General features: G+C 34.8%; 53 protein-coding genes, 2 tRNA genes, 1 pseudogene and 2 other annotated features (1 of these 58 only partly in view). Of the genes and pseudogenes, 16 read left to right on the top strand and 40 right to left on the bottom strand.

The window, feature by feature from the left end; genetic code table 11:
• The 12 genes from A5880_RS13020 to A5880_RS12965 all read right to left on the bottom strand — a co-directional run.
• Positions 1-432, bottom strand: the 5' portion of a protein-coding gene (locus A5880_RS13020; RefSeq protein WP_086329451.1) for a hypothetical protein. The gene continues 231 nt to the left of window position 1, outside the view; the window shows 432 of its 663 coding nt (coding positions 1-432); the start codon lies at positions 430-432; the stop codon falls past the left edge of the window.
• 32 nt (positions 433-464) lie between these two features.
• The gene (locus tag A5880_RS13015; RefSeq protein WP_086329450.1) at positions 465-1583 is read right to left on the bottom strand and encodes a WxLIP family cell surface protein; all 1119 of its coding nucleotides are present in this window, start codon (positions 1581-1583) and stop codon (positions 465-467) included.
• A gap of 257 nt (positions 1584-1840) precedes the next feature.
• A complete protein-coding gene (locus tag A5880_RS13010) occupies positions 1841-2695 on the bottom strand; it encodes a WxL domain-containing protein (protein WP_086329449.1) in 855 nt (284 codons plus the stop codon).
• A gap of 108 nt (positions 2696-2803) precedes the next feature.
• Positions 2804-3145 carry an LPXTG cell wall anchor domain-containing protein gene (locus A5880_RS13005; protein ID WP_086329448.1) on the bottom strand — a complete coding sequence of 114 codons (342 nt, stop codon included), beginning with the start codon at positions 3143-3145 and terminating at the stop codon, positions 2804-2806.
• A gap of 22 nt (positions 3146-3167) precedes the next feature.
• A complete protein-coding gene (locus tag A5880_RS13000) occupies positions 3168-5699 on the bottom strand; it encodes a SpaA isopeptide-forming pilin-related protein (protein ID WP_086329447.1) in 2532 nt (843 codons plus the stop codon).
• 49 nt (positions 5700-5748) lie between these two features.
• A complete protein-coding gene (locus tag A5880_RS12995; RefSeq protein WP_086329446.1) occupies positions 5749-6426 on the bottom strand; it encodes a winged helix-turn-helix transcriptional regulator in 678 nt (225 codons plus the stop codon).
• Between the two features lie 325 nt (positions 6427-6751).
• Positions 6752-7858, bottom strand: a complete 1107-nt coding sequence (locus A5880_RS12990) for a tyrosine-type recombinase/integrase (RefSeq protein ID WP_086330304.1) — start codon at positions 7856-7858, stop codon at positions 6752-6754.
• 423 nt (positions 7859-8281) lie between these two features.
• On the bottom strand, positions 8282-8983 hold the full coding sequence (locus A5880_RS12985; RefSeq protein ID WP_086329445.1) for a GntR family transcriptional regulator: 702 nt from the start codon (positions 8981-8983) through the stop codon (positions 8282-8284).
• Positions 8984-9291: 308 nt separating this feature from the next.
• The gene (locus A5880_RS12980; protein WP_086329444.1) at positions 9292-11667 is read right to left on the bottom strand and encodes a DNA translocase FtsK; all 2376 of its coding nucleotides are present in this window, start codon (positions 11665-11667) and stop codon (positions 9292-9294) included.
• A 106-nt stretch (positions 11668-11773) separates the two neighbouring features.
• On the bottom strand, positions 11774-13171 hold the full coding sequence (nhaC, locus tag A5880_RS12975) for a Na+/H+ antiporter NhaC (RefSeq protein ID WP_086329443.1): 1398 nt from the start codon (positions 13169-13171) through the stop codon (positions 11774-11776).
• A 329-nt stretch (positions 13172-13500) separates the two neighbouring features.
• On the bottom strand, positions 13501-14712 hold the full coding sequence (locus A5880_RS12970; protein ID WP_086329442.1) for an NAD(P)/FAD-dependent oxidoreductase: 1212 nt from the start codon (positions 14710-14712) through the stop codon (positions 13501-13503).
• A gap of 28 nt (positions 14713-14740) precedes the next feature.
• A complete protein-coding gene (locus tag A5880_RS12965) occupies positions 14741-15646 on the bottom strand; it encodes a prenyltransferase (protein ID WP_086329441.1) in 906 nt (301 codons plus the stop codon).
• Between the two features lie 119 nt (positions 15647-15765).
• Between A5880_RS12965 and A5880_RS12960 the strand changes: the two genes are divergently transcribed.
• On the top strand, positions 15766-16746 hold the full coding sequence (locus A5880_RS12960) for a polyprenyl synthetase family protein (protein WP_086329440.1): 981 nt from the start codon (positions 15766-15768) through the stop codon (positions 16744-16746).
• A gap of 115 nt (positions 16747-16861) precedes the next feature.
• On the opposite strand, the gene cydC is transcribed toward A5880_RS12960, so the two are convergent.
• The 8 genes from cydC to A5880_RS12920 form a co-directional block, all read right to left on the bottom strand.
• A complete protein-coding gene (gene cydC / locus A5880_RS12955) occupies positions 16862-18622 on the bottom strand; it encodes a thiol reductant ABC exporter subunit CydC (RefSeq protein ID WP_179190343.1) in 1761 nt (586 codons plus the stop codon).
• Complete coding sequence (cydD, locus tag A5880_RS12950; protein ID WP_086329438.1) at positions 18622-20352, bottom strand: thiol reductant ABC exporter subunit CydD; 1731 nt, start codon at positions 20350-20352, stop codon at positions 18622-18624. The genes cydC and cydD overlap by 1 nt, the downstream gene beginning before the upstream one ends.
• Positions 20349-21374, bottom strand: a complete 1026-nt coding sequence (gene cydB / locus A5880_RS12945; protein WP_086329437.1) for a cytochrome d ubiquinol oxidase subunit II — start codon at positions 21372-21374, stop codon at positions 20349-20351. The genes cydD and cydB overlap by 4 nt, the downstream gene beginning before the upstream one ends.
• Complete coding sequence (locus tag A5880_RS12940) at positions 21371-22786, bottom strand: cytochrome ubiquinol oxidase subunit I (RefSeq protein ID WP_086329436.1); 1416 nt, start codon at positions 22784-22786, stop codon at positions 21371-21373. Before A5880_RS12940 ends, cydB begins: the two co-directional genes overlap by 4 nt.
• A 347-nt stretch (positions 22787-23133) precedes the next feature.
• On the bottom strand, positions 23134-23577 hold the full coding sequence (locus A5880_RS12935; RefSeq protein ID WP_086329435.1) for a hypothetical protein: 444 nt from the start codon (positions 23575-23577) through the stop codon (positions 23134-23136).
• A gap of 22 nt (positions 23578-23599) precedes the next feature.
• The gene (locus A5880_RS12930) at positions 23600-23899 is read right to left on the bottom strand and encodes a nucleoside triphosphate pyrophosphohydrolase family protein (protein WP_086330303.1); all 300 of its coding nucleotides are present in this window, start codon (positions 23897-23899) and stop codon (positions 23600-23602) included.
• 25 nt (positions 23900-23924) lie between these two features.
• On the bottom strand, positions 23925-24398 hold the full coding sequence (locus tag A5880_RS12925; protein ID WP_086329434.1) for a nucleoside deaminase: 474 nt from the start codon (positions 24396-24398) through the stop codon (positions 23925-23927).
• A 139-nt stretch (positions 24399-24537) separates the two neighbouring features.
• A complete protein-coding gene (locus A5880_RS12920; protein WP_086329433.1) occupies positions 24538-26619 on the bottom strand; it encodes a DNA topoisomerase III in 2082 nt (693 codons plus the stop codon).
• 186 nt (positions 26620-26805) lie between these two features.
• Here A5880_RS12920 and A5880_RS12915 point away from each other — a divergent pair, with 186 nt between their 5' ends.
• The 3 genes from A5880_RS12915 to A5880_RS12905 all read left to right on the top strand — a co-directional run bounded on the left by A5880_RS12915 (position 26806) and on the right by A5880_RS12905 (position 28249).
• Positions 26806-27519 carry a DsbA family oxidoreductase gene (locus tag A5880_RS12915; RefSeq protein WP_086329432.1) on the top strand — a complete coding sequence of 238 codons (714 nt, stop codon included), beginning with the start codon at positions 26806-26808 and terminating at the stop codon, positions 27517-27519.
• A 145-nt stretch (positions 27520-27664) separates the two neighbouring features.
• Entirely contained in the window at positions 27665-27871 is a 207-nt protein-coding gene (locus tag A5880_RS12910) for a helix-turn-helix transcriptional regulator (protein WP_086329431.1), read from the top strand.
• On the top strand, positions 27872-28249 hold the full coding sequence (locus A5880_RS12905) for a hypothetical protein (protein WP_086329430.1): 378 nt from the start codon (positions 27872-27874) through the stop codon (positions 28247-28249).
• A 35-nt stretch (positions 28250-28284) separates the two neighbouring features.
• Here the strand turns inward: A5880_RS12905 and A5880_RS12900 are convergent, their stop codons facing one another.
• Positions 28285-28650, bottom strand: a complete 366-nt coding sequence (locus A5880_RS12900) for a DUF1033 family protein (protein WP_086329429.1) — start codon at positions 28648-28650, stop codon at positions 28285-28287.
• 217 nt (positions 28651-28867) lie between these two features.
• Here A5880_RS12900 and A5880_RS12895 point away from each other — a divergent pair, with 217 nt between their 5' ends.
• A complete protein-coding gene (locus A5880_RS12895) occupies positions 28868-29260 on the top strand; it encodes a hypothetical protein (protein ID WP_086329428.1) in 393 nt (130 codons plus the stop codon).
• 77 nt (positions 29261-29337) lie between these two features.
• On the opposite strand, the gene A5880_RS12890 is transcribed toward A5880_RS12895, so the two are convergent.
• From A5880_RS12890 to A5880_RS12855, 8 genes and pseudogenes are all read right to left on the bottom strand, one after another.
• Positions 29338-31038, bottom strand: coding sequence for a BspA family leucine-rich repeat surface protein (locus A5880_RS12890; RefSeq protein WP_336577175.1), 1701 nt, complete (start codon positions 31036-31038; stop codon positions 29338-29340).
• Entirely contained in the window at positions 31035-32291 is a 1257-nt protein-coding gene (locus A5880_RS12885) for a M6 family metalloprotease domain-containing protein (protein WP_336577174.1), read from the bottom strand. The genes A5880_RS12890 and A5880_RS12885 overlap by 4 nt, the downstream gene beginning before the upstream one ends.
• Before the next feature lie 426 nt (positions 32292-32717).
• Positions 32718-33842 (bottom strand): tRNA 2-thiouridine(34) synthase MnmA, encoded by a 1125-nt coding sequence (mnmA, locus tag A5880_RS12880; protein WP_086329426.1) that lies wholly within the window; start codon positions 33840-33842, stop codon positions 32718-32720.
• A gap of 219 nt (positions 33843-34061) precedes the next feature.
• A pseudogene (locus tag A5880_RS12875) lies at positions 34062-34676 on the bottom strand (ABC transporter ATP-binding protein); the annotation flags it as partial.
• A 50-nt stretch (positions 34677-34726) separates the two neighbouring features.
• Positions 34727-35548, bottom strand: a complete 822-nt coding sequence (locus A5880_RS12870; protein WP_336577172.1) for a hypothetical protein — start codon at positions 35546-35548, stop codon at positions 34727-34729.
• Positions 35479-36024, bottom strand: coding sequence for a hypothetical protein (locus A5880_RS12865; RefSeq protein ID WP_336577171.1), 546 nt, complete (start codon positions 36022-36024; stop codon positions 35479-35481). Before A5880_RS12865 ends, A5880_RS12870 begins: the two co-directional genes overlap by 70 nt.
• Positions 36021-36950: a hypothetical protein gene (locus tag A5880_RS12860; protein WP_336577169.1), complete on the bottom strand. Its 930-nt coding sequence runs from the start codon at positions 36948-36950 to the stop codon at positions 36021-36023. The genes A5880_RS12865 and A5880_RS12860 overlap by 4 nt, the downstream gene beginning before the upstream one ends.
• Positions 36951-37080: 130 nt before the next feature.
• Positions 37081-37524 (bottom strand): hypothetical protein, encoded by a 444-nt coding sequence (locus A5880_RS12855; protein WP_086329423.1) that lies wholly within the window; start codon positions 37522-37524, stop codon positions 37081-37083.
• A 219-nt stretch (positions 37525-37743) separates the two neighbouring features.
• Between A5880_RS12855 and A5880_RS12850 the strand changes: the two genes are divergently transcribed.
• On the top strand, positions 37744-38502 hold the full coding sequence (locus tag A5880_RS12850; protein ID WP_336577168.1) for a LytR/AlgR family response regulator transcription factor: 759 nt from the start codon (positions 37744-37746) through the stop codon (positions 38500-38502).
• Between the two features lie 51 nt (positions 38503-38553).
• Here A5880_RS12850 and A5880_RS12845 read toward each other — a convergent pair whose 3' ends face one another.
• The 4 genes from A5880_RS12845 to A5880_RS12830 all read right to left on the bottom strand — a co-directional run bounded on the left by A5880_RS12845 (position 38554) and on the right by A5880_RS12830 (position 42178).
• A complete protein-coding gene (locus A5880_RS12845; RefSeq protein WP_086329421.1) occupies positions 38554-38895 on the bottom strand; it encodes a DUF1831 domain-containing protein in 342 nt (113 codons plus the stop codon).
• 82 nt (positions 38896-38977) lie between these two features.
• Positions 38978-40123 carry a cysteine desulfurase family protein gene (locus A5880_RS12840; protein ID WP_086329420.1) on the bottom strand — a complete coding sequence of 382 codons (1146 nt, stop codon included), beginning with the start codon at positions 40121-40123 and terminating at the stop codon, positions 38978-38980.
• Positions 40124-40207: 84 nt separating this feature from the next.
• Positions 40208-41104 carry an EamA family transporter RarD gene (rarD, locus tag A5880_RS12835; RefSeq protein WP_086329419.1) on the bottom strand — a complete coding sequence of 299 codons (897 nt, stop codon included), beginning with the start codon at positions 41102-41104 and terminating at the stop codon, positions 40208-40210.
• A 108-nt stretch (positions 41105-41212) separates the two neighbouring features.
• Positions 41213-42178, bottom strand: a complete 966-nt coding sequence (locus A5880_RS12830) for a ribose-phosphate diphosphokinase (protein WP_086329418.1) — start codon at positions 42176-42178, stop codon at positions 41213-41215.
• 240 nt (positions 42179-42418) lie between these two features.
• Here A5880_RS12830 and A5880_RS12825 point away from each other — a divergent pair, with 240 nt between their 5' ends.
• The 4 genes from A5880_RS12825 (at position 42419) to A5880_RS12810 (ending at position 46247) form a co-directional block, all read left to right on the top strand.
• Positions 42419-43579, top strand: coding sequence for a serine hydrolase domain-containing protein (locus tag A5880_RS12825; RefSeq protein ID WP_086329417.1), 1161 nt, complete (start codon positions 42419-42421; stop codon positions 43577-43579).
• A 132-nt stretch (positions 43580-43711) separates the two neighbouring features.
• A complete protein-coding gene (locus A5880_RS12820; RefSeq protein ID WP_086329416.1) occupies positions 43712-44467 on the top strand; it encodes a metal ABC transporter ATP-binding protein in 756 nt (251 codons plus the stop codon).
• Positions 44464-45321: a metal ABC transporter permease gene (locus tag A5880_RS12815; RefSeq protein WP_086329415.1), complete on the top strand. Its 858-nt coding sequence runs from the start codon at positions 44464-44466 to the stop codon at positions 45319-45321. Before A5880_RS12820 ends, A5880_RS12815 begins: the two co-directional genes overlap by 4 nt.
• A complete protein-coding gene (locus A5880_RS12810) occupies positions 45318-46247 on the top strand; it encodes an Mn/Fe ABC transporter substrate-binding lipoprotein EfaA (protein WP_086329414.1) in 930 nt (309 codons plus the stop codon). Before A5880_RS12815 ends, A5880_RS12810 begins: the two co-directional genes overlap by 4 nt.
• 265 nt (positions 46248-46512) lie before the next feature.
• Here the strand turns inward: A5880_RS12810 and A5880_RS12805 are convergent, their stop codons facing one another.
• The 6 genes from A5880_RS12805 to A5880_RS12780 all read right to left on the bottom strand — a co-directional run bounded on the left by A5880_RS12805 (position 46513) and on the right by A5880_RS12780 (position 52986).
• Positions 46513-48048: an ABC-F family ATP-binding cassette domain-containing protein gene (locus tag A5880_RS12805; RefSeq protein WP_086329413.1), complete on the bottom strand. Its 1536-nt coding sequence runs from the start codon at positions 48046-48048 to the stop codon at positions 46513-46515.
• A 500-nt stretch (positions 48049-48548) separates the two neighbouring features.
• Positions 48549-49013: an NUDIX hydrolase gene (locus tag A5880_RS12800; protein ID WP_086329412.1), complete on the bottom strand. Its 465-nt coding sequence runs from the start codon at positions 49011-49013 to the stop codon at positions 48549-48551.
• Positions 49014-49120: 107 nt separating this feature from the next.
• Positions 49121-50320 (bottom strand): amidohydrolase, encoded by a 1200-nt coding sequence (locus A5880_RS12795; protein WP_086329411.1) that lies wholly within the window; start codon positions 50318-50320, stop codon positions 49121-49123.
• Positions 50321-50332: 12 nt separating this feature from the next.
• Complete coding sequence (locus A5880_RS12790; protein WP_086329410.1) at positions 50333-51166, bottom strand: MetQ/NlpA family ABC transporter substrate-binding protein; 834 nt, start codon at positions 51164-51166, stop codon at positions 50333-50335.
• 30 nt (positions 51167-51196) lie between these two features.
• On the bottom strand, positions 51197-51877 hold the full coding sequence (locus tag A5880_RS12785) for a methionine ABC transporter permease (RefSeq protein ID WP_086329409.1): 681 nt from the start codon (positions 51875-51877) through the stop codon (positions 51197-51199).
• A gap of 38 nt (positions 51878-51915) precedes the next feature.
• A complete protein-coding gene (locus A5880_RS12780) occupies positions 51916-52986 on the bottom strand; it encodes a methionine ABC transporter ATP-binding protein (protein ID WP_086329408.1) in 1071 nt (356 codons plus the stop codon).
• Positions 52987-53119: 133 nt separating this feature from the next.
• Positions 53120-53369: a binding site (T-box leader), on the bottom strand.
• A gap of 47 nt (positions 53370-53416) precedes the next feature.
• Positions 53417-53651, bottom strand: a binding site (T-box leader).
• A gap of 320 nt (positions 53652-53971) precedes the next feature.
• On the opposite strand from A5880_RS12780, the gene A5880_RS12775 reads away from it, so the two are divergent.
• From A5880_RS12775 to A5880_RS12755, 5 genes are all read left to right on the top strand, one after another.
• A complete protein-coding gene (locus tag A5880_RS12775) occupies positions 53972-54379 on the top strand; it encodes a DUF4234 domain-containing protein (protein ID WP_086329407.1) in 408 nt (135 codons plus the stop codon).
• The gene (locus A5880_RS12770; protein WP_086329406.1) at positions 54372-54731 is read left to right on the top strand and encodes a DUF2752 domain-containing protein; all 360 of its coding nucleotides are present in this window, start codon (positions 54372-54374) and stop codon (positions 54729-54731) included. The genes A5880_RS12775 and A5880_RS12770 overlap by 8 nt, the downstream gene beginning before the upstream one ends.
• 165 nt (positions 54732-54896) lie before the next feature.
• Positions 54897-54969: transfer RNA gene (locus A5880_RS12765), tRNA-Thr, on the top strand.
• Between the two features lie 93 nt (positions 54970-55062).
• Complete coding sequence (locus A5880_RS12760; RefSeq protein WP_086329405.1) at positions 55063-55386, top strand: YrdB family protein; 324 nt, start codon at positions 55063-55065, stop codon at positions 55384-55386.
• Between the two features lie 45 nt (positions 55387-55431).
• Positions 55432-55938, top strand: coding sequence for a GNAT family N-acetyltransferase (locus tag A5880_RS12755; RefSeq protein WP_086329404.1), 507 nt, complete (start codon positions 55432-55434; stop codon positions 55936-55938).
• Between the two features lie 87 nt (positions 55939-56025).
• On the opposite strand, the gene rpoN is transcribed toward A5880_RS12755, so the two are convergent.
• Entirely contained in the window at positions 56026-57351 is a 1326-nt protein-coding gene (rpoN, locus tag A5880_RS12750) for an RNA polymerase factor sigma-54 (protein WP_086329403.1), read from the bottom strand.
• Positions 57352-57410: 59 nt separating this feature from the next.
• On the opposite strand from rpoN, the gene A5880_RS12745 reads away from it, so the two are divergent.
• Positions 57411-57482: transfer RNA gene (locus A5880_RS12745), tRNA-Arg, on the top strand.
• Positions 57483-57671 lie beyond the last annotated feature (189 nt).

The raw sequence follows: 57671 nt of genomic DNA, 5'->3' as shown, positions 1-57671 counted from the left end.
GGCTGACAATCTCATTGAAATTGTCCCTAAATTTTCACTGAGCTTTGTTCCATCTGATTTCTCTTCTTCGAAATTGGAAATTTGCTGCTCTAATTCAGATAAATAATAATAGCCCATTACAATATTATTCTGATCGTCTTTTCCCAAATTTGTTGATTGATAATAAACTGTATAAGCTGACGCCATGATGCATAATACTGAAATAAATAAGAATGAAGCTACAGTAATCATTCGTTTTTGTTTCTTTTTACGCAAATCCTTCTTTTTACGATTTAAACGTCTTCGCTTTTTTTTATTTTTTGTCCTAATTTTTGTTATTCGCTTAAGCTCTGCTCCCATTCGAAAAAAAATCACAAGATTTATCAGCATGAAAAATAACAACAGAATAGCCACAGATAAAGAGATTATTGCAATCCAATCCAATATGGTCATCATTGTCCTCCTTATCTCACTTCAAAATCATTTTATTTAGCTTTCACTTTTTTTCTTTTCGCTTTTTTGGCTGCATTCTTCGCCTTATTATTTCGTCCTAGAACAAACTTAATTCCAAGAAAAACAACAATCACTAGGACAATAATTCCACCTGCAATCATAGCTACTAGTTTCCAGTCAAAACCGCGTTCTTGAATCAATCCTACTGCTTCCTTGTTGAATTTATCTGCTTCTTCTTTCGTAATTTCAAATGCTTCGGTCCATTCCCATTTATCCGCCCCAGAAGATGCTAGAATATGTGCTCGATATTTGCCAACCTCCATCGGTTGTCCTTCCATATCAACAAAAAAATTGAATACGGTATTAGGTGCCATGCTGATTCCAGTTTGCTTCGCTTCATAAAGAACCTCATCACTTTTTTCTCCCATGATTTGTGCTTCAACCGTTACATCATTCATAATCTTTGGCTTCCTATTGCCCAAGTCAATGACAATCGAATTTCGTCTATCGGGATTATTTGCAGCAACTTTGTTGAATCCAAGTTCAGACTTTATTTCTGCTTCCGTCTCTCTAAGAACGATTCCTGTTACATAGGCAAATTGATTAACAACAGTTGTTCCAGAAGCCTTTTTGGCTGCTTCATCTTTCTCGTTTGTATCCTTCTGCAAGCTAATACCACCTAAAATACTTCCATCATAACTCGTTTTGGGCATGTTAATATCGATTTTCAGAATCTCTTCTTTTTTTCCAGCTAAAACAACCTCTTTAGGCGCTTTAACGATATCTTCAAATTTATATTTCAATGAATTATCATAGGTAAACGCTTCATTTCCACCATAATCAATCACACCATTTGGATTGGTTTTTGCACCTGTCAATCCAACATGTATTTTAATTTCTTCTTCGCCTAGATTGAGCAATTTTATTTCTACAGTCTGGCTTTGTCCTGGTGTCATTTTCAAATCAAAATAGCCTGATTCTCCTCCGATTTGATTCTCTGGATAAATGACATTGTATGTAAATCCTCCAGCTGAAAGTATTTTATCATCTTCGCTTTTCTGATTTTCTTCAGCATATGTAACATATTTACCTATGGTTACACTCATAAATACAGCAATCAAGCTAAGTAAAACTAAGTATTTTTTTTTCATTAATGGTTTCCTTTCAAAAAGATTGAGTCTGGGACATAATCACATGCCCAGACTCTTCTTGTAATTAAAATCTAAATGATAGTTAGCTTGTTCCAAGTTTTTTTCATCAATAAGATAGCCATCGAAAGAACGTTAACGCTATTCTTGTATATTGAGCAATTCAGACCTTCGAGAATCATTGATGTAATTTCTCTAATTCCGACTTATTTTTTCTTCATCCTTTTCTGCAAGCAAATGAGTCTATAAACTCCTATCTATTATCCGATTGGACCATTAACAATTGTCCAAGTGATATCTGCTACATATTTATCTTTTGATTTAACTGCTCCACCAGGAACAAACAATGAAACTGATCCATTATCGATTTTGTTAGGATCTGTTGCATCTGGTGTACCTGTTGAATCTGCTGCAGTAGGTTTAGACGCAGCTACATTACTTGTATAACCAGCTGTATTACCAAATTCAAGAATCCACTGTCCTTTACCTTGCTCAGCAGTTTTAGTACCCATGAAATCAACTGCCCCTTTAGCAACAGTCAACTCAACACTTGATGCTTGAGTTCCTAATTGTGGTGCCGTACCAGTAAAACCAGTTCCAGCATTGATAATTGGGTTTGTATATGTGATTGTTGCGCCATCTAAAGTATCTGTACTCTTAGCAGCTGTAAATTGTTTAGACAATGCAGCTTGTAATTTCCATTCTCCGCGCTGATCAAGACGTTTGTCAGTTACTTGAACATAGTTACCACGTACACCAGTTACATTTCCTTCCGTTTGTGTAATAGGAACTTGTTTTGCAAAATATCTTTGATCTGTCAAAGTAGCTGATTGTGTCATAAACTGTAAATTACTTAATGCATCAATTGATAATGGGCCTCCATCAGGGTTAACAATGATTGGCTTGTCTGGATCCTCTGGATTCGTTGGATCAACAATAATTGGCTTATCAGGATTTTCCGGGTCAACCGGCGGATTTGTTGTATTATCTTCTACAAAGTTAATCGATCCATGCCCTTTAAATTCTGTTGCTGTTGCTTGTGCTGCTGATGGTAATGCAATGTTTGCTCCTACTGCTGCTAGTAATGCTATTGAGCATAGTGTTCTTTTTTTCATAAATGTGTTTCCTCCAATAGTTTTTTTATTATATGAAGACTTAACAAGTGCTAAGTTATCATCGTTTCATTGATTTTTTGGTGCTTCACTAACTTCTGTCAGCGCAAGTCATCCATGTCTTTTTCTTCTGTTCCAATAAATAAACAGACTAATTGCAATAAGAGCTCCGCCACTTAAAGCCATTGATTTTTTAACGACTTCTCCAGTGTTTGGGTATCGTCCAATGGGTTTCGTTGCACCTTGAGCTGTTCCATTATTTGTGTTATTAATGGAATTCCCCTCTGTATTAGGAAGTTGTTTTTCATACTCCTCATCAAGAATGAAGGAGATACTCCCGTTTGAATTTATTTTCTGCTCTGAATTTGCCTCTACATGTATTGGATTGATAACTAGTAATACTCCCATTGAGATAGAAGCAGCTAAAAGAAAAATATGTTTCAGTTTCATCATTTATCCCCTCTTTCCCTATTTGTTATGGGCCACTTACTAAGCTCCAAGTGATTTCACCTTTATAGCTTCCAGTTGCACTAATCGCAACAGGATTTACTTGAAATTTCAATCCGTCTCCAACTGCTGTCCATGTGTTGTTTACATTATAAATCTGTGTAGATGTGGTATTAATCCCAGTTGATACAGTCTGTTCTCCAGCATTTAACACAACGTCTTTTCCATTATAAACATAGACCAAACCGTCATTAATAACCTTTGATGTGTTGGTTATGTGATGCACTGGATCAGTGATTCGTGCAGTGATTTTCCATGGCACTTTTGTTGCTCTGGTGTCTTGAACAGTTAAGTCTCCTGTTACACTTGCTGGTTGATTTATCCGTTCAGATTTTGCTTTCACTGTGTGTGTCCCAAAATCAATGAGGCTTGGTACAGTTAATAACAACTGTCCCTCAAATTTATAAGTTGCCGTGACACCACCTGCTGTAATAGCAAATGTTGTTTCATTAGGCGGTGATTCAACTAGCTTGCGTGTCTTTTCCATTTCAGTTAGAATCGCTGCGACACCTAACTCAGGATCGGTCTTAAGATTCACTGCAATCCCAATTGTTTTAGCTTTCACAACTGGATTAACAATGTCTCTCCCCTCTTCATCAATAAAGCGTATCGTTAGATTAGCTTCCGTTGGATCTTTCGTGAAATACAGCTTGATGGTTTTCGCTCCCACTTCATATTTCACATTCGCAGGATTAATTCCAGTTGGATCTGTAAAGGATAAGGTATAGCCATTTGGCGGATTGTATGGAACTGAATCTCCAACTACACCACTTGTTGTTTCTGGTTCTTGAATTTTGATTGCTCCATTAGAAATATCATAATATTCAAAGGTGACCGTTCCTTTTACTGGATCTTTCGTGAAATACAGCTTGATGTTTTTCGTTCCCGCTTCATATTTTACATTTGCTGGATCAACACCTGTTGGGTTTGTAAACGACAAAGTATACCCATTTGGTGGATTATATGGAACAAGATCTCCAACTACACCGCTTGTCGTTTCTGGTTCTTGAATCTGGATTCCTCCATTAGAAGCATCATAATATTCAAAGGTGACCGTTCCTTTTACTATATCTTTCGTGAAATACAGTTTGATTGTCTTTGTTCCCTCTTCATAATTTACATTTGTCGGATCAATACCTGTTGGATTTGTAAAGGATAAGGTATAGCCAGTTGGAGGTGTGTATGGAACAAGATCTCCAATTTCACCACTTGTCGTTTCTGGTTCTTGAATCTTGATTCCTCCAACATCATAATATTCAAAAGTAACTGTTCCTTTTTCTTTTTTGCTTGTAACCTCTTTTGCATTAATATCATCATAAAATAGAGGTCTTGAATCTGCTGCTGGATATATTAATGCTCTCTTCTCAATAAGAACGTCTATTGGTGTAGGGTTAGGTCTATAGCCTTTCGCTGCTTTCGTTTCAATAAATGAATATGTGTCTTCATAAAGTTCGTTAACTATAACTTCTCCATACTCATCTGATACCAATCCTTCTTTAACTACTTCTCCAGTAGCCTTATTAACCAACTTATATTCTGCTCCTGGAATAGGCGCATTACTATCTTCATCCAGAACTGTTATCATTACACTTCCCCAACCCTTTAAATATATAAGTGTTATCTCTTTATCCTGAGGAATTTGAACGGGGTACTTAGGATACGTGCGATCTGCAAAATAACCTGATTGAGGACTGCTCATAGGTCCGATTTTATAAGAACCAGCTTCCAGACCCGTATACGTGTATTCACCGTTTATCTCCGCTAATACACCTAAGAGTTCTGGTGTTGCTAGATTATCTAATATAGACTGTCCTTTAACTGGAATACCATCTATATTATCTATCGCCCTCACTTTAAACGAATATGTTCCAGCTTTATTCTCTTTATTTACACCTATTTTTTCAGTAGATTCAACAGCTCTCTTTTTCACCTGTGATTCTTTTAAAATATTTAACTGAAGTTCTTGATTTTTTTCGGTGCCAAAATTAAATGTCAATTTTTGATTTTTATTTTCTACTTTAGAAGCATCTATATGCGCTAAAAATATAATATCAAGATCCTTCTCTTTGGATTCAACAAACGCTTTGCTAACTTTGACTGTTAACATGTTGGTCTTTTTCGAATCTTCTGTAATCTTCCATTCACCTAAAATATTCCCTTTTTTATCTGTTACTTGAGAAGGTTCTTTATTCGTGGGAATCAGATATGGAACTTCAATAGAAAATAGTTGATCTTTTTTAATTTCCATATCAGTTGGAATTGAAAAATGATATTTAATTTGAAGTATGTCACCGTAGTTGATGGTATCATCATCCTTAATCGGAACATTTAATGCAGTTTCTGTTTTCGAATCATATTTCGATAATGTAGCCTCCTGAAAAACGTTGACTTTTGTCTCTACGTCTTTATCAGAAGCACTAATTTTTTCATTTCCCAGATAGTTTAGAAAAATGAGGCTTAAACATCCTATCAAAAACACAAAACTAATTTTTCTTTTCAAGCATAACAACTCCTCAGATTTACTATTCTTTGACAAAAAATTTTATAAATTAATCGTCATAAAGATACTTTTTATTCAAGCGAAATCCCTTGGATCGAACGGTTTGAATTAAGTCGCTTCCTTGTTCTCCTAATTTTTTTCGTATTAGAAAAATAATGTTACCGACTCTATACTTTCGCTTTTTTTGCTCTCCCTTCCATAAATAATCTGAAATTTCTTGATACGTGACAACTTTATCTGCATGATCGTAAAGAAATGAAATCGTCAGAAATTCCAATCGTGTGAAACAAATTTCGGATTGACCATTTATTTGTAAGCTTTGCGCTTCTCTGTTTAAAACTAATGAATTTGACATTGCTTTTGTTGTCTCTTGATTAACTAGGCAATTCAACGTATTCTTCATTATGATAAAGTCATTTTCTTCTGTTTCACTTTCTTTTATAAAGACGCCATTTGCACCTAAATGAAGACACAACCTTTGTTCTAATTGAGTCATAGGAGTATCCGTATATACCCATGTGGGAATATAATAGTTTTCCTTTCTCAACTTTGTTAACCATTCCAGCCCTTTGATTGTTTGATTATTTCTTTTTTGGTCAACATTTATCAAAATGCCATCTAATTCATTTAGTTGATCTTTTTCCTTCACTTCTTTTGTTACAAATCCATGCGAATGTATTTTTTCGATCATTTCTAATTCTGGCATCACTATCCCTAATGTATACATTTGATGATCCTCTCTTTATTTCATATTTTTGTGTAAAACATGAAACAACCTCTGGATTTACTGATATAAAAGGGATGCCTATACAAAGTGACGGAGATTCTGACGGCGGAAAATGTTTTAAAAAATTCATAATGCTTTATTTTTCTACCAAAAATCCAACTCTCACTTACATTAAAAAGCTCCTAAAATAAAAAATGTCTAAGAACGATATAACTTAAATAGTTATATCGTTCTTAGACACCTAACATTCGAATAAACACTTAAAATAAAAGAAAGTTCTTCTTTTTTTAATGCATCTTTTCATATTTGTCTCTATGCAAATGAATTAAAATGTCAATTCATCTAATTTTTTTATAGCTAATCGATTTTCTTCTATAAATGAATTGGTATATGTATCTAGTGTCAACTTAATGGAAGAATGACCTAGTAATGAGCTAATAGCAGCGACATTGACACCTAATTCTACGCATCTAGTCGCAAATGTATGTCTCAGAGAATGGAATGACACGTCATTTACTCCTATCTCTTGTTTTATCTGATCAAAACGATAACTGACTGTTCTAGGCTCAATAGCATGCTTACCATTGGCAATCACAAATGGTGATGTTGATTCTACCTTCCACTTCAATAAGGCTTTTTTTAATTTTAAGGACAGCGGAATGAAACGATTCGAATTAATTGTTTTCGGAGCTGTTTCGATAATTTGTGTTTTCTTCCCAAATTCATCAGGTATACTGACTCTTTGTTTCGTCCGCCGAACATGTATCATATCCATATCAAAATCAACATCTTCCCACCTCAAAGCACAAATCTCTCCAATTCTCATCCCCGTTTCTAATGCTATTAATATAGGTAGTCCTTTTTTTGTTTGTAGGCAAATAGTTTCGATTGTTTTATGTTCTGCCCTTGTTAACGCTCGGACTTTCTCTTTTTGAACCTTGGGCAAAGTGGCACCTTCACATGGATTAGAATAAATGTAGGAACGCTCTTTTGCTTCATAAAAACAACTCTTCACTATTCGAAAAATGACATGGACGGAACTTGGTGACAATGTTTCAGTTAAATGCTTGATCAAGTGTTCAATGTCAGCAGGAACGATTTTTTTTAATGCTCGATTCCCTAAAAAAGGAATCACATGCAACTCAATTTTATTTTTATAGCTTGCATATGTGCTTTCCTTTATCCTTGGCGCCATTATCGAGGTGAGCCATAGATGGGACCACTCTTGAAAGGTTCCATAAAATTCTTTTTTGTCCTTTGAATAAAATACTGTGGTTTCAATCTTTTTTTCAAATAGCTTCTCTTTAACAGAACGATACGTCCGACCATACACATAACCATAGTGAATAGACCCATCTGTCCTTCTTGCTTTAGGGTATCTGCCTTCCCAACGACCATCTTTTCGCTTGTAAATATTTTCTCCTATAGCCAAAAAAATCAAATCCTTTCCCATAGATTTTGACGGCGTAATTGACGGCTTAAAAAAACATCCTAGACTACGCCTAGTTATTAGAGAACATGATACCCGAAATTCTCATTTTTTTGTAGTAATAAGCAAAAAAATTGAGAATTTTTTTTAAAAAACGCTATTGCTTTATTGATTTTAAAGGGATATACTGATTTCAGTTAAGAAATTTCATGTTTTACACAAAAATACGAAAAGTAACTTAAGACATACAATAAGGATTTATTAATTTATTCAAAAAAATTGATTTTAAAAATAAAATAACAAAAATAACAGAAAAACGAAATAAGAAATTTACGATTTTTGATAAATTTAGAGGAATAACAGTTTAAGGGTCTAGGACGTAACTATTTTAGTTACTTCCTAGACCCTTAAATTATCTCCCTTGTTTTATGATTCATACTCAATAACATAAGGATAAAGTGCCGTATTATAGATTGCTTCAGAATACTCCACTACGTTTCCTGACGGGCTCATTGATTTGCGTATCCTTTTTAGCCCATTTTTCTCTGAAGTTCGCAATATTGTTTGTTGTTCTGGTGTTAATTCAACCGTTTGAAAACTATCTTCAAACTTAATTATTTCTATTTTATGCTGATCCATCAAGCGATATAACGACTCATTTTCAAACTCATTTAATGGAATATCTTTCAAAGTTATTGGTAAATAGTAGTTAAAATAAATATAGGGTTGCTCGTCTAATGTGTATAAACGTGAAACTTTAACTGCTTGTTCTCCTAAAAACTTGTAGACCATTGAATGTTCTTGTAACGTAACTGTCTCTAAGCTTAAAATTTTCTTTGTCACCTTTTGCCCTGATGCATTAAGATACTCTGTAAATGTGCCAGCTTTTGATAATTTATTATAAGGTCGATTGCTTAAAACCGTCGTTCCTTTACCGCTTTTTTTCTCAACTAATTCTTCTGATGATAATAATTCGATTGCACGACGAACAGTGATTTTACTAACCTCAAATAATTGTTCAAGTTCTGCTTCTGTTGGCAGTAATGAGCCCACAGGATATGTACCATTCATTATATCTGCTTTAATTTGTTCAGCAACATCTAAGTATAATACGCTTTTTCTTCTCATGTTGACCATCCTTATTTGTTTTATTGAGTGCCTTTTTTTAAGTTGTTCGCCAATGATTTAGATTATTTTAATTCTAATCGTATTTATGATTTAATTCAACTCTGTTTTTTTAACATTTACTAGTATTTCATACATTATACCAAAATTTCTAACGACAAAAAAACTATTAGAAACAACAATTAGTAGTTTCTATATAAAAACGTGAGGGTGAAACAAAACTAAAAAATAGTTTTATTCCACCCTCTAAAACCAAATACATAGCAAGAAAAAAGAACGCTCATTCTTTCTCTTGAATAATATTCGGATTTTTATCCTTCTGTTCCTTGGTCTATTGGCTCTTCTTCGGGTACAGGTTCAAGAAACACTTTTCTTGGTTTACTACCTTCTGAAGGCCCAATGACGCCGCGTTCTTCCAGTTCATCTACTAGACGCGCAGCACGATTATAGCCAATTCTAAATCGTCTTTGTAATAAAGAGATGCTAGCTGTTTGCATTTCTACAACCAATGCTTTCGCTTCTTCATATAGTTCATCTTGCGGCGTCTCACCACTTGTAACGGTAGCTTCTTCTTCTGTCGGCATCATACTTTCTTGATAGTCTGCTTCTTGCTGTTCTGTGACAAATGCCACGATTCGTTCAACTTCATGGTCTGAGATAAACGCACCTTGAACACGAATTGGTTTATTCTCACCCATTGGCAAGAACAACATGTCTCCGCGACCTAAAAGTTTTTCAGCACCATTGCTGTCAATAATTGTCCGTGAATCTGTTCCACTAGAAACGGCAAATGCCATCCTAGAAGGGACATTCGCTTTGATAATCCCTGTAATAACGTCCACACTTGGGCGTTGTGTTGCCAAAATCATATGGATTCCAGCAGCACGAGCCATTTGGGCTAAACGAATAATCGCATCTTCCACTTCATTACTTGCAACCATCATCAAATCAGCTAATTCGTCAACGATTACGACAATAAATGGTAAGATTGGACGATTTTCACCATCTTCTAAATTCTTTTGAATCACTAATTCATTATAACCAGAAATATTTCGAACTCCAGTTGCCGCAAATTTTTCATAACGAAATTCCATTTCCTGTACCACTTTTTGCAAAGCTTGTGCGGCTTTGCGTGGATTTGTGACCACAGGTGTCAATAGATGTGGTATTCCGTTATAGACGTTTAACTCTACCATTTTAGGGTCGATCATCATTAGTTTTACTTCATGAGGTTTTGCTCTCATTAAAATACTAGAGATGATCCCATTGATGGCAACAGACTTTCCGCTACCCGTTGATCCGGCAATCAGTAAGTGAGGCATTTTAGCTAAATCCGCTGATTGAACCATCCCTGAAATATCACGTCCAAGGGGCACTTCTAACAGTTTATCTGGATGACTCGGCTGAGCTTCGATAATATCTCTAAATGACACAGTGCTAACCGTGCTGTTGGGTACTTCGATCCCGATTAATGACTTTCCAGGAATCGGGGCTTCCATCCGGACATCTTTAGCAGCAAGTGCTAACGCAATATCATCTGTCAAACTAACCACTTTACTCACTTTCACACCAACGGCTGGCTGAATTTCAAATTTTGTTACAGCAGGACCTAAACTAGCCTTAACAACCTTTGCATCCACACCAAAACTTTTAAATGTTTGTTCTAGAACACCAATATTTTTTTCGATCTTTTGATATTCCCCACTTTGATCTGTAGATGGAATAGAATCTAATAATGTAGACGGCGGCAATTCGTAATCACGATCTTCAGCTTCTTCTGAAATATCGAAATCTAGCTCACTGCCTTCGTCTATTTCCCCTTCAATCTCTGGAGTGGCTTTTATCGGCTGTAGGTTTTCTTGACTTTGGAAACTATCAATAGGAACAAGGGTTAACTGCTCTGGTTCTTGCATTTGCTGTGCTTCTTGCTCTCTAGCTTCTTGGGCCAATTTTTCTCCTGGTGTCAGCTCTCTTACATCGTTTTTTAATCGTTCTTGCGCTAATTTTTCGATTTTCGCTTGTTTAGCTGCTTGCTTTTCAGCGCGCTTGGCTTCTTTTTCGGCTTGACGTTCTTCACTTTTAGATAGCAACTGACTCAGCTTTTCTTGAATCATTTGCAATGCATTTATGACTTGCTGAAAATCAAGCATGCTTGCTAAAAATACACCTAATAGGATTAGTAAAAACGCGATTAAATAGCTTCCGAGCTGAGCAACTAAAAAAAAGGTCAAGCTGTATAAACCCGCTCCGATCATCCCACCGCCAACGTTTTGTATAACAGTACTTCTCTTCAAATCTATTTTAAGAAAATCCCAAGTTGTTCCTATAATATCTGGTGTTTGAGTGCCAACATTACGAAACATATGCGCATGTAGAAATAATAAAATTCCTAAGTATAAAACGAAAATACCGATTAGCGGTCGACTTTTTTTAATTGGGAAATTTCTGCCATAGATAACCAGCAATAAACCGTAAATCATCAGTAGTCCCGCTGCGATCATAAATGTATTTCCTATCGCGACACGCAATCCATTAGCAATCAACGTTCCAAGAAATCCTAATTTTAAGAGTCCAAATAATCCAAATAAGATAAAAAAGATACCAAGGAAAATGAAATTAAGATGCTCTTGTTGCTGTTGTTGCTTTTTTGTCTTTTTCTTTTTTGCACTTTTCCTTTTTTGTGCCATGTAACATCCCTCTTTTCAATCAGTACCCATTATACCTAAAAATCGAGCCGAACAAAAGTACCCCCATTGTTTCTCTTGTAATTTTAATGATTTCAAAAAAAATTGATTATCTTTTTCCTTCCTTTTTTGACATAAATTGTTGTTTATGAATACCAATCCCTGTTACACCAGAAAGAATGGATAAAATAGGACATAGTAAAATAAAGAAGCTGAAAGGCGCATAACTTAATGTAGAAACTTGCAACGTACTTGCCATAAAGACACCACTTACCCCCCAAGGAATCAACGAGTTCAAGACAGTTCCTGAATCTTCTAGGGCTCTTGATAATACTTCTGGTTGTAATTTAGCTTCATCGTAACTCTCTTTAAATGCACGCCCTGGTAATATAATTGACAAATATTGTTCACCAATCATTACGTTGGCTAACGCCCCACTAAAAACAGTTGCAGCAACAAGTGAGCCTGTTGTTTTTAGCTTACGCGCAAGAGGTGTCATCAATACGGTGATCACATCCATTTTCATTAATAAGCCGCCTAAGGAAAGCGTTAATAGGATCAACGAAACGGACCACATCATACTTTGAATACCACCTCTGGTCAGCAACGCGTCAATCTGCTCCATACCTGTTTCCGAAACGAAACCTGCTTCTAAAATCGTACTTAATTGTTTTAAATCCACTGTCTTTATTTGAACCATATACATTATGCTCGATACTAAAATCGTCACTAGTAAAGAAGCAATTGCGGGAACACGTTTTATTGAGCAAACAACCAGTAGCAAGATTGGTAACAGCGCTAACCAGCTGATCGAAAAGTTTTCTTGTAAAACGTCTAAAAATTGTTTCGTCTCAATAGCCGTCTGTCCAATTTTTGTTTGAAACCCAATAACTGCATATAAAATGAATGACAAGATAAAAGCAGGAACAGTTGTCCACATCATGTTTTTAATATGCTTGAATAAATCAGATCCAGCAACAGCGGACGCCAAGTTGGTTGTATCAGAAAGTGGAGACATTTTATCACCAAATACTGCTCCTGAGATAATTGCTCCGGCCAGGATCGCTGAGTTGAATCCCATCGAAATCCCCATACCCATCAACGCCAACCCAATCGTCGACACAGTAGTAAATGCACTTCCAATAGAAATCCCCACCAGTGCACAACTAACAAACGCAGAGGGCAAAAATATGCTCGTACTAATAACTGAAAATCCGGCATACATCATCGTTGGAATGACACCACTTGCGATCCATACAGCAATTAAGGCACCAATCAAAATGAAAATAATCATAGGAATAATGCCTGTTTTCACACCTTCTATGATTCCTTCATGAATTTTATCCCAAGACGCACCTCTCCATTTACTCCAGCCGATCAATAAACCTAATGAACATAATACTGGGAAGATTGGACTCATCCCTACGCCAATTACACAAATGCTGATAATCAATAATAATGACAAAAATACAACGAATGCTTCTTTTACACTTAATTTTTTCTCCATTTACTTTCCTCATTTTTCTTATATTTAAATTTATGAATAAAAAAAAGTCCCTGATAATCAAATAGACTATCAGGGACGAATAAACAATCGAACAACATTGTACTCTTGTCCTAATCGCATATATACACGCGGTACCACCCATCGTTGGAATTAAAGATTCATTCCCTCTCAAAAGACGCTAACGGATCTCACCCGAATATACTATTACGCTCCAGATGTGTAATTCAAAAAGATGTTTTGGTCAACTTCCATCAGCCGTTAACTTTCTGTCATTTCAAAACAATTTTCTACTATGCACCTTTCAATGCGCTTACGGTTATTTTAACATGTTAACGGTAAAAATCAAAACGTCCTTTTGCCAAGACTTCTTTAATGCCACCTGTTTCAAATAAAGAACGATCCATGATCATTTTTTTAATAACAGAAGCTGGGTAGCCTTTCACTTCCATTTTTCCAACTTCACCAAAGGCATGACTATTCCCAATAGAAGCAACAGAACCTAATGATTTAAAGGTAAATTCTTTTGTTGGTTCTCCTTTTAATTGTGCTTTGATATTTTTCCCTGCATGTTCACCCATTTTAAGAGAAATTTGTGCTGTAGTAGGGTAAGGACGGCTTGACTCTTTATCCATCACAGCAGAACAGTCACCAATGATATACACATTGCTATGATTGGCATCGGTCAAATCAGGTTGTACCATAACACGTCCACGTTTTGCTTCAAAACCAGAATCGCCAACCACATGACTACCGCTGACTCCTGTTGTCCAAATAATCGTTTTAGCTGCTAATTCATTTAACTCATTAGTCTCTTGATTATCTAAATAGACAACTGTATCTTGTTTGATTTCTTTGATTGGTTTTCCAACCAAGAAATTTACGCCCCATTTTTTCAAATGATCGATACCATAACCACCAAGCTTTTCGCTAAACATTGGTAATAAACGAGTCACAGCTTCAACGCAGTATAATTGGATTTTTTCAGGTTCAACACCAGCGATTTCAGCTAATTTTTTCTTCCCTTCATGTAATGATCCTAATAATTCGATTCCTGTGAAACCTGCGCCACAAACAACAATTTTCAGACAATTTTCATCTTTCGTTTCTTTGTATGCTTCCATTTGTTCCGTTAAATGTTGATAGACCTTTTCTGATGTCGGAATATCGACCATTTTTAATGAAAATTCTTCCACACCTGGTATGCCAAACGATTCTGACTCATACCCCAATGCCACAATCAAATAATCATAAGAAATCGCTTCTTGATCTTTCAAGTGTACCAATTGCTTTTCACTATCAATTGTTTGAACAGTCCCTTGTACGAATGTTGTAAAAGCTGTTTTTACAACATCTTTAATTGGATAAGTGATTCTTTCTGATGTTTGAATCCCTGCTGCAACTTCGTGGATATCTGTTGCTTCAAAGTGGTAATCGTTTTGATCAACCAATGTGATTTTTAGATCATTATTACCTTTTTGTAATTCGTGTAACGCTCTTAAACCGGCATAGCCAGCACCTAAAATAACGACGTGCTTACTCATTTAAATCCCCTCTTAACCTTTTTATTTATTATTTAAGCCACAATCCTATGGCAAAAAATACTACTTGTGCAATTGCGCCGACTGCTAAAATTCTTACAGCACAGATAAATGTTTTTGTTTTAATTTGTTCGTTTAAAAATAAGTTCGTTTGTTTCCAGATAAAGGGCACAACCAATATCGTTAATAACATCGTTACTGGAACAAGACCTAAAATCACGCTCAAAATAATTGAAGCAAATGCTACAACAATCAAACTAACGAACAAACCAATTGATGCTTTTTTCCCTAAATAATGAACCAGTGTAAAACGATGATTGGTTTCATCTTCTTCTAGATCACAAATGTTATTAGCTAACATCAAATTAGCAATCAAACATGTATTCGGCAACGAAACCAAAAAGATACTACTAATATTGGCAATTGTCCATTGAAAAGAATCAAATGTGTTCATATATACACAAATCAACATGATCATAAATCCCATTGTAAACCCAGAAAAAAATTCCCCCAGCGGTAAACTAGATAATGGTTTTGGACCTGAAGAATAAAAAATTCCAATCAAATAACAATAAAGCCCCATCCATAACAATGGCCAACCAACACTCATTGACAGACCAATTCCTATCAAAGCAGAAATCCCCACCATCCAGATAATCCAACGCCGAATCATCACCAGAGATAAGTTTTCTCTTCCAATAATGTTAGTCTTTTCTTTATAATCGTGTCCTTCTTTAGCATGATGGTAATCATTATAGTTATCCAAAATATCAACAGCCATATTAAAAATAAACATCGCAATAAAATAAATAAGAACATAACCTAAATGTAAACGTCCATAATGATACCAACTAAAACAAATCCCTAAAAGAAAGGGCAGAACACTGGCTGTCTTTGCTTTTAATTCGACTAACTCAAAAAATACTTCTCTATTCAAATTATACTCTTCTCTCCTGACAATATTTAGTTTTATGCTCACAGAATAATTTACTTGTATTTATTCACCAACTTCGTATACAATCAATAGTATTGAACGACTGAAAGGATTATTGTGTTATGAATGATTTTTGGAAAGAATTTCCTATTATCCAACAACAATTAAATGAAACGTGTGAATTGATTAAACATCAAGTAAAAATACGAAATAAAGAAATCGAACATGCCTTGGTTGAATTAACCTATTCAGGCGGAAAATTATTGCGTCCAGCCTTCTTTTTTTTATTTGCTCAAATCGGTGATGAAGAAAAACAAAACCACAACCAATTAATCAAAATCGCCGCTTCAATCGAAATCCTGCATATGGCAACACTTGTGCATGATGACATTATTGACGATTCCCCTCTTCGTAGAGGAAACGTGACCATTCAATCCCGTTACGGTAAAGATATTGCTGTTTACACAGGTGATTTATTGTTCACTGAATTCTTTGAATTACTGGCTGAAACAATGAATGGTTCTGATTTTTTACATAAGAATGCTTCAGCAATGAAACGTCTGCTTCTTGGTGAATTAGATCAAATGCACACACGCTATAAAAAGAACATGACCACCTCTGATTATTTACGTAGTGTTAACGGCAAAACAGCTGAGTTGTTTTCTTTAAGCTGTCTTGAAGGTGCTCACTTTGGCTATGCTTCCTCTGAAGTACAACGTTTAGCCAAACGGATCGGCCGGCATATTGGGATAGCATTTCAAGTCTATGATGACATCCTAGATTATACCGCAAATGTGGAAACATTGAAAAAACCTGTTCTGGAAGACTTATCACAAGGTGTCTACACACTTCCTTTGATCTTTGCGATGCAAAAAGCACCCGAGCATTTTTCATTCTACCTAGAAAAAGGAGCTGGCATCACGACAGAACAAGCCATCGAAACTGCTCAACTTGTTCATGAATTTGATGGCGTCAATGATGCTAAGGCATTTGCCAAACGAGTAACCGAAAAAGCATTGACTGACATCGAAAAACTACCCGATTGTCTAGGAAAAGAGCAATTGACTCAGCTTACTCAATTATTATTACAACGTTCTTTCTAAAAATAGCTTCCGTCATAAAAAATTAAGGTTGGGGCAAAAGAAACTTCTTCGAAATTAAGAAGGAGTTGTCTTTGCCCCAACTTTTTCTTTTTATTTAATCCATTTTATTAACCAACTACTTTTTATTCATTCCTCGATCAATGGCATATAACTGTTGGTAATGTTGATTCGTAGCTAATAATTCTTGTGGTGAGCCGCTCATTTCTAACTGACCATCCTCAATAAAAATCACGCGATCCATCATATGAACCCCTTGTAAATGATGGGTAATCCAAATAATTGTTTTATCCCCCAATGTATTGAAAAACGTGTCCAATAACTGTTGCTCAGTAATCGGATCAAGCCCTGTTGTTGGTTCATCAAGCAATACAATCGGTGTATCCTGAAGTAAAATACGAGCTAAGGCTAAACGATGACGTTCTCCACCAGAAAAACGCAATCCAGCTTCATCCACCATTGTCAACAGACCATCTGGCAACCCTTCAATCAGCTCTTTTAAACCAACTTTAGCCAATACTTGCCAAACCTCGTCTTCTGTCGCTTCTTCTCGCCCAATTCGAATATTATTTAAAATAGTTGTTCCAAAAAGATAAGGTGTTTGATGGATCACACCAATTGATTCAGTAATTTGGTCTCCAAATTCATAGGTTGGAATACCGTCTAAAGTAATCACTCCCTGATCTGGTCGTAAATCGCCACGAATCAACGTAGCTAACGTACTTTTTCCTGAACCGCTACGTCCTAAAATCGCTAATTTTTCTTTTGGATGAATCGTCAAATTCAATGCTTCTAAAACATTTTTTGTCGTATCTTCATAAGCAAATGACAAATCTTTAATAGTGATTTCTGTATCTGTGACAGATAACTTTTTGAGTGAAACTTCTTCATTCTCCGGTTCAGGTAAATCATTTAACCGTTTGATCGAGTCTTTATAAATAGTTGTTTCTTGTGCTGCATCCGGCAATGGCGCAAATGCATCAATCAGCGGAAAGACTGTCAACGTAAATGCAGCAATCCAATTGGCTGCTCCACCATGATTACCAGGAAAACGAACACTCGTCCAAGCCAAAACCGCTACTGTGATTACACCAAACCCAACTTGTAAAACAAAATCACGAACACGGTTGAATCCTTTAATTTGCTCATCTAGCTGACGCAACTTTGCTTCTTCTTGTTCATACGAATGAACAAATTCTTGCCCCCGTTGACTGAACACCCAATCAGAGACACCTAAAATATTATCTGTTAACGTTTTGTATAATTCATTTTTGTAAACTTTTTGCTTTTCCTGCCTAGCACCATTCACCAAAACTGAGATCAAAGGCAGTAGGAAAATGACCACACCCAACATCAGCAACATGCATAAACCGAACCACCATGAAAACAAACCTAGTCCAATAATAATAAAGATATATAACAACCAAGCAATTACTGTTGGGAAAATCGTACGCAAATACAAATTCTGTAGGTGATTAATATCTTCTGATAATAAACCTAAAATATCTCCTGTTTGATATTTCGATTTAAAGAAAATCGCATCTCTTTCTAACACCAGATATAATTTTAAACGCAAGTCAGAGGTCATTTTCAAGACCCAATTATGACTAACCAAACGTTCAACATAACGAAATACCGGACGACTAATCCCAAAAGCGCGTGTTAATACAATTGGAATATAAATCATCAAAATATTTTCGGGAAGTGATGCCGCTCGGCTAATTAAATAGCCCGAGTTAAACATTAATGCTCCAGCACTAAAAAAAGTTAAAAACCCTAAAAATAGTGCTAGATACAATAAACCCTTATACTTTTTCAAAAAAGGTTTGACCCATTGATCTTTTTCGTATAATTCTTTATTTGTTGGGGTATTTTCCATTATTTTGTCCCCCTCATTTGATTCATTAACTTCACATAGTAGCCATTTTTATCAATTAATTCAGCTAAAGTTCCTGCTTCAACCAGTTGCCCTTTGTCCATCACTAAAATATAATCCATTTCTGCCATCCAATGTAATCTATGCGTCGCAAAAAAGACAAGATGATCTTCCATCAACGGTAACATTCTTTCTTTTAACTCAACTTCTGTTTCAATATCTAAGTGAGCTGTTGGTTCATCAAATAATAGAATGCGACGTTCTTGATCTAAAAAGGCTCTAGCAAGCGCTACACGCTGTGCTTGTCCACCGCTTAACATTCTACCACTTTCACCGATGACCGTGTTTATACCGTCTTCTAGACTTGCTACAAGGGTTTGTAATCCAACCAGCTGGATAGCAGCCAAAACTTGTTTATCTGTTGCATCAGGTGTATAGAAGCGAACATTGTTGGCTAAGGTGTCTTGGAAAATATATGGCGACTGCGGAATATAAAGAACTTGTTTCTGCCACTCTCTTTGCAGAAAATGAGGAATTGCTTGCCCATTCACTTCGATTTTTGACACCTCAGCGTTTGGCTCCAAAAATCCACTTAAAACATTAATCAGCGTTGATTTTCCTGAACCGCTTGCACCGATAATCCCGATTTTTTGATAGCCTTTTGTTGAAAAAGTTAATCCTTTTAACGCTGGTTGCGTTGCTTCTTCATATTGAAAAGTCAATTCTTCAGCAGATAACGTACTCACAGCGGTCCAATCTTCTAAAGAAAGACGATCCGTTTCAGTCATTTCTGGGAGGTCCAGTACTGCTTGGATTGCTTGAAAGGAATTTTTCCCATCTAATGTTGCATGATAGTCACTAGCAAAATCCCGAACAGGTAAAAAGAACTCAGGAGCTAAAATTAGCGTCGTCAACGCTGGAAATAGTAAAATACCACCTTTTAACAAACTCAATCCAAGAAATACTGCCACCACAGCCACAGATAACGTCGTAAAAAAGTCCAATGCAAACGTTGATAAAATAGCAATCTTCAACGTACTCATAGTCGCTTCTCTAAATCGTTCACTTGTATTATAAATACTGCCTGCATATTTTTCACTCAATCCAAACAACTTCAATGTATCTAACCCTCTTAAAGAATCAATAAAGTGATTGGATAAAATCTGAAAGGCTTTGTATTGTTTATCTGCTTTACTTTGTGCCGCATAACCTAAAATAATCATAAAGATAATGATCATAGGAAATACAACCAGTAAAACAACTCCTGAACGAACATCCAATGTGAAAACAAAAATCAAAATAATCCACGGAATAATCATCATATTCATGATTTTCATCAAGATCAAATGCAGATAATTTTCCGCCTGACTAATTCCTTCAAGCGCCATCGTAATCATATTTCCCGTGCCGTTTTTTTGAACAACGGTTGGTCCCAAGCGAAAAACCTTCTGTAGCAATGCTTCTCTTAATTCACGAGAACGATCATAACTAAATTGATCCAGCATTTTTTCACGAAAATAAGTCACCACATGTCTTCCTGTATAAAACAAAAAGAACACCAAAATATTCAACAGCTGGTCACGTAGCTGACCACCCTCCCACAACCCAACAACGGCTTTAGATAAATAAAATGCTTGTCCTATAATAAATACTGCTTGCAGGGAAGAAAAACCTGCAAGCAAGATCATAATATTTTTGATTTTCGGCATTTTTAAGATGGCTTTATCAATCATCCTTCATACCCCTCAGCTGCAATAGCTGGATGTTTGATCCGTTTTCTAAAGACATAATAAGACCAGCCTGTATAAGCTAATACAAATGGTAAAATCGTGAATGACAACCAAGTCATTGTTTTTAGCGTGTAAGGCGTACTTGATGCATCTTTAATCAAGATATCATAATACCCTTCACTACCAATCATAACACGTGGGAATAAGCCACTGAATAATAAAGCAACTAAAAGAATCAATGTTAAACCACTAGCAATAAAAGCAGTCATTTCTTTTTTCTTAAAGACACTAACATTGGCAACCACTGTCATTACAACAATGCCTAAGACTAATAATAACGTCACCAAAAAGTGATTATCAAAGAAATCGGTTTTGAAATATAATAACGCCGCAAACACTACTAAGCCAACATATAAAACCCAATAAAAGAATGATGCATAATTACGGGCACGTTCTCTAACAGGTCCTTCTGTTTTCAATGTAATGTAGTTCAATCCATGTAAGTAGCACAATAATGCTAACGCAACGCCTCCTACAACAGAAAATACATTGATATAATCTGTAAATGAAGCCGTCATATTTCCATCCGCATCAAGCGGCATTCCTTGAACTAAACTAATAAACAAGATACCGAAGAAAAACGGTACAATAAAGCTACCAATTGATAACGTCCAGTTCCACATTCTACGTCTTTTACCATCCGGCATACGGTGACGGAATTCAAACGACACACCACGAATAATCAAACCAACTAAAATAATAAACAAAATCAAGTAAAACCCGCTAAATAATGAAGCATACCAGTATGGGAAAGAAGCAAACATAGCCCCACCTGCTGTTAATAACCACACTTCATTACCATCCCAAACCGGTCCAATCGTTTGGATGATTTGTTCTTTTTCTTCTTCATCATGAGCTAATGTTTGAACCGACATCCCCACGCCAAAGTCAAAACCTTCTAAGAAGAAGAAGCCTGAGAATAAAATACCAATTAGTACAAACCAAAGTAATTGTAACGTACTCATTCGCCGAAGACCTCCTTATCAAATGGATCTACATCCGTTGCATTCGCTTGTGCTAATTTCTTTTCCTCATAATCTGGTCCTTTTTTAAGTTCAACAGTCACCAAGTAGACCATCACTGAACCTAGACCAGCAAATAAAATAAAGTAAATAATATTCGATGCTAATAATGATGCTACTGATACGTTTGGTGAAACACTGTCTTCGATCGTGAACAGACCATAAACAGTCCAAGGATAACGACCCAATTCAGTAATCAACCAACCCGTTGTATTGGCTATGAATGGGGCAAATGTACATAGTGCCACAATCCAAAGCATCCAGCGTTTTTCATATAGCGAAGGCTTTTTCTTACGAGTTAAGAATAAACCTAAAGCGGCTACTAATAACATTAATACGCCGAATCCAGCCATGATTCTAAAACTCCAGAATAAGGTATTTACTGGCGGGAAGTAATTTCTGTCACCATATTTTTCGATTAACTCTTTATTCGCTGTTTCCATTCCATCAACGGAACCAGAAAGACTGTTATAGGATAAGATACTTAATACATAAGGAATTTGAATCCCAAAGACCTGTTTATGCTCATTTTCATCTGCCCAAGCAATCAATGTCCAAGCAGCCGGATCACCAGAATCTTCATACGATCCTTCCATTGCTGCAAATTTCATTGGTTGACCTTCAATTAGAGCTTTCATTTGTAAATCTCCAGCAAGTAGTACACCCAGAGAACCAAATAACGCGACCCATAATCCAATTCGCATAGAAACTTTATGGAAGCTAACATCACGTTTTTTCAAGATTTGGAATGCCGCAAGACCTGCTACGATCATGCCACCCATTACAACAGCACCTGCTAATACGTGAGTAAATTCATACCATACTTTTGGATTGGCAATTACTGCACTAAAATCGATTAATTCTGCACGACCGTTGTTTAATGTATAACCTACTGGATGTTGCATAAAGCTATTTGCAGCTAAAATCCAAAAAGCAGACATCATTGAACCAAATACCACCAACCAAATAAATGTTAAATGTAGTTTAGATTTTACTTTATCCCAAGTAAAGATCCATAAACCTAAAAATGTTGATTCTAAAAAGAATGCAAGTAATGCTTCAATCGCTAGTGGAGCACCAAAAATATCTCCGACAAAGCGCGAATAATCTGACCAGTTCATACCGAACTGAAATTCTTGAATAATTCCTGTTACGACCCCTACTGCAAAACTTAATAGAAAAATGTTGCCCCAAAACTTTGCCATTTTGCGATAACGTTCATCTTTTTTAACGACATACATCGTTTCCATAATAGCTACAACAAGTGCTAACCCTATTGAAAACGGTACGAAGAAATAATGAAAGACGGTTGTCATTGCAAATTGGAATCTTGCTAATGTTACAATATCAAACATCAATAATCCCCCTTGTTTTTACTGTTTCCACAAAAAGAAAGAAGCTGATTTCATTCAAAATAATTATTCATTTGCACAGTTGGTTGGTGCTGTCAAAATGAATCAAAACCCAGAATAAAATAAACTTAAATTCAATATGTGTGTGGAAACTCTTTTTATTAAATTTAGAATGATTCCAATTTAGAGTATACTCCTTTTATTGTAAATTACAAATGTTTCTGCCCTTTTTTCATTAAATTATTCCTTTGTTCTTGGATAAAAATTGATTTGGAGAATGGAATATGAAAAAAACACCTCATAATGAAGTGTTTTTTCGTTCTCCTAAAAAGAACATATTAAAATGAAAATTATACCCCAGACCTAACTATTTGCCATTTTTTTAAGAATGTTCCTTTTCTTAATAACCACATCCAGCCTTTATAATTAGCCCCTGGCATAAAACTGGAATGTGGATCCTCTTCTAATCCGACATCAAAATCGGAATATAACACAATAAAGTCATTTTTATCTGTATTTTTTATTCTTTCTATTTCTTGGTTTTCTATAAAATAATTTTTGATTTCCATGTTCGATTTTTCTTCGTTATAATACAATTTGGTTAACTCGCAATTTGTAAATCCTTTAAATTCGTTTTTCACATAATTCATTGCGGTTTCAATTTCAGTGTATTTAAACGTTTCTGATTTTCCAACTGTAATTACGACGTTTTCTGCTTCTCCTTTTTTGCCACTTATTGAAATACTATAGCCAATAATAAGAATCATTGACAAAACAATCCACTTTTTTTCCAAACACAACACCTCAATGTATTGATTATTCCAACAGTCCGTTTTCCTTCGAGTATTCCATATATTTATAGACTTTCTCAATTTTATTTTGTTTTACTTTCTCTATTTTCTCTTGAGTAAACCCTTCAATTATTCCTTGTCTTTGCAATTCTTCAATCATCGCACTCAATTGATAGAATTCTGTCAGCATTTCTTCTTCATTGGTTTTATCTGCTCTGGAAGGATGATGATCGTCAAAACCAAATCTGATTGCTTTTGATAATGCTTGTTGGATTTCGGCACACTCTTCTATCGCGACAAGTGCTAGGTATTCATTTTTTCTCATCTTTAAAATCACTCCTTTTTTATTGCTATTTCTGGAAGTAATCAACATAAACAGGAATCGCTTCCTCTCGTAATACCCCTTTAGAGACTTCTGGTCTGTTTGGGCTTTTTGCAAAAATTTCTTTGCTCCCAATCATAATATTAAATCCTGCAATATCTGCTAATTCATCGTGCCCTAAACTATAAACCATTCTGCCTAAAAAGCTCCACACCATTGCTCCTGCACACATACAGCAAGGTTCACAACTTGTATACAATGTGTATTCAGATAAATCTGTTATTTTTTGATGAGAACAAAAGTCACGAATGATCCCTAATTCGGCATGATAAGTAGGATCACTTTCTGTATGAATCTGATTTTCACCCGTTAAAACAACCTGATTATCTTTTACAAGTATTGCTCCAAATGGTTCGTTTCCTTTTTTGGCAGCATCTTTGGCAAGTTTTAGTGCTTGTTTCATGAATTTATTATCTAATATTTCTTGTTCGTTATTAACCATCCGATTTCTCACTCTTTCCTACTTATTATTTCGTCTAAATTATAGCATAAAAGTAAGTGTTTTCATGGAAAATTATACATATTATACATAAAAACACCAATCATCAAACTTCTTGATGATTAGTGCTTCTATTTAAAATTTAATCTTGCTTCATTGCTGCTTTTAACGCTTGTGCCAATGCACTTTCTTCTGGTTCTTCTTTTTGTGAATATTTCTTCATCAACTTACGTTCTTCATGCTTTGTAAGCTTCTTACTGCGTTCTTTTTTATCTTGCATTTTTTCAGTGATTGAGCAGTATTTACATTTGAAATATGCTCCATTTTTTCCATCAATAATTTCCATTTTACGATGGCATTGTGAACAACGGTGATTTGAGACTTTTGGATCTTTTCTACGACGATAACTGCAGTCTTGATTAGAGCAAACATAGACTTTACCATCTTTTGTATTTTTCTCACGCAAGTTTGAACCACATTCAGGACATTTCTTTTGTGTGATTGAAAAATCTTGGTATTTGCTTTCGCTTTGTTTAATCTCATTAACCAATTTTTTTGTGTCTTGTTCGATTTCTTTAAGAAAAACGGTACTGCTTTGTTTGCCTTTCGCAATTGCTTCTAGTGTCTTTTCCCATTTTTCGGTTAATTCTGGTGTTACTAACGATGGGTTGACGAGTTCCAGTAATTGCTTACCTTTTGGTGAAACACTTAATCCATTTGTTGTGCGTTCCATTAATTCTGATTTAATTAGTTTTTCAATGATTTCTGCACGCGTTGCTGGCGTGCCTAAGCTATGTTTTTCCATTAAACCTAAAAGTGTCCCTTCAGTTAATGGTTTTGGCGGTGCTGTTAGTTCTTTGTTAATGGTGAAATTGGGCGGTACGACCATACCTAATTTCCACTCAACAGATGGCACTATTTCTTCTTTTTCTTGTTTCCAACCTGCAACTTCAACTTTACTTTGGCGGAAAACAAATTGTTCTTTGCCGAAAGTCACAGTTACTTTTGTTTGTTTCGTGCGATGAGGTTCAGCAAATAAACCTAAGAAACGAGTAACAATCATGTTATAGATTTTTTGTTCATCTCCACTTAATTTCTCATAACGTGGGCGCTGTTCTGTTGGGATCAAGGCATGGTGATCTGTAACTTTTTCGTTTTGGAACACTTTTGTTAATTTAACTTGTCCGCCGTCTTTAATATATGTTTTGACTTCTGGCGCAAAATCACTCACAGCCTGCAATCGTTCCTTCATGGTCGCTTTCATGTCTGTGGTTAAATATTTACTATCCGTTCTTGGATAAGTTACGATTTTATGAAACTCGTAAAGACTTTGAACAAGGGAAAGAGTTTTCTTCGCCGAGAATTGGTAGCGTTGATTGGCTTCTCTTTGTATTTCAGTTAAATCATAAGGGAGTGGTGCTTGCTCAGTTTTACTTTTTTCTTGGATATCCGTTACTTTTCCCTTGCCTTGGCTTAGCGTTTTTACAAATGATTCTACGTCATTCCGCTCTTTAAATGCATATGGATTACTTTGAACCAGTTTCGCTTTTTCTTTTTGAACATGTAAGTCTACTGAAAAGTACGTTTGTGGTCTAAAGCTTTCAATTTTCTTTTCTTGTTGACGAACCAATGATAAGGTCGGTGTTTGTACACGACCAGCTGATAAGCTATCTTGATACTTTACAGTTAATGCTCTGGTTACATTTAAGCCAACTAACCAATCCGCTTTTGCACGAGCTAGGGCAGAATAGTATAAGTTGTCGTATTCTTTCGCTGGTCTTAATTTTTTGAAACCATCTTTAATTGCTTTATCTGTTTGTGAAGAAATCCATAGACGTTTCACTGGTTTATTAAAATGAACATATTCTAAAATCCAACGTGCGACTAATTCTCCTTCACGTCCTGCATCAGTTGCGATAACTGCTTCGGTAACATCTTTGCGATTCGCTAATTGTTTGATGGCTTTTAATTGATGGCCCGTTTTTGGTAATGGTTTAATTCCTAAATTTTTTGGCACCATTGGCAAAGTTTCCATTTGCCAAGATTGCCATTCTTTATTGATGTCTTCAGGCATTTTCAACCCTAACAGATGGCCTAGCGCCCAAGTAACAATCACGTTAGGCCCTTCATAATAGCTTTTATTTTTTTGATTTGCGCCTAGCACTTTGCTTAAATCTTTGGCAACACTAGGTTTTTCGGCAATAATCAGTTGTTTGTTTGCCATTTATTTCACTCACTTTCTATACTTCCATATGTAAATTGATTCGATGTTAAAAATTATCAGTACATTGATTTTACCACATTCTTTCAAACCTTCGCGCTTTTTATTTAAAGCATTTTTATTGAACTATCAATGGATGGCCTTTATACTTACTATTTATAAGTAAAAAAACTTTTTTAAGGAGAAATTATGATTACAATTGAATTTTTTCACGACGTTATCTGTAGCTTTTGTTTTCCAATGTCTTATAGAATGAGACTAGTTCAAAAAGAATTCCCTGAAATAAAGATTATTCATCGTTCTTTCGCATTGGCCAGAGATGAAAAAGATCATGAGCAGATGTTTGGTTCAAGAGAAAATGCGAAAAATGAAATCTTATCCCATTGGGTTCACGCCAATCAAAATGATGATCTTCATCGCTTCAATATTGATGGGATGAAAAAAACTGCATTTCCATTTCCCACCTCTATGTCTGGGCTACTCGCAGCAAAAGCGGCAAGTGTTGTAGGTGGACAAAACGGTTATTGGGACGCTTTTGATGCTTTACAAGAAGCATTATTTGTTAACAATCAAAATATTGAGGATCTTAATGTGATTCAATCAGTTATAAAAAAGACAGCCATCGATTTTGAAAAATGGCAACAAGCTTTCAATGATCCTGAAACACTGGACCTAGTTGAAGAGGATTTCCGTTTAGCAACTGCGTATCAATTGTCTGGAGTACCCGCACTGATCGTTAATGGAAAATATTTAATTAATGGTGCACAACCTTTGGAACAAGTCCTTCAAGCACTTCAAACAATCAAAGAAAAGGAAACACCGATTATTGATATCACTGATACTAATCAACCAAACAGTGGTTCATGCAGCATGGAAGATGGACAATGGGTTTGTAAAGAGTAGAATATAGTAGAGCAACGTACAACAAATGTTCTGGAGAATGTTTGTTGTATTTTTTCAAAAAAAAACGTAAAGATATCTTTACCTAAAAAAACAATCATGCTAAACTAATAAAAAGATTACTTTACTTAAATAGGAGCTTATTATTATGAAAGTTCACAATAGAATCAAAGAAATACGGGAACAGAGGAAAATCACTCAAATTCAAATGGCTACTGATTTAGGTGTATCCAGGCAAACAATGAATGCGATTGAGAAAACAAAATACAACCCAAGCTTAGAGTTATCTTTAAAAATCGCCCACTATTTTAACAAACCTGTAGAAGAAATTTTTCACTTAGAGGAGGAAAAATAAATGACACATATCGTTCTATTAATTATAGCTATGTTCATTGGTGTCTATTCTCTCATTACTTTCTTTCAAGCCATTTGGGTGTTATACCAAGTGAAAAGAGGCATTTTGGATGAATTAGAGAAGAAAATAGTGTTTGATTCACTAGCGTATACCATGTTTATAATTTTACTACTGCATACAGTCCAATTTATTTTTGGTTTGGTTGCTTTTACACTGTTCAAAGGAACATTCACTTATATTCCAATCATTTCTTCTGGTGCTCCTTTTGGAAAAATAGTACTAAGCAATCTTCCCAATTGGCATTTTGAAGCATTATTTGCCGATTGCTTTATTTTTGCGATTATTTACTTTTTTAGAAAACAAAAATACAGAGCGTAAGTAAAAACCTTACGCTCCGTATTTTTATCTCTAAATTAAACAAGACTTGTTTTACAACATTTTGGCTTAACACAATCATTATGACGTTCATGAAAATCATCGCCACTTTCAAAAGTAACTGCTTGAAGGTCCTTCAATAGAGCTAATCCTTTATACTGCTGCAAATCTTCATCACATTCCTCGCACCAGCGTTCATCTCCTTCATTCCAGAAAGCTGCTAAATAATTAACTTTTGTATTTATGTACTCATAGGTTGAAGATAATTCTTGCCATTTTTTTATGTAATAACGTTCTGCATCTTCCAAACAATCAAATGATTTATTTTCGTCAATATCTTCTTGCCAGTCTTCAAAAAACCACCAAGGTTCATTATCGCCGTACATTGTAATAACTTGGTACATTGATCACTCACTCCAATTCTTTATATAAGAGCTATTCTAGTCACTTAGCACAAAACTTTCAACTTAAGTGCTTGTGAAATAGTTTTTGTTTAACGTTCATTTTTTATTTTACCATAATTTTAATCAGCCCGAACAAGAAAATTGGTTTTTATTTCATTGCTTATAGAATAGGCATTTGCTAAAATATGAAAAGAAATAGAAAGGATCGATTCATACAATGAAAAAACCTGTATTTTGGAACTCAATTGCTATTTATTTACTTTTATATAATAATATTTTGATTATCATTGCATTGATTATGGCTTTAAAAGCTGTGGTTGAAGGAAATGGCTCTTTTGGAGCTGATGTTTGGTATCAAATTTTTGTCTTTCTCGTTTATATCACTGTGATTGCGGGATTAATAAATGGTGGTAAAAAAGGGTACTTTGTTTCACTACTCTTTATTCCGTTTATTTTCCTCATTTATTTTTATCCTCCGTTGATGGTCAGTATGTTTCCTAAAATGGTGATGCTAGCATTTCGTGTAGTTGAGTTTATTTCGATGGCTTATCTCATTATTTCACCAGAATCGAGAACTTATATACAAAACTCTAGTCAAAAAAGCGAGTAGGAATTCTTCCTACTCGCAGAGTAACTAATTAATCAACTCCCCTTGCTATTAAAGAAGGCATAGTAGCATCGATTCAACTATTCTTTTCTTTCTCTAATAAAAATCCCGCCATTACAATCATAAGTATCCAACAAGTCTTTTGCAGTTTCGTATACTTTTATAGTTTCTCCTGTTTCCGATACTTTTAGCCATCTTCCTGTGTAAGTCTCTCCTCCATCCATTGGAAAACCAGCATAATAATATTTGATAGGTAATTGACAATTTTCTCCTAAAACAAATTTTTCTAATCTGTCATTTGTGCCTGTAAATTCTTGAATATAACCTGTAGCTTTATTTGTATTCCAGCCACTTAAATTTAATTCAGGTAATGACAAAGTCATATTAAATGCGTCGCTCATTTCTATAACGTTCCTTACATCCCAATTATTTATATTCAGTTTCTTTAACTTCCTCATATTAAAAAACATAGATGACATAACTTCAACATTACTTACATCCCAAGTATTCAAATCCAATTCTTCGATTGCACCCGCTGCATAAAACATGCTGTTCATTACTTTAACATTACTTACATCCCAATTACGGATATCTAAGGAAGTCAACGCAAGTGTATTCATAAACATCAAACTCATATCTACTACTTTACTTGTATCTAAAAAATGAGCTCCTTCAATACTTTCTAAATAACCTAACCAATAAAATAGAGCACTTGAATTTTGAGAGAGCTCAATTGGCTCTTTGAACACTATTTTCTTTATTTTTTTTCCTTCTAACTCCGGTAGTTTTTCGATTTTTTCATATATACTGTTGTAGGTATCTGTATCAAAGAATTTTCCACCTTTAAAAGTTACTGTCTGACTTTCTTTTTCCCAACTCCATGGTACTGTCCCAAATACTCCTTCAGCATCTGCTCTACCAACCACTGAAACTTTACTCGTTGCTGTCTTTTTTCCTTCTGTAGTTGTAGCTGTGACTAATGCATTTCCTTGTTTTTTAGCTGTAATGACGCCATCTTTGCTTACCGTAACCACTTCTTCATTTGAACTTGACCAATCAACTCTTTTATCTGCCGCATTTTCTGGTTGAATGCTATAATCTAATTTTTGTGTTTCGTCAACATTTAATGTTACATTTTCTTGTGCTAAAGAGATTCCAGTCACTTTTTTGGAAATTATTTTCACTTTAATTGTGTTGGATTTCTCACCATCTATGGATTTTGCTGTAACTTCTAGAATTCCCGAAGCAAACATCGACTTAGGTACCGTTACTTTTCCATTTTTATCAACCATTTTAGGAAAAGAAGGAATAAAGAATTTTTCACTCCATTCAATTCCCTTATACGTTGCATTTTCTGGTGTAATTGTGGCTTTCAGTTCAATCGATTCACCAAACTCAAGAGTCAGATCTTTAGGCTCAATTTCTATTTTTTCAACAGGTACATATCCATCTTCCCCAATTTTCACAGTCATTTCAGCTGCTGAATCAGACATAACAGTTAACGAAGTTTCTAAATAATTACCATCGGATAACTTCGTAGAAGGGATTGTTTTTTTATTAATTTGAATAGGTTGCACGCCATTACTTAGATTTTTTCCAGCATAGTAAAAAGGATTACTTCCAAATATTTGATTTCTGTCATAGTTAGAGTATCCTAGGATACCTTCATCAGCTTCTAAAGCCGTAACAAGTTGTTTTCCGACTCCTACATTTTTATAATAATCTGTGTTCACACGGTAGACAGCAATTCCTCCTGTCAGTTGATGATTAAACTTCCTCATTCCTTTATCAAAACCATATAATTGTCTATTTTCCAGTAAAAATATTCATTTTGATTTTGGCTTTGCAATTTCAAAATTGTTGGATCTGTCGCTTCTGAAATTGCATGGATCTTTTTATCATATTTTTGAGCTGGATTCATCTCTTCATCAGGAATACCCAACTGTACTTTTGAATACGCATCTAAACCAACTGGTGTCATCCCACCAAATTCACCACTTTCTTCTCCCCAACTGCCTTGCGACATCAGACTCATAATACCTAAACCAGCACCGTCACCTTCAGTATTATATAAATCAGGTAATCCTAAATCATGCCCCAATTCATGGCAAATAACACCAATTGTTGACGAAATATCTTTATCATTATATTTCATTTTTTCACCAAACATTGTAAAATCAGTAAATTTCATTCCATCGACTGTCGTTAAATTACTACTCCAACCTTTACGGCCCCAAACACCCTTCCCAATATTTCCTGCACTATGTTCATATCCTGCAATAACAAACATCACATGTAATTCATCTGGTTCAATCGCATGATCCTTATTCGTATCATAACTAGAAAAGTCAATTTGATGCTTAATCTTTTGCAAAATATCAGTTGCTAATTCGAAAATATTGAAGCCGCTTCCCTTATCAGGATGCTCTTGATCCATGTGAATCTTCATGACACCATCTTTTATATCTGCAGTTTCCTTCGCAGGTTGCAGTTCAATTCGTTTATTTGTTTGTTCAGAGAAGAAGGATTTCACTGTTTTTCCTTCTGTTGAAAAAACTTTTTTTTGCCATTCTTCTAATGAAGTTGTTAGTTTCACGTCATTAAATTCAATTAACACTACAAGTAAATTTTGATCTTTACTTAATTTTTTATTTTGTTTCGTTAAAATTCTTTGATTAAAATTCGCTCTTTTCTTTTCTATAGTAATATCATCTTTTACATCTGACTGCATTTTTACATTTTGGGGTTTAGGATCGATCCCTACTTTTGCCTCTTTTTGTCGAGTATTTGCCCCTTTTGTCTCATAGTACCAATAACCATCTGCTTTTTTAGCATAAAGACTACTATCTTCTCCAACCGTGTAATGGAAAAATTCATCTCCATATTGTGTTGCTTTTACTTCTATTCCATTTGGTTGCTGAAACTTCACTTCTTCTTGTAACGCTGGAGCTGCATTGGCTTTCGTAGCAGTTAAAATACTAACCGCAACTAAAATACTACCTAAAAACCTATTATTTCCCTTCCCTTTTTTCATGATATTCCTCCTTGTTATACTTAAATTTGAACTATATAATATAGTTCAAATTTAAGTATAACAGACGTTTTATTAAACATAAAATAGATTTCAATAAGGTGTATATCCACATAAATCAAGATCAATAGAATGTTATTCAAACTAAAAATATGTTAAAATTCCATCTTCCATACTCATACATTCGTTTGAATAATTGTTTTTTGCCAATTATCCTTTTTTTATACCTTAGTCTAAATCCACTATTATTCCGATAACATAATCAAATTTCCTAAAAATGAACTTAAAAAGCTAGAAGTGGAGACCAACGTTCTTACTTATTTTTTTCTTAAAATTCAAAAGATACAAACAAAGCTTCTAAATAAGAAGTTCGTTTGTATCTTTTGTTTATAGTCTGCGAGTAGGAATTCCTCCTACTCTTTTTTTGATTTAGATATATTGCAAAACTTTTTCTTCTTGATAAGCTTGATCAATCAAGCCTCCGCCAAGACATTCCATTCCGTCATAAAATACAACTGCTTGTCCAGGAGTAATTGCTCGAACCGGTTCAGAAAAAATCACTTTTGCACTTGTTCCATCACCTGTTAAAACAACTTTAACTGGTACATCTTGTTGGCGATAGCGAAACTTTGCTGTACATTCAAATTCTCTAGGCATTTCTGTATCTACAGTAAAATGAATTTCGCTAGCATCTAAGTGCGTTGCATATAGTTGTTCATGGTGAAAACCTTGACCAACATATAGCGTATTACTTGCTAAATCTTTTCCAATCACAAACCAAGGTTCTTGTGAGCCTTTACCCCCACCAATTCCTAAGCCTTGACGTTGACCGATTGTGTAATACATCAAGCCATCATGTTGCCCTTTGATTTCGCCATCTAAAGTCACCATATTTCCTTTTTTAGCCGGTAGATAGTTGCTTAAAAATTGCTTGAAGTTCTTTTCTCCGATAAAACAAACTCCTGTAGAGTCTTTTTTCTTAGCTGTCGCTAAGTTTGCTCGTTCAGCGATTGCTCGAACTTCTGCTTTTTCCATGCCACCTAAAGGAAACATTGTTTTTGCTAATTGAGCTTGAGATAATTGACTCAAGAAATACGTTTGGTCTTTATTATTATCAATACCACGCAACATGCGTACTATACCGTCTTCTTTTCTTTCTACTTGGGCATAATGTCCAGTTGCCACATAATCTGCACCTAGTTGCATTGCGTACTCGAGAAACGCTTTGAATTTAATTTCTTTATTGCACATGACGTCTGGGTTTGGTGTCCGTCCACGTCGGTACTCTGCAAGAAAATACTCAAATACTCGATCCCAATATTCCTTTTCAAAATTTACTGAATAATAAGGAATGCCGATTTGATCAGCCACTTTTGCCACATCTTTATAATCTTCTGTAGCAGTACATACACCATTTTCATCCGTGTCATCCCAATTTTTCATAAAGATACCCACGACATCATAGCCTTGCTCTTTTAAAAGCAACGCTGTAACAGACGAATCCACACCGCCACTCATGCCTACAACCACACGAGTTTTACTGTTATCTGTCATTTGATCACCATCATTTCAATTTAGATTCTGAATGCATCTACGATTTGAAGGTCGTAATTTTTCAGTGATTCACATTATACTCCATTTTCTATAAATAGTCGAGGTTGGAATGTAGCTCTGGGAGTCATATTCCAACCTCCTAAAAAACAACTAAATGCTTCTATGTCAACTACCTAATTCTTTTACTTCTGTATCTTATGGTATTGCTTCTCTGTTCATTTATTTTAATAATTGTATACGTTTATCTGTTACTTCATACCTCAGTGTGCAAAAGTCAGAAATAATTTTACTATGTGTAACGATAATCATTTTATTTCCTTCATTAATCAAATTAGAAAACAGCGATAAAATAGATTCTTCTGTTTTTTCATCTAACGCACCTGTCGGCTCATCTGCTAAAAGTAATTTAGGTCGTTTTACAATCGCTCTTGCTATAGCAACCCTTTGACTTTCTCCACCTGATAATGATCTTGGTGATTTATTCCTATAATCTGCCAATCCTACTTTTTCTAATGTTGCTTCCACTTGATTTTTTATTTCTTTTTCCTTTAGATTTGAGTTCCTTAGTGAAATGGCAACATTATTAAAAACTGTCCGATCATTTAATAAATAATATTTTTGTGTAATCATTCCAAAGTTTTGCAAACGAAGTTTTGACATATAATCATTATTTTTACGACACGACGATTGTTCGAATAGATACTCTCCAGAATAGTTTGTGTCTAGTCCTGCCATAATGTTAAGCAACGTTGTTTTCCCAGAACCACTTCTGCCGACAATAGCAATAGACGAATCCATTTTTCCCATATTAAAATTTAAATCCTTAAAAATTATTTCTGAAGACTGTTGTTTACTTTCATATGATTTACATATATTTTTTAATTCTAGCATCTCTCTCTCCTAAAGTTGCCTATTAAGTGTCTTTTTAATCCTATTTTTATTAAGAACAAACTAGTTGATGTACCTAATACTATCAAAATAGCGGTCATAATGATGAAACTAAGATTACTTCCAATCCGTGATATGAATAAGAAAATAGTATACGGAATTATTGAAATAATTATAGGGAAAAAAGTGTCGATAATAATCCATTTGTTGATAATTTTTTTGCTGAAACCATTCAAATAGTAGACATAATATTTGTTTTTTCTTTGCACAAAAAGCGTGTAGGAAATGAAATTTAGTAATATCACCATTAGTATAAATAACATAGAAAAAAGGACTATGATTAATTCTTTGTTCTTTGTTAATGCCATGAGCATATCTGTGTATTGTTCCACAAAACTGCTAACACCGATAATATGATAATTTGAAAATTTGGTTTGCTTTCCTATTTTATTTAAGCTACTTAATATCTCGCTTATTTCCATATCATTATTTGTAGCAATATTTCCATTAATCATACCGAAATACAAACGATTCAAAAAACCTTTATCTTTAAAATTATTATCTGGGCGTTTTTCAGGATAAGGAATGACCACAACATTATCTAAATAAAATTCAGCATTTCCTTGATAAAAAACAAAAGAGTTTTCTTTTAATACGCCTACTACCTTAAATGAAACAAGTTCAAATAAATAATCTCCTAAAAAAACTTCGCCGATATCGTATACACCTTTATAATCATTTCCCAGTATTACTGGTATCGTTTTTTGATTGTATCCCAATTCATTCCAATCAAAAATTTCTCCGTACTCAATGTCCAAAGAATAAAACTCAAAACTTTTTTATTTAACTGGATGGCTTTAGTATCAAAAAAAGAATAACTCTTTTCACCAATTTCAGCTTCATACCTACCAGTTCCTTTCATTGGCGTACCATAAGCATACTCAAATGTTTCATCTCCTTTAAAATCAATAATAGGTATTGGTTGATCATTCATCGCTAGATAGTTAAAGTCTTTTTGTTCATTAAGTTCATTATAAAAGTTAGCTATGATTTCTACTGAATCCGCTGAACGATTAAACGTTTCAAATTCAACTGGATCTAATGTATCAATAAGAGAATACATCGTTTTATCTGAGAAGTTTCTAGGTAATGATTCAGAAACATCGTCAATTTTGCTGTTAAAAGAGATAAAAATAGTGAGCAATGCTAAAAATGTTGTTAACAAAATTACGTAAATACCAATTAAAAAAGGATGGCTCTTAAATGTATAATATAATTCTTTGATAACAGTCATTCGTTAGTCACCTCATATCTATCTCTAAAATAGATGATTATGTATAACAAATTCATCATTAATAAATATATAAAATTCTCTAACCAATAACTAAAATTACCTTTAGTCAATGTCGATTGGGAATATAAACAGTAGACAACTAGCAATGTAATCAAAAATAATTGATTAAGCAGACAAAGTTTACCCCATAAAATTTTCTTATTACTTATTCCAATTATTTTTAAAACCAGAATTTCTCGATAACAGTATAAATGATAACAATAAACGAGAAATATTAAGACACCCAAAATTAAAATCTTAGAAAAAAGAATGATCATCGGTGAAAAATAATCAACAGATAAAAAGCGATTTACTCCTGTTAAATTTTTATATTCTTCCCCAGTTAACTTTGACTTCTCCATATTCTTCAAGTTGTTTCCATCAATTATATAGGTTTTTTTTTCTTCATTAAAAAAACTGGAGTCACTAAGTAAAACCGAATGTTTAAATCGATTGGGAATTTTTTTGCCTAAACGACCAATTACCTCATATTTTGTATTTTCTAATTTGAAATACTCTTTCCCATTTTTATACTCAACTTTTACATTGTTTCCGACAACTGCTTTTTTTTCATTATTTTTTCTGAAAAATTCTCCGTCTTTTAAAGGTGGCGCCCATTTTTTATAGTTATTAGAATAATAGGCACGTATATCCAAATTCAGATTATTTTCTACTGTATAAAATAATCGATACGGCTGACTATTTAATATCTTGTCTTTTGCTATGTCATTAAAACTTATTTTTTGAAGAACAAAATTATTAGGCGAATATAAATGATTGCTTTCTTCTACTAAATATTTTTGATTCTGCTGATAGTTATTTGTTAACAATACAAGAAAAAAAATCATCGTTAACAATAGAGTGATTATGATATTTTTTTTATTCATACAACAACCTCATTTTATTGGTTCTAAAAATAGAATTGGGACATAACTTTTAAGTCATATCCCAATTGTATGGAATCTTAATAAACGCTGATATCACAAGTAAATTCCTTGTTGTTTTATTTTTAATTTTTTATGAACCATAATAAGTTCGGGCTTTGTTAGGATCATATTCTCCTCCCCGAGCCCATGGAGAATAAGCTTCTGTTCCATTTCTTCCCCATTTTCTACCAGATGTTGTAACCACAACCCATTTTCTTGACCAAGCATCATATTTTTCCATTCTTGCCGTTGTATAATGATGTTTGCCGGACCAATTTGTCCAACCGTGTGCTCGTCGATCCCACATATTACGACCAGCACTTCTTTGTTGTCTTTCACCGTAATGTTTGGGACTAGATGCTCTAAAATGGTTAGATGACAGATTATATGCACCACTATCTTCAGACCATCCTCCAATCTCACCTTCATCAGTAACAATATTTTGCTTCACTTCATCTCCCTGAGAAGCGCTTACACAAACAGGTAAAACAGAAACCGATGCCAACATTAAAGAAAATAAAACGACTTTTTTCATATATTTTTCCTCCTCCTTTTTCACAGTAAAATATTGATTCACTGTTATAAAATCATTCTATCATAAGAAACGAACAAAAATACAAAAACATCCATAATGTAACGTTATAATTCCTAAACGTTTTTCAAAAATAACATTAATAACAAAACTTTATAAAATTCACTATTGTATTCTAATCAAAACTCATTGTATACTAATAAAAAAAAGGAGGGAGCCATTATGTTATCAGTATTTATATATGAAAAAAATCAAACTCAAAAAAGACAAATTGAGTCTTGGATAAAAAATTACATTGTAATCGAAGAATTTAATATGGAGATACTCTTAACAACAAACAATCCAAACACCTTATTAGAATATAAAAACAAACATTCAGAAAAAATGGGGCTGTACTTTATAGATATTAATTTAACAGATGAATTCAATGGTATTCATTTAGCAGCGAAAATTCGAGAACTAGATAGTTTTGGTAAAATTGTTTTTATCACCGCACATAAAGAATTTGCCTTACAAGTTTTTCAACATCAAATTGAAGCTTTAGACTTTATTTTGAAAGACAATCCAAAAAACGTCCAAAAAAGAATTCATCGATGTTTGACACTTGCAGAAAAAAGATGTCAAGATGAACGGATAAAAGGGACAAAAATATTGAACATCAAACAAGGAACTAAAATAACTCCAATTTTACATGAAAATATTCTATTCTTTGAAACATCCGTTAAACCTCATAAATTAATTTTGACTCACGACAAAGGAATAGTAGAATTTAGTGGTTCTTTGAACAAAATAGAGCGACTCAATGAAAACTTTTTTCGTTGCCATCGATCATATCTTGTCAATAAACAACATATCATTCACTTAGATAAAAAAAACAGAGAACTCTTACTTTCTGACGGTAATAGACTCGACGTTTCCGTTAGAAAAACGCAACTATTAGAGATGGAGCAAAATAGCTCTATTATCGAAACAAAAAAATAAAGACAAAATTCAGCGAATTTCATCTCTACTTTTTAATAACTTCATTAATAATTAAGCTTTCTCAAACACACCACGGCTGATCATGCCATCCATTAAGAAGTAAAACTTCTCTTGGCTCATTGCATGCGCATCGTTTTTGAAAATATTCATTGCTTTCAACCCATTCGCAGTTGTTACCGACATTTTCAGTGTTTTTAAATCTTCAGCGATTGTTATTTTTAGTTTAAATCCTTCTTTGCTTTGAGGAGTGCCATCCAACGGACGAATCAATTGGAAGTTCCCTGAATTGGTTTCAGTGAATCCATTGTCCTTCAATGTGTATTTCTTGGCTTGCTCATTTACTTTATAAACGATTGGACAACCTTCTACTGTTGCTTTTTCTTTAAATGCCATTTTTCCACCTCTTTATTTATTGTCTCTTTTATTATAGTTGTTACGCTTTCTTTTTGCTAGTTCTATTCTTACTTTTCTTACATTACTGTTTGATTTTTTTGATTGTTTCAATCAATATTGACACAAACTGCTGAATTTGTGTTTCGTCATTGCCTAAACCAAAGCTGATTCGTACAGATTCCTTGATTGCTTGATGATCCTTGCCATACATTGCCTCTAAAACATGAGACGGCTCAACAGTTCCGGCAGTACAAGCAGAACCTGTTGAAATCGCCACACCTTGAAGATCCAGATGCATCAATAATAAGTCGCTTGATACCCCAGGAATCCACAAATTTAAAATATGGGTTAATTTATTATCAGGGCTCCCATTGATTTGGTAATCCACTTGAGCATCCTCTAATTGAGAGAGGATAATCCGCTCAAAGTCAGCGTATTTACCATGTCGCTGTTGTTTTTCTTCATCTGTCAAAAGCATAATAGCCTTACCCATGCCAACAATACCAGCTAAATTTTCCGTACCAGCTCGACGTTTTTCTTCTTGCTCTCCACCATGTAGTAGTGGTGGAAGTGAAATCGAATCATTTTTAAATAAAAAGCCAACACCTTTTGGCCCGTTTATTTTATGTGCAGAAATGCTTAACAAATCAATGCCGATTTCGTGAGGTACTATTCGTTCAGAACCATAGGCTTGAACGGCATCCGTATGAAAAATCGCAGGATGTGTTTTTAATAAAGCGCCAATTTCCTCGATCGGCAATAAATTGCCAACTTCATTATTACCATACATCACGGAAACTAAGATCGTATCCTCTCTTAAAGCTTTTTCAAGTTCAGATACTGCAAGTTCACCTTTTTCATTAACCGGTAAATAAGTCACTTCAAATCCTAAACCTTCCAGATAGTTCATCGTTTCTAAAACAGCGGGATGTTCAATCGCCGTTGTAATCAGATGCATCCCTTGATCTTTTCTAGAAAGAGCCACTTCAATAATCGCAGTGTTGTCCCCTTCTGTACCACCACTATTAAAGATAATTTCATGCGGTTTCACGTACAAACTGGCAGCAATCATTTGTCTAATATCTTCTAACTTACGATGGGCTTGCCTACCAAACGTATGAATACTCGATGGATTTCCAAAAGTATGGGTCATTTCATCTGTCATTATTTCTATAACAGCTGGATGAATCGGTGTTGTTGCTGCGTGATCTAAATAAATGGGTTCCACTGAACTCGCCCTTTCTGAATCATTTTTAATGAAATTAGTTTAACATAACTAGAAATCTTACTCAAAGATTGATTCCTTGAACGCTTATTTTATAAATTGTTTTTCTTTACGATAGGTGTAAATATTGCCATAAGTAAAGACAGCAATTGCTACCCAGATAAAACCAAATGCAATGAATTGCTCTGCCGAATAAGGTTCATGGTACAAGAATATCGCCGATATCAGCATTAATGTTGGACCAACATATTGAATAAATCCTAAGATGATATAGGAAATTTGTTTTGCTGCCTCTGCAAAAAGTAATAAAGGAATCGCTGTAACTACACCTGCTCCCATCAACAATAAATTAGTAGACGTTTCATAATTCATAAATCCTTGACGTGAGAAAAATAACAGATAGACTAATGCAATTGGCAGAATTACAAATGTCTCAATCGTTAAACCTGTATAAGAGCTTACAGTTACTCCTTTTTTGATTAATCCATAAAAACTAAATGTAATCGCCATTACCAACGGAGCAAAAGGAATTTCTCCAGTCTGAACCGTTAATAACAAAACGCCGGTCAACGCCAGTCCACAAGCAATCATTCCTGAACGACTTAATTTTTCTTTTAAAATCAAAGTTGCCAGCAAAACATTTACTAATGGATTCATATAATAGCCTAGACTAGCCTGAGTCACATGCCCTTGGCTGACCGTATAAATAAAGGTAAACCAATTTATTGAAATGAGCATCGCAGCACAAATAATAGCAAATAATTTTTTCTTATCTTTTACAACTGCTTTAACTTCAATTAAAAATAACGACCATTTCTTCGTAAATAAAATGTAAACGATCATAAATAAAAACGACCAGATAATTCGATAACACAAGATATCTAGTGGATCAACTGTAGGCATTAATTTCCAATAAATTGGAATAATTCCCCAAAAAATATAAGCAATAAAACCTAATAAAATCCCCTTTTTCTGTTCTTTCAAAGATGCTTCTCCTCTCTTACAAACACTTTTACAGCTAAAATAAATGATAAAAAGAAGCTCAGTATAAAACGATAGCTGAACTTCTTTCCTTATTTAAACACTGAATGATTATTTCTCTTCCAAACGAAATAGTGGACTCATCGGTGTGTTCTCGTGAATTCGTTTTACCGCTTCTCCCATTAATTCCCCACAAGAAACTATATTCAACGCCTTTGGTTGACGATCTTCTGAGATAAAAACGGAATCAGTCACACAAATTTGTTCGATTGGTGATCCATCTAGTATTGCTTTAGCTCCTTTTGAAAGCAATCCATGAGAAGCACAAGCATAAATGCATTTTGCACCATTTTCTTTTAATATTTCTGCAGCAGTGGCCATTGTTTGACCCGTATTTAAAATATCATCTACCAAAATACATGTCTTCCCTTTGACCTCACCGATTACATAGCCTGAACGCACACCATCGACTTCATCTTGATCAATAATGGCTAATGTTGCATCTAAATATTCAGACAAGCTTCTAGCGCGCTGAACACCACTATTTTTAGGTGAAACAACAACAATCTCTTCTCCAGTTAATTCTTGTTGTCGATAATTATGAGCAAAAAGCGGCATCGTAAACAAATTATCCACTGGAATGTCAAAAAATCCTTGAACCTGAACTGTATGCAAATCCAGAGTCAAAACTCGAGTAGCTCCTGCTTCTTCTAATAAATTGGCCACTAATTTTGCAGTAATTGGTTCTCTTGGCTTTGCTGTACGATCTTGTCTCGCATACCCATAATAAGGCAACACCACATTAATCGTCTTAGCACTTGCTCGTTTTAAAGCATCAATCATGATCAACAATTCCATTAAATTGTCATTCACTGGAAGGTTGGTCGATTGAACAAGAAAAACATGGTCCCCACGAATACTCTCTTCAATATTGATCTGAATCTCTCCATCACTAAACTGGCGAACTGTACTTTTTCCGAGCTCAGTCCCGACAACTTTGGCAATTTTTTCTGCTAAAGGACGATTAGCATTCAAACTAAAGATTCGTAATGTTTTATCCTGGTATTTTTGGGTCATGATTTCCTCCGTGATCTAGATATTTTTCTATTCTTATAATTGAAAACTTCACTTTACATTCTAACATTGATTGACAAAAAAATCATGGATCTTTTGCTTTCTTATGACAATTAATTGAAATTCTAGCGACTTTTGGCAGAAGTTTTTTTGACTTACAAAACTGTTCGTTAAATTCATTCCTTATATCTTGATTTAACCGAAGTAGCGAGTAAAATAAAAGCAAGATCGGAGGTGTGCCGCATGTATCATAAAAAACATCAGAAAAAAAGATACCATTGGATACAGGCGTTATTTATTTTATTTTTTATTAGTCTTGTTGCACTTGAACTATATCTCTTATTTTTTAACACTACGCCTCATTCACCTTCCAAACATTTAACAACAGAAACAACGAGAAAGCTCACAACTGATGCCAACAAACGAGATGATTTTAATCAAAAAATTGAACCGTCAACACCACTAGCACAACAAATCGAACAAAAATTGACAGATAGTAAGTTTGTCGGAACGGCTTTAGTCGTGCAAAACGGGCAAATTATTTTGCAAAAAGGTTTTGGGTATGCAAATTATGCCAAAAAATTGCCAAATACGTATCAATCAATCTTCCAAATTGGATCAATTCAAAAAGCTCTTACGGCAGTCCTAATTTTAAAACAAGTTGAATTAGGAACTCTCTCTCTAGATGAAACATTAAATCAGTTTTACCCAAACATCCCCGATAGTCAAAAAATTACTATTCGTCAGCTACTTTCGATGAATTCTGGACTGTGCCAAAAAATAAAACCTAAACATCTGATGTCTCCTGATGGATTCCTTCAATTCGCAATTTCTCATGCAACGATGGAGACTTATGGAAAATTTAAATATGATGCCATCAACTATTATTTGTTAGTTGGTATTTTGGAGCAATTAACAGACACTGCTTACCAAACGTTATTTTATCAAACATTTACTCAACACTTGCAACTGTCTCACACATTATTTTATACTGATTTTTTAACCGCAAATAACCGAACATATGCCTATGAAAAAGCAGAAGGCAAAAATTTCGATTCTGAAATTAACGATAATCCACTTCTTTTTGAACAAGAGGTAGGAACTGGAAGTGTGGGGATGACAGTTGGTGATCTGTACTTATTTTACGCAAATTTATTATCAGGAAAAATCATTGATCATCAGGTGCTCGAAAGACTCTGGACACCAGCCACTGAAAATAACTATATCGGCGGTATTTACAATTTTTCTACCTATATTCAAGGTCATGGTGTTGAAGAAGGCTTTGAAACAAATAGCTTCACTTCAAAAGATACAAGAAATGCGGTCATTTTATTTACAAATCAATATCCTAAGAATAGAACGTATCAAGATTTAGCAAAGTCATTATTCCAATCACTACATTAAATAATACTCATCCTCTAGAAGCAATAGATTTGCTTTCTAGAGTTTTTTTAGGCAAACCTAAAAAATGGATTGATTTTAATCTAAGTTTAACTTATACTTATTTTAAGGTAAACCTAAAAAGGAGGTTTTTTTATGTCTATAAATAATAATAATCTTACAATCGAACATTTAACTGTTAGTTATCAAGGGCAAAAAGCCTTATTGGATATTTCATTACAATTACCTGCTGGAAAAATCACTGGAATTATCGGTCCAAATGGCGCAGGAAAATCTACTTTTTTAAAAGGAATGCTTGGATTGATCAAAACAGATACTCGAACCGTTCTCATAGGAAATAATCCACTTGATACTCAAAAAAAACGGATCGCTTATGTGGAACAACGTAACGCGTTAGATCTTTCTTTTCCCATTAATGTAATGGAAGTGGTTCTTTTAGGCACGTATCCTGAATTAGGCCTAATGAAACGACCTAAAAAGCAGGAAAAAGAAAAAGCTCTAGACGCACTTAAAACCGTTCAATTAGATCCCTTCGCCAAACGACAAATCAGTGAACTATCTGGCGGACAATTACAACGAGTCTTTATCGCTCGCGTACTTGCCCAAGATGCAGATATCATCGTGTTAGATGAACCATTTGTCGGAATTGATATGACTAGTGAAAAAGTCATTATGGCAATTCTTAAGCAATTAAAAGATGCTGGAAAAACCATTGTGATCGTTCATCATGATCTCCACAAAGTCACTCATTATTTTGATGAGGTGGTTATTCTAAAAAAAGAGTTAATTGCTTCAGGTTCTGTTGCTACGACTTTCACGAATAAAAACATTCAATTAGCTTATGGTGAAACAATGGGCGACATTATTATTAAAGGAGTTGCTGATGCATGATTGCAAATTTTATTGATGGCTTAGTTCGATACCAATTCCTCCAAAACGCGTTGATTACTTCAATCATTGTAGGTCTTATTTCAGGAATCATTGGATCGTTTATTATTTTACGTGGGATGTCTTTAATGGGGGATGCCATCTCACATGCCGTATTACCTGGTGTTGCTGCTTCTTATATGTTTGGCGTCAATTATATATTTGGTGCATCAATCTTTGGTGTATTAGCAGCACTATTGATTGGCTTTATTACGCAAAAAAGCCAATTAAAAAATGATACAGCAATCGGTGTCGTGTTTAGTTCCTTCTTTGCTTTAGGGATCATTATGATTTCTTTTGCTAAAAGTTCCACCGATCTTTATCATATTCTTTTCGGAAATGTTTTAGCTGTTCGCGATTCTGACATTGTAATCACTGCAATTGTTGGAATTGTTGTATTGATTTTCGTTGGCTTATTTTACAAAGAGTTACAAATCACTTCGTTTGATCCTACAATGGCACAAGCTTATGGATTAAATGTTCAATTTTTCCATTACGCATTGATGTTTTTACTTACCTTAGTTGCGGTTTCTTCTTTACAAACAGTTGGAACCGTGCTGGTAATTGCTATGTTGATTACTCCTGCTGCCACAGCGTATCTGTTAACTAATCATTTGCCAACAATGATTGGCTTAGCTTCACTCTTTGGTGTTTTAAGCTCGATTATCGGTTTGTTTTTCAGTTATTCTTATAACTTAGCATCAGGTGCGACAATTGTTTTAACTGCTGCAGCTTTTTTCATTCTAGCATTTTTATTTTCACCCAAAAAAGGACTATTTTTTGTCAATAAAGAAAAACAGGAGGACACATTATTATGAAAAAAAAATTATTATTCATCGCCGCTGTCGCTAGTTTATTTTTACTAGCTGCTTGTCAAACGAAGTCAACAGATTCATCAAAAAACGAAAAAATCAATGTTGTCGCTACGAATTCGATTCTTGCTGATATGGTAGAAAATGTCGGAGAAGGGTTGGTCAACTTGCATAGTATCGTTCCAGTCGGTACAGACCCTCATGAATATGAACCCTTACCAGAAGATGTTGCCAAAGCATCTGAGGCCGATATTTTATTTTTCAATGGACTTAATTTAGAAACAGGCGGAAATGGCTGGTTCAAGAAATTAATGGAAACGACTAAGAAAAAGGAGGATCAAGATTATTTTTCTGTCAGTAAAAAAGTTAAACCGATGTATTTAACGAGTGCAGGACAAGAAAATGAACAAGATCCACATGCTTGGTTAGATATTCAAAACGGAATCGCTTATGTGGAAGCGATTAGAGATACCTTAAGTGAAAAAGATCCTAAAAATAAAGAGACCTATCAAGATAATGCTAAAGAATACATCGACAAACTTTCTGCTTTAGATAAAGAAGCTAAAGAAAAATTTGCTGATCTTCCTGAGAACAAGAAACTATTAGTAACCAGCGAAGGCGCATTTAAATATTTTTCTAAAGCGTATGGACTAACAGCGGCATACATTTGGGAAATCAACACTGAAAGTCAAGGAACACCCGATCAAATGAAACAAATTATCGATAAGATCCATCAAACGAAAGTTCCCTCTTTATTTGTAGAAACAAGTGTGGATAAACGTAGTATGGAAAGAGTTTCAAAAGAAACTAACTTGCCGATCTACAGTACAATTTTTACGGATTCTATTGCTAAAAAAGGCGAAGATGGAGATAGTTATTATGCAATGATGAAATGGAATTTAGATCACATTCATGACGGACTAATGAAATAGAGAAAAACTGAGGTTGAGGCCAAAGTCGATTAGGTTAGGGCAATTGGAGTAAAAATCGAACAATACGCTTCTTGTATTGCTCGATTTTCGCGAAATTGCCGAAGAACCTGGCTTTTGGCCACTGTTTATTAAGATTTAGAGTGTGAAACAAAACTGATTTTTAGTTGTGTCCCACACTAACAGACACCAAAGACCTGAATAAATGGCGAGACAAACACCGATGAAAGCAATCGCCCTCATCGGTGTTTGTCTCGGCTTCTTTTCATCAAATCATTTCTTCAATATTGATTACACGATCTGTAATATCAAGATAAAATTCTTCTTCATGGGAAACAATTACGATCGTTCCTTGAAATTGTCGAATCGCTTGACGTAAGCTTTCTTTTGCAGCAGCATCAATATGATTCGTTGGTTCATCTAAGAAAATAATATTACTTGAATCCATCGTCAATTCACAAAGCTTTACTTTCGTCTGTTCCCCTCCGCTCAACAATCGTAGTTGCTGATTAACCAACTTATCTGGCAAGCCACACTTCGCTAAGTAGGTACGAATTTCTTTTACAGTTTTCTTAGGAAAACAGTTACTTAGATAAGCTAACGGAGTCAAATAATCATTTTCCCACGTTAAATCTTGAGAAAAATAAGCAATTTTAGTATTTGCTGGATAGTGATACTCTCCACTGATTGGCTTGATCTTTCCTGTCAATGTTTTAATGAGGGTAGATTTCCCGATTCCATTAAACCCTTTAATCGCTACTTTCTCCCCACTATGGACGGATAAATTAATTGCTGATAGCAATGGTTCCGTATAACCAATGATTAATTCCTCCGTCATCAATGCTAAACTTGCAACAATTGGCTGATACGGAAAATAAATTTGTGGTTTCATTAACGTGCCTGGAGGAGCCATTCGTTCTAGTCGATCTAGTTGTTTTTGACGACTTTTTGCCATCGTTGCTCGGTTTCCAGCTTTATATTTGCGAATATAGGCTTCCGCTTTTTCAATTTTTGCTTGTTGGGCATGATATTGTTTTAAATAACTCTCTTTGTTTTGCTCCTTTTGCGCAAACGATTTTTCTACATTTCCTGTGTATTTCGTCAATTGACCGAACTCAATATCACAAATGCAATTAGTCACTGCATTTAAGAAGTGATAATCATGAGAAACAAGAATAAAGGTTCCATTAAAGTTATTTAAATAATTAATTAACCACTGAATATGCGTATCATCCAAGTAATTCGTTGGTTCATCTAATAATAAAACGTCAGGTTGTTCTAAAAGCAGTTTCGCTAAAATAACTTTAGAACGTTGACCACCACTCAGCTCGTTCATTGGTCGATCTAAGCCGATTGCCTCAATCCCCAAACCATTTGCCAAATCATTAATGATGGTATCGATTTGATAAAACTCACTTTCATCTAATTGTGTTTGAAGTCTTCCAGCCCGCTCTAATAATTTGTCTTGACCAGTTTCACCAAACTCCATATATAGCCCATTAATTTTTCTTTCAACTTCATAAAGATCTTTATACGCTTGATGTAAAAATTCATTGATTGTGTTCTCTCCGATGACTTCAACATGCTGATCGAGATAACCGATTTTGATATTGTTTTGCCATGTAATTGTACCATCATCTGCTAAAATTTCACCTGTTAGAATTTTAACTAGGGTGGATTTTCCAACACCATTTTGACCAGTCAATCCCATATGATCGCCTTTATTCACTCGAAGTGATGCATCCTCATATAGGATTTTTTCGCCAAAACGTTGCGTTAAGTGTTCAATTGTTAATAAACTCATGTTTGTTCCTCTTTTCTATTTTTGAACATTTTTGGTTCTCTGTAATTTGTATTAAGTATCTATTTATTCAGTCAGTAACGACATTGTTTAAGGCAACAATTTCGTACGTTTTAAAAAAAGTCTTTATGTCCAAGCAAAAAAACAAGGAATCAAATAGGCCTCCCTATCATATCCCTTGTTTATTATCTACAAAGGACAACGCACGAAACACGTTGTCCTTTAATCAGAGCTATTTAAAAATCATGATCCATCGTTAAAGGCAACACTAAACAAGACTATGAAATAGTCTAAAAAATTAGTATTCTTCTTAAACGATGAAGCATTCATTTTATTAGGCTCCACAACAATGCTTCATCACATTCATCTGTCGGGAGCTGATTCTTTTTACAAATTTATCTGAAAGAAAAAACATTCTTAATCACCTTTCTTTACAAAAGACATTTTAGCACAGTTATTTTGAAAAGCAAGAATGATGCGAAATTGCGTTCAAAAGTCATTTTCTATTTCTTTTGAACTAGGTGTCGAATTCCTGTTTTTTTCTCTTTCGTTAATTCTTTTAAAAAGGCTGGTCTGATATCTGTTTGCCTAAGTAGATCAAAAGCTATCCACTGCAGTTGCTCGTATTCGCCAAACTCATTATATGAAAGACCCGAAACAACATCATCAGTAAGCTCTACATAATAATAGAATGACACTTCATGATACTTTTGCCCTGTCAAAGTAGAAGTGAAGAAGTTTTCATGAATAACTCCTAATTCTTTTGTACGAATCATACTGCCAGTTTCTTCAAGAACTTCTCTTTCAACAGCTTCGTCCATTGTTTCATGCATTTTCACTCGTCCACCCACCGAGTAAAAGTATGGTTCACTAGGATTTTTGACTAATAATAACCCCAAATCACTTGTGATAATTGCGCCAACCCGATAATTAAAGCGCCCTTCTTGCGTTTGAAATGTGCAATCCATCTACTAACATCTCCTTTGCTTCTTATTATACCCCCCGTCCAAGCTCAAAAAAAGTATAGATAGTGAAGTATGTCTATAATGACTTCAATACCTATACTTTTTATTCCTTATTCAATCGAATTCAAATAAGTCAGTGCATATTTCACATGAAATTCCGTAGCCAAAGCCAATCCTGCTTCATCAATATCAAATTTCTCATGGTGATGTCCGTATTGTGTATCAGGATTATCTAGATTGCGCGTTCCAACACGACCATACACACCTGGTGCTTTAAGTAAAAACTGTGCAAAGTCATCAGCACCTAAGCTTTTCGTGTAATCAGTCACTACATTTTCACTTCCAACAATCTCGGCAGCTACTTTTTGGGCTAATGCCGTTGCGTTATCTTCATTAATCAGAGGTCCAGCGGCATCATGGATCTCAAAAGAAGCGATTTTTGTTCGGTGTGCTTGTGCAATTTGCTCCGATATTTCCTCTACACGCTTTAACACAAAGGCTCTTGTCTCATGGCTAAATGCACGAACGGTTCCTTCTATTCTTGCATGATTGGCAACAATATTATATCTCGTTCCAGCATCCAATACACCAATCCCCACAACAACGGGATCAAGTGGACTGACTTCTCTTGCTGCGATTTTTTGTAACTCGACCACAATACTTGCCGCAGCTAAAACAGCATCTCTTCCTACATTTGGTTGAGCAACATGACTACTTAGCCCTTCCACTTCAATTTTAAAAATATCACATGACGCATTCGTTGCTCCTTTAGTAGCCACTAACTTCCCAACTGGGACATTAGAATCTAAATGAATGCCAAATACTTGATCAACATCTTCAAGAAAGCCGCCATTGACGAATTGACAAGCTCCTGCACCTATTTCTTCAGCTGGTTGAAACGCTAATTTAACCGTTCCAGCAAATTCATCTCTATGATTTTTTAACACTTTTGCTGCTCCTAATAATGCCGCTGCATGTCCATCATGTCCACACGCATGATTTAACCCTGGGTGTTTAGATTGGTATGATTTTCCTGTTGCATCTTCTAGCTCTAAAGCATCAATATCCGCTCTTAAAACGATTGTTTTCCCTGAGCCTTTTGATCCTTCTACGGTAGCCAATACTCCAGTTTCACCAACTTCTTCAAAAGGAATGTCCAACTGTTGCAATTCTTCTTTAATCTTTTGGATTGTCTTAAATTCCTTTAAACTCGCTTCTGGATATTGATGGAAGTGACGTCTGAGTGTAATCACATTTTCTGCACCTTGCCGAATTTCTTCTTGAATAGTTTGTTTTAATACCACCGTCATTTTAACCCCTCCTTATTTTCTCCCAAATATTTCCCACGCTGGAATACTTGACCCTTTTGATGTTTCTTCAATGACTTTTTTCGTCTCTTCCTGTTGATACGTATCGATTACTTTGTTGTACGTTTTATTGTCTTGATCCGCTTTACGAGCCACAATAATATTCACATATGGCTTAGATTGTTCATTCACAGGTTCTAGAAAAATGGCATCTTTTGCTGGAGTAAACCCTGCATCAACAGCCATCCCACTATTAATCACAGAAGCGTCAATGTCTTGTAAAGCTCTAGCCGTTTGTGAAGCATCTAATTCAGTGATTTTTAAATTCAACTTATTTTCTGTAATATCATTAACCGTTGGTGTTTGTTTTTTCGCTGGATCGACTTTGATTAAATCAGCACTTTGCAACAATAGTAATGCCCTTCCACCATTTGTCGCATCATTTGGAATAGCAATTTCTGCGCCTTTTTTCAACTCTTTTACATCTTTGATTTTAGAAGAGTAAATTCCTAAGGGGGCACTAACCGTATTACCGATTGATACAAGTTCTGTTTTATGTTCCTTGTTATAGTTATCTAAGAAAATTTGATGTTGAAATGAATTTAAATCAATTTCTTTCTCTGCTAAAGCAGCATTAGGCTGCGTGTAATCCGAAAATTCTACCAATTGTAAATCAATCCCCTCCTCTTTTAAGCGATCTTTAACAGATTCTAACACCTCATTATTGGCACCTACTACACCTAATTTTACAACTTCATTTTTCTGATTTTTCGCACTTCCAGAAGAACATCCTGCTAACACAACCCCAATTGCTAATACCAATCCGATAATCTTTACTGTCTTTTTCATTCTTTTTCCTCTTTTCTAATCATAAAATTTTTAATGTGATGTTTTTTTAATTAATGTATTGCTGATAAATTGACTAGCAAAAACTAAAATCAAAATAATCAAGGTAGCTAAAAGTGTCACGTCTGTTTGAAAACGATTATAGCCTCTAGTTATTGCTAAATTGCCTAGACCACCTGCGCCAATGGCTCCTGCCATTGCGGTCAAACCAATCAAGTTGATAATTGTCACAGAAGATACCCGAATAATACTAGGTAATCCTTCTACTAAATAGACTCTAAAAATAATTCCCAGTGGGCTAGTTCCCATTGATTCAGCGGCTTCTATCACACCTGGATCAACTTCTAGCAATGCATTTTCGATCTGACGTGCAAAAAATGGAATCACCCCTATCACCAGCGGCACTAATGCAGCAGTCGTACCAATCGTTGTTCCTGTTAAAAAACGAGTGATCGGCTGAATTAGTGCCAGCATGATGATAAAAGGAATGGATCTACATACGTTAATGATTTTTTCTAAAATATTGTAAATGACACTACTTCTTAAAATCCCTTGCGGTCCTGTAGCAACTAGAACAACGCCAAGTAATGTCCCTAAAATCCCAGCAATAAGAGCTGTCCAAAAAACCATATATAGCGTCTCAATCGTACTATCAATAAATTCTTGTCTTAACTGTAAAACATTTGGAAAATAATTTTGTAAAAAATTCTGCATTCCCCTTCACTCCATTTCTTTATTTGCAAGTCTATTGTTTAAACAACATGTAATGGCACAATTGTCTCTTTTGATCGATATGTTTTTAAAATTTTGATTTTTACTCCTTGTCCTTGTAAAAAGTCTAATGCTTTTTCACGCTGCTTTTCTTCTCCCGAAAGAACCACGATTAAATTACCAATTGGTACTTGCTGCAAGATTTCAACATTGCCATATAAAATATTCGTAACTACATGATACTTACTATACAATTGGGCAATTAGCGGCTCACTTGTCTGTTCACCGACATAAGAAAATTCGACTAACACTTCATTTCCACTCAAATTAGTCAGGCTAGGATGTTGAATGATTGTTTCTAGCGCTTGATCAATATGCGTTGCGGTACGAATGAAGTCCTTCGTCAAGGCCTCTTTTGGTTGACTGAAAATGGACACAATATCGTTTTGTTCAATCACTCGTCCATCTTCCATCACCGCTACTTTGTTGCAAATCTCCTTCACAACTTGCATTTCGTGCGTAATTAAGACAATTGTTAGTCCTAATTCTTTGTTTAATTTCTTCAATAAATCCAAAATCTGAATAGTTGTTTTAGGATCTAATGCACTGGTCGCTTCGTCACATAATAAAATCTCCGGATCATTCGCTAAGGCTCTAGCGATCGCTACACGTTGCTTTTGTCCACCAGATAATTGGCTAGGATAGGCATCTTTTTTATCAGATAAACCGACCAAATCCAGTAATTTTTCGATTTTTACTTTTCTCTGCTCTTTAGATAATCCAGAATATTTTAATGAAAAATCAATATTTCCAAAAATGCTGCGCTCTTTCATTAAGTTAAAATGTTGAAAAATCATTCCAATTTTTTTTCGCTGTGCTCTTAATTCTTTAGCTGAAAACCCTAAAATATTTTTCCCATTGATTATTACTTCTCCTGTTGTTGGACGCTGCAATAAATTAATCACACGGACCAGTGTGCTCTTTCCTGCTCCAGAGTAGCCTACAATCCCAAAAACATCTTCTTTTTCAATTTTTAGTGTTACGTCCTTTACTGCATCAACGGCTTTTTTCTTTTGATAAAAAGTCACATCGATATTCTTTAATTCAATCATTCTTGCTCCCCCTATAGTTATACTCGTGCGTCTATTTTCCGCGCTCTCTCTAGATACTGCATATGAGTAACCTCATGCCTTATTCCTTTCTCTATAAAAAGAAAAAACGTCCTCAAATGTATAAAACTATACATTTGAGGACGCTTTTGCGTGCTACCACCTCTATTTGATATCTATTCACATAGATATCCTCATCAAGTACGTCGAAACAATCGATTATACTCTAGCACGATAACGGGTGCATCCGTCGCTGTCTTATGAATCATTCACTCGAAGCGCTGCTCAATGGCCATTTTCCAGATTTCCTTTATCGCTTGTTTTCAGCTGCCCAAGCTCTCTGTTAGATAACAGTCCATCCGTACTTTCCATCTCATTGCTGTAATTATTTAATTATTTTTTATGAACAAAAAAGCCCTCTACTAATAAATTAGTAAAGGGCGAATTATCGCGGTACCACCTTTGTTTTAAAGTAATCCTAGATTACTTTTCTTAAACCAAGTCTTATAACTTGTCGCTTTGATAACGGGTGCTTTCCCGAAGTTGCTTACTTATCAACAACTTATCCTCGTGAGGCCATCTTCAACTCTTTTGCGCTTATCTCTTTTCACCAACCGAGACTCTCTATAAAGCACATCCAAATCTACTCTTCTCTTCAACGGACTATTTATTCATTTCTTGTTGTATTGTATTTTACTGGAAATTAATTCCCCTGTCAAACATTTTTTTGATTTTTTATTGTGGTGAATAAAATCATCGTACGATATATCGATTAACAAAAGAATGATGGAAACAATACGGTTATTATCGAAAATAGCTCGCTTTTTGTTATTTTTTTAGATAAACACCTAGTATATGATATGTAGCTTTGATATACTTTTTTTGGGAGGAAAAATGAGTTTTATGGGAAAACTGAAAAGGTTACTTGTTCCAAATTAACAAATAAAGACTCGCTATTATTTTACACAAAAGTTGGAGGTTATTTATAATGACATATTCGTATCAAGCAAATAAAAAATCGGTGCCATTAATTATTGTATTTTCTATTATCTCGTGTGGAATTTATTTCCTTTTTTGGATGTATGATGTTACTCGTCAACTTTCAGAAATTAACAATGACCGTTCTATAAATCCTGGTCTAACTGTCTTATTTTCTATTATTACTTGTGGAATTTACACACTGTATTGGTGGTACAAAATTGGTGGGATGTTTGTCGAAGCTCAAGCTAGAGAAAATGTTCATCCAATCATTGATAACAAAATCCTATTGCTAATCCTTGCTATTTTTAATTTTTCTATAGTAGGCATGGGAATCCTACAATCTGATTTAAATCGTTTCTGGGACAAATTAGCTACTGGTGATCGTGACGGGTACAGCACTGGAATGGATGAATAATTTAGAGCTTTGCATTTTTAAGCACACATTTGGTGTCCCTTGTCCAGGTTGTGGGATGACTAGAGCTTTTATTCACTTATTTCATCTGGATTTTAAAGAAGCTTTTTATTATCATCCTCTATTTTGGCTGGTTCCAATTGTTTTTGGTATTTTTTTATTTAGGAAAAAAGTGCTGTTATTTGAGCGTATCTGTGAAAACAAGTATTTTACTGCTGGAGCTTTAGGTCTCTTTTTGACCGTTTATCTGATTCGGATGGTTGTATTATTCCCGAATACAGCGCCGATGGATTATAACCAACATTCGGTTGTTGCCAGAATGTATCATTGGGTCATAGGTCTAGTAATAAAATAGCTTGAACATCTTATACATAAAGATGGAAATATCAAGTACTCTTCTCCATCTTTATGTTTCTTTGTCTGACTAGAGAGGTTCTACTTTTTTGGGTGAATTCCAATTGAAAAATCGTTGACAAATTTTTGAATCTAAGGTAATCTGTAATTTGTGTTATGTTATTGTGCCGCCTTAGCTCAGCTGGTAGAGCACCACCATGGTAAGGTGGGGGTCGCCGGTTCAAGCCCGGCAGGTGGCTTATTTCATGAAAGAGAAATCTTGTTTATTCAAGATTTCTCTTTTTATAACTTTTATTGTTAGTATAAATAAACCAGAAAACTAGGTGGATATAATGTTCAAATATTTTAACGATGTCGTTCGCTTTATCCTCGAATTAACAACACTTGGCTTGGTTGCATTTGCTGGGTTTAAAGCTAATTCAATTATCGTAATTATCCTATTAGGTATTTGTCTTCCCATTTGTATTATTATTTTTTGGAGTAGATATATGGCTCCACAATCGCCAAAACGTTTTACTGATTTCAAACGTATTCTTACAGAAATTTTTTTATTTGGCGGAGCTGGTTTTATTACGTATCTGGTTGTGGATCAAAAAATCGCCTTTATTTACTTAATCGTTGCACTTATCAATACCGTTTTCGACCATGCTTTATAAGTATTTTCTGCAACTTACATCACTGTACTTAGGGAGGTCTACCTTATGTCTTATACTAAACAATTAACTTTTGAATTTTATCAAGAGAACGATTTTCAACTTTACTATGAACTTACTAAAGATAGCAATGTTATGCACTATATCACCGAAAAAGCAGAAACTGAAAGTGAGGCTGTAACTAATTTTAAAAAAATTCTTTCGTATAACACTGCCCACAATGATCAAACTGGGTACTATAAATTTTTCAATCAAGAAACCTATATTGGCTTTGGTAAGCTTTCTTGGGATGAAGATAACAAAATCGAAATTGGCTACATGCTTTTACCAATCCATTGGGGCAAAGGCTACGCCAATCAACTAATAACTATTTTATTGAATTTAATAAAACAATCAGAACAACTATCCGAATCAACGATCTATGCTATTATCGATCCTTCAAATGATGCATCCAAACATTTATTAGAAAATCATCAGTTTGAATCTGTTTGGCAGGGTGTTGAAGAGGGGCTACCATCTGAACATTTGCATTGGCGACCGTACACTAGTCAATAAATAAAGGAAAAAACAGAAAGGCGAAAGCGTAAAACTCTTTATCTTAAGAGCCGATTACTTTCGTCTTTCTGTTTTCTCTCTTCTTAGTTAGTCATATCTCTTTCGTTTAGAAGAAGCTGGTATTCCAAGTGCTTCACGATATTTTGTTACTGTTCGACGAGAGATGTCTATTTCTTGTTCTTTTAGTAAATCTACTAGTTTCTGATCAGATAATGGTTTCGCTTTATTTTCGTTATCTACTAATGATTTTAGTTGCTTTTTGATGCTATCAGTCGATGTTTCTTCGCCAGTGCTTTCATTTGATAATCCATTCGAGAAAAAAGAACGCAACTCGAAAACGCCAAAATCCGTTTCTAAGTATTTACCATTTACTGCTCGACTAACCGTTGATTCATGAATCTTTAAGCTTTCAGCGATTTCTTTTAAGGTCATTGGTTTTAACGGTCGATCCTCTTTAAAAAAGAACCCTTGTTGCCGTTGAACAATTTCTGTTCCTACTCTTAAAATTGTATCGCCACGCTGAGCGATTGTTTTTTCTAACCATTCAAATTCATTTTTCTTTTCCTGAATGTATTTTTGAACTTCTTTATCTTCAGTCGCTTCCATCCGATCAAAATAGGATTGTTGAAACTGAATAGTTGGTGTACCTGTCTTATTAGATAAAACGGTTAACTGATTCTCCTTGATTTTCACTGTTAAATCAGGACGAATATACAAGCCAGAGGTCGATTCAAAAATACTTCCAGGAGCGGGGGTTAATGTTTGGATATAATCAAAAATCGATTGAATCTCAGAAAGTTCTACTTCAAATTTTTTAGCAATCAGTGACCATTTACGTTCAGCTAAGTGAGCAAATTCTTCCTCTACTACAATGTATGCCAATTCAGGCGCTGTATCATCACGCTCAATTTGCAGCAGTAAACACTCACGCAAATCCCTAGCACCAACTCCTGCTGGATCCAATTGCTGAATCAATGTCAACGCATCCAACATTTCTATTGATTTTGCTCCAGTCTTAGCCACTGCTTCCTCTAAATCAATCATCAAGTAACCATTTAAATCAATATATTCAACTAAAAATAAAACCAATGTCCTAAGATAAGTATCCCGATAATTCAAATGAACCTGATCAATCAAATATTCAAAAAGTGAACGATGGTTATCTGGGATTTGGTTTAGATAGTTATTTTCTTCATTCGTTGTATAAGTTCTGCTGGCAGAACTTGAAAAATCGCTGTTTTCTCTATCTATTTGAATATCAATTAGTGGATTTTCTAATGACTTTGTTTCTATGTATGAATAAAGTTCGTCTGAATTATATTGTAAAATTTGAATAGATTGCTGTAATTGCTGTGTCATCGCAAGTTTTTGGACTTGTTTTTGTTGTTGGGATAACTGTTGTTCAAATTTCATTATTTTTGTCCTTCCCCTTGTAATTTTTATCAATATCAGCTAAACTAGTATTCGTGCTTGCGCCCTTAGTGTAGTGGATATCACGTAAGATTCCGGTTCTTGAGACGGGGGTTCGATTCCCTCAGGGCGCGTTTTTTAAACCTTTTAGTTATTATAGTTTCATCATGATTATTACTGTTATATCAACTCTAGAACTGATTATAACATATTTTCATAATGATTATTCATTTAAATTTTTAGGTGGATTTAGGTGTTAAAATTTGTTGGCTATAACATAATCAATTCAAGGCTCTTCTGTTAATTCAGGGTGCTTTTTTTAT

It is taken from the genome of Enterococcus sp. 4G2_DIV0659 (assembly GCF_002140715.2).
In the GTDB taxonomy this organism is placed as follows: Bacteria; Bacillota; Bacilli; order Lactobacillales; family Enterococcaceae; genus Enterococcus_L; species Enterococcus_L mansonii.
This window is presented reverse-complemented; position numbering and strand designations above follow the sequence as displayed.

Coding starts and splice junctions, on each gene's coding strand:
- A5880_RS13015 (WP_086329450.1), bottom strand. CDS start 1,583: ATGAAAAAAAAATACTTAGTTTTACTTAGCTTGATTGCTGTATTTATG.
- A5880_RS13010 (WP_086329449.1), bottom strand. CDS start 2,695: ATGAAAAAAAGAACACTATGCTCAATAGCATTACTAGCAGCAGTAGGA.
- A5880_RS13005 (WP_086329448.1), bottom strand. CDS start 3,145: ATGATGAAACTGAAACATATTTTTCTTTTAGCTGCTTCTATCTCAATG.
- A5880_RS12995 (WP_086329446.1), bottom strand. CDS start 6,426: ATGTATACATTAGGGATAGTGATGCCAGAATTAGAAATGATCGAAAAA.
- A5880_RS12985 (WP_086329445.1), bottom strand. CDS start 8,983: ATGAGAAGAAAAAGCGTATTATACTTAGATGTTGCTGAACAAATTAAA.
- A5880_RS12980 (WP_086329444.1), bottom strand. CDS start 11,667: ATGGCACAAAAAAGGAAAAGTGCAAAAAAGAAAAAGACAAAAAAGCAA.
- nhaC (WP_086329443.1), bottom strand. CDS start 13,171: ATGGAGAAAAAATTAAGTGTAAAAGAAGCATTCGTTGTATTTTTGTCA.
- A5880_RS12970 (WP_086329442.1), bottom strand. CDS start 14,712: ATGAGTAAGCACGTCGTTATTTTAGGTGCTGGCTATGCCGGTTTAAGA.
- A5880_RS12960 (WP_086329440.1), top strand. CDS start 15,766: ATGAATGATTTTTGGAAAGAATTTCCTATTATCCAACAACAATTAAAT.
- cydC (WP_179190343.1), bottom strand. CDS start 18,622: ATGGAAAATACCCCAACAAATAAAGAATTATACGAAAAAGATCAATGG.
- cydD (WP_086329438.1), bottom strand. CDS start 20,352: ATGATTGATAAAGCCATCTTAAAAATGCCGAAAATCAAAAATATTATG.
- cydB (WP_086329437.1), bottom strand. CDS start 21,374: ATGAGTACGTTACAATTACTTTGGTTTGTACTAATTGGTATTTTATTC.
- A5880_RS12940 (WP_086329436.1), bottom strand. CDS start 22,786: ATGTTTGATATTGTAACATTAGCAAGATTCCAATTTGCAATGACAACC.
- A5880_RS12930 (WP_086330303.1), bottom strand. CDS start 23,899: ATGAGAAAAAATGAATACCTAGCACTTGTCGCGATAGAAGAGTGTGCC.
- A5880_RS12925 (WP_086329434.1), bottom strand. CDS start 24,398: ATGGTTAATAACGAACAAGAAATATTAGATAATAAATTCATGAAACAA.
- A5880_RS12920 (WP_086329433.1), bottom strand. CDS start 26,619: ATGGCAAACAAACAACTGATTATTGCCGAAAAACCTAGTGTTGCCAAA.
- A5880_RS12915 (WP_086329432.1), top strand. CDS start 26,806: ATGATTACAATTGAATTTTTTCACGACGTTATCTGTAGCTTTTGTTTT.
- A5880_RS12910 (WP_086329431.1), top strand. CDS start 27,665: ATGAAAGTTCACAATAGAATCAAAGAAATACGGGAACAGAGGAAAATC.
- A5880_RS12905 (WP_086329430.1), top strand. CDS start 27,872: ATGACACATATCGTTCTATTAATTATAGCTATGTTCATTGGTGTCTAT.
- A5880_RS12900 (WP_086329429.1), bottom strand. CDS start 28,650: ATGTACCAAGTTATTACAATGTACGGCGATAATGAACCTTGGTGGTTT.
- A5880_RS12895 (WP_086329428.1), top strand. CDS start 28,868: ATGAAAAAACCTGTATTTTGGAACTCAATTGCTATTTATTTACTTTTA.
- A5880_RS12890 (WP_336577175.1), bottom strand. CDS start 31,038: ATGAGGAAGTTTAATCATCAACTGACAGGAGGAATTGCTGTCTACCGT.
- A5880_RS12885 (WP_336577174.1), bottom strand. CDS start 32,291: ATGAAAAAAGGGAAGGGAAATAATAGGTTTTTAGGTAGTATTTTAGTT.
- mnmA (WP_086329426.1), bottom strand. CDS start 33,842: ATGACAGATAACAGTAAAACTCGTGTGGTTGTAGGCATGAGTGGCGGT.
- A5880_RS12865 (WP_336577171.1), bottom strand. CDS start 36,024: ATGACTGTTATCAAAGAATTATATTATACATTTAAGAGCCATCCTTTT.
- A5880_RS12860 (WP_336577169.1), bottom strand. CDS start 36,950: ATGAATAAAAAAAATATCATAATCACTCTATTGTTAACGATGATTTTT.
- A5880_RS12855 (WP_086329423.1), bottom strand. CDS start 37,524: ATGAAAAAAGTCGTTTTATTTTCTTTAATGTTGGCATCGGTTTCTGTT.
- A5880_RS12850 (WP_336577168.1), top strand. CDS start 37,744: ATGTTATCAGTATTTATATATGAAAAAAATCAAACTCAAAAAAGACAA.
- A5880_RS12845 (WP_086329421.1), bottom strand. CDS start 38,895: ATGGCATTTAAAGAAAAAGCAACAGTAGAAGGTTGTCCAATCGTTTAT.
- A5880_RS12830 (WP_086329418.1), bottom strand. CDS start 42,178: ATGACCCAAAAATACCAGGATAAAACATTACGAATCTTTAGTTTGAAT.
- A5880_RS12825 (WP_086329417.1), top strand. CDS start 42,419: ATGTATCATAAAAAACATCAGAAAAAAAGATACCATTGGATACAGGCG.
- A5880_RS12820 (WP_086329416.1), top strand. CDS start 43,712: ATGTCTATAAATAATAATAATCTTACAATCGAACATTTAACTGTTAGT.
- A5880_RS12815 (WP_086329415.1), top strand. CDS start 44,464: ATGATTGCAAATTTTATTGATGGCTTAGTTCGATACCAATTCCTCCAA.
- A5880_RS12810 (WP_086329414.1), top strand. CDS start 45,318: ATGAAAAAAAAATTATTATTCATCGCCGCTGTCGCTAGTTTATTTTTA.
- A5880_RS12805 (WP_086329413.1), bottom strand. CDS start 48,048: ATGAGTTTATTAACAATTGAACACTTAACGCAACGTTTTGGCGAAAAA.
- A5880_RS12800 (WP_086329412.1), bottom strand. CDS start 49,013: ATGGATTGCACATTTCAAACGCAAGAAGGGCGCTTTAATTATCGGGTT.
- A5880_RS12795 (WP_086329411.1), bottom strand. CDS start 50,320: ATGACGGTGGTATTAAAACAAACTATTCAAGAAGAAATTCGGCAAGGT.
- A5880_RS12790 (WP_086329410.1), bottom strand. CDS start 51,166: ATGAAAAAGACAGTAAAGATTATCGGATTGGTATTAGCAATTGGGGTT.
- A5880_RS12785 (WP_086329409.1), bottom strand. CDS start 51,877: ATGCAGAATTTTTTACAAAATTATTTTCCAAATGTTTTACAGTTAAGA.
- A5880_RS12780 (WP_086329408.1), bottom strand. CDS start 52,986: ATGATTGAATTAAAGAATATCGATGTGACTTTTTATCAAAAGAAAAAA.
- A5880_RS12775 (WP_086329407.1), top strand. CDS start 53,972: ATGACATATTCGTATCAAGCAAATAAAAAATCGGTGCCATTAATTATT.
- A5880_RS12770 (WP_086329406.1), top strand. CDS start 54,372: ATGAATAATTTAGAGCTTTGCATTTTTAAGCACACATTTGGTGTCCCT.
- A5880_RS12760 (WP_086329405.1), top strand. CDS start 55,063: ATGTTCAAATATTTTAACGATGTCGTTCGCTTTATCCTCGAATTAACA.
- A5880_RS12755 (WP_086329404.1), top strand. CDS start 55,432: ATGTCTTATACTAAACAATTAACTTTTGAATTTTATCAAGAGAACGAT.
- rpoN (WP_086329403.1), bottom strand. CDS start 57,351: ATGAAATTTGAACAACAGTTATCCCAACAACAAAAACAAGTCCAAAAA.